Source organism: Streptomyces sp. F001 (assembly GCF_004187715.1).
Taxonomy (GTDB): domain Bacteria; phylum Actinomycetota; class Actinomycetes; order Streptomycetales; family Streptomycetaceae; genus Streptomyces; species Streptomyces flavusporus.
This window is the reverse complement of the sequence record NZ_QZWF01000007.1, coordinates 286,193-342,826: the sequence shown is the minus strand read 5'-3', so window position 1 is coordinate 342,826 and position 56,634 is coordinate 286,193. Positions and strand designations below refer to the sequence as shown.

Annotated in this window: 52 protein-coding genes, 1 pseudogene and 1 riboswitch (2 of these 54 only partly in view); of the genes and pseudogenes, 34 read left to right on the top strand and 19 right to left on the bottom strand. The window is 71.1% G+C overall.

Features of this window, described 5'->3' with window-relative positions:
• Positions 1-368, bottom strand: partial view of a diiron oxygenase gene (locus tag StrepF001_RS26255; RefSeq protein ID WP_129800675.1) — the beginning only. The gene continues 571 nt to the left of window position 1, outside the view; only the first 368 of its 939 coding nucleotides appear in the window; it begins with the start codon at positions 366-368; the stop codon falls past the left edge of the window.
• Between the two features lie 89 nt (positions 369-457).
• On the opposite strand from StrepF001_RS26255, the gene StrepF001_RS26250 reads away from it, so the two are divergent.
• Positions 458-1,567: a ferritin-like domain-containing protein gene (locus tag StrepF001_RS26250; RefSeq protein WP_129800674.1), complete on the top strand. Its 1,110-nt coding sequence runs from the start codon at positions 458-460 to the stop codon at positions 1,565-1,567.
• A 7-nt stretch (positions 1,568-1,574) separates the two neighbouring features.
• Here the strand turns inward: StrepF001_RS26250 and StrepF001_RS26245 are convergent, their stop codons facing one another.
• The 5 genes from StrepF001_RS26245 to StrepF001_RS26225 form a co-directional block, all read right to left on the bottom strand.
• Positions 1,575-3,035 (bottom strand): penicillin-binding transpeptidase domain-containing protein, encoded by a 1,461-nt coding sequence (locus tag StrepF001_RS26245; protein ID WP_129800673.1) that lies wholly within the window; start codon positions 3,033-3,035, stop codon positions 1,575-1,577.
• Positions 3,032-4,396 (bottom strand): FtsW/RodA/SpoVE family cell cycle protein, encoded by a 1,365-nt coding sequence (locus StrepF001_RS26240; protein ID WP_129800672.1) that lies wholly within the window; start codon positions 4,394-4,396, stop codon positions 3,032-3,034. The genes StrepF001_RS26245 and StrepF001_RS26240 overlap by 4 nt, the downstream gene beginning before the upstream one ends.
• Positions 4,397-4,434: 38 nt before the next feature.
• Positions 4,435-5,715: a HAMP domain-containing sensor histidine kinase gene (locus StrepF001_RS26235; protein WP_129800671.1), complete on the bottom strand. Its 1,281-nt coding sequence runs from the start codon at positions 5,713-5,715 to the stop codon at positions 4,435-4,437.
• Positions 5,712-6,449: a hypothetical protein gene (locus tag StrepF001_RS26230; RefSeq protein ID WP_240797686.1), complete on the bottom strand. Its 738-nt coding sequence runs from the start codon at positions 6,447-6,449 to the stop codon at positions 5,712-5,714. Before StrepF001_RS26230 ends, StrepF001_RS26235 begins: the two co-directional genes overlap by 4 nt.
• 101 nt (positions 6,450-6,550) lie before the next feature.
• The gene (locus StrepF001_RS26225) at positions 6,551-7,057 is read right to left on the bottom strand and encodes a dual specificity protein phosphatase family protein (protein WP_129800670.1); all 507 of its coding nucleotides are present in this window, start codon (positions 7,055-7,057) and stop codon (positions 6,551-6,553) included.
• A 97-nt stretch (positions 7,058-7,154) separates the two neighbouring features.
• Here StrepF001_RS26225 and StrepF001_RS26220 point away from each other — a divergent pair, with 97 nt between their 5' ends.
• Entirely contained in the window at positions 7,155-7,961 is an 807-nt protein-coding gene (locus StrepF001_RS26220; RefSeq protein WP_129800669.1) for a nuclease-related domain-containing protein, read from the top strand.
• 178 nt (positions 7,962-8,139) lie between these two features.
• Here StrepF001_RS26220 and ligD read toward each other — a convergent pair whose 3' ends face one another.
• Positions 8,140-9,027 (bottom strand): non-homologous end-joining DNA ligase, encoded by an 888-nt coding sequence (ligD, locus tag StrepF001_RS26215; RefSeq protein ID WP_129800668.1) that lies wholly within the window; start codon positions 9,025-9,027, stop codon positions 8,140-8,142.
• 72 nt (positions 9,028-9,099) lie between these two features.
• On the opposite strand from ligD, the gene StrepF001_RS26210 reads away from it, so the two are divergent.
• Positions 9,100-10,095, top strand: a complete 996-nt coding sequence (locus StrepF001_RS26210) for a Ku protein (protein WP_129800667.1) — start codon at positions 9,100-9,102, stop codon at positions 10,093-10,095.
• Positions 10,096-10,107: 12 nt separating this feature from the next.
• Here the strand turns inward: StrepF001_RS26210 and StrepF001_RS26205 are convergent.
• From StrepF001_RS26205 to StrepF001_RS26170, 8 genes and pseudogenes are all read right to left on the bottom strand, one after another.
• Positions 10,108-10,858, bottom strand: a pseudogene (locus tag StrepF001_RS26205) (DUF4142 domain-containing protein).
• Between the two features lie 105 nt (positions 10,859-10,963).
• A complete protein-coding gene (locus StrepF001_RS26200; RefSeq protein ID WP_129800666.1) occupies positions 10,964-11,803 on the bottom strand; it encodes an ATP-binding cassette domain-containing protein in 840 nt (279 codons plus the stop codon).
• Complete coding sequence (gene cbiQ, locus StrepF001_RS26195; RefSeq protein ID WP_129800665.1) at positions 11,800-12,549, bottom strand: cobalt ECF transporter T component CbiQ; 750 nt, start codon at positions 12,547-12,549, stop codon at positions 11,800-11,802. The genes StrepF001_RS26200 and cbiQ overlap by 4 nt, the downstream gene beginning before the upstream one ends.
• Before the next feature lie 5 nt (positions 12,550-12,554).
• Positions 12,555-12,908, bottom strand: a complete 354-nt coding sequence (locus tag StrepF001_RS26190) for an energy-coupling factor ABC transporter substrate-binding protein (protein WP_129800664.1) — start codon at positions 12,906-12,908, stop codon at positions 12,555-12,557.
• Positions 12,905-13,594 (bottom strand): energy-coupling factor ABC transporter permease, encoded by a 690-nt coding sequence (locus StrepF001_RS26185; protein WP_129800663.1) that lies wholly within the window; start codon positions 13,592-13,594, stop codon positions 12,905-12,907. The genes StrepF001_RS26190 and StrepF001_RS26185 overlap by 4 nt, the downstream gene beginning before the upstream one ends.
• Positions 13,595-13,623: 29 nt before the next feature.
• A riboswitch (cobalamin riboswitch) is annotated at positions 13,624-13,808 on the bottom strand.
• A gap of 60 nt (positions 13,809-13,868) precedes the next feature.
• Positions 13,869-14,870, bottom strand: a complete 1,002-nt coding sequence (gene meaB, locus StrepF001_RS26180; RefSeq protein ID WP_129800662.1) for a methylmalonyl Co-A mutase-associated GTPase MeaB — start codon at positions 14,868-14,870, stop codon at positions 13,869-13,871.
• A complete protein-coding gene (scpA, locus tag StrepF001_RS26175; protein WP_129800661.1) occupies positions 14,867-17,044 on the bottom strand; it encodes a methylmalonyl-CoA mutase in 2,178 nt (725 codons plus the stop codon). The genes meaB and scpA overlap by 4 nt, the downstream gene beginning before the upstream one ends.
• The gene (locus StrepF001_RS26170; protein WP_129800660.1) at positions 17,044-18,846 is read right to left on the bottom strand and encodes a methylmalonyl-CoA mutase family protein; all 1,803 of its coding nucleotides are present in this window, start codon (positions 18,844-18,846) and stop codon (positions 17,044-17,046) included. The genes scpA and StrepF001_RS26170 overlap by 1 nt, the downstream gene beginning before the upstream one ends.
• Before the next feature lie 220 nt (positions 18,847-19,066).
• Between StrepF001_RS26170 and StrepF001_RS26165 the strand changes: the two genes are divergently transcribed.
• From StrepF001_RS26165 to asnB, 8 genes are all read left to right on the top strand, one after another.
• Entirely contained in the window at positions 19,067-19,318 is a 252-nt protein-coding gene (locus StrepF001_RS26165; RefSeq protein ID WP_129800659.1) for a hypothetical protein, read from the top strand.
• On the top strand, positions 19,318-21,681 hold the full coding sequence (locus tag StrepF001_RS26160) for a heavy metal translocating P-type ATPase (protein ID WP_129800658.1): 2,364 nt from the start codon (positions 19,318-19,320) through the stop codon (positions 21,679-21,681). The genes StrepF001_RS26165 and StrepF001_RS26160 overlap by 1 nt, the downstream gene beginning before the upstream one ends.
• On the top strand, positions 21,678-22,199 hold the full coding sequence (locus tag StrepF001_RS26155) for a copper chaperone PCu(A)C (RefSeq protein WP_129800657.1): 522 nt from the start codon (positions 21,678-21,680) through the stop codon (positions 22,197-22,199). Before StrepF001_RS26160 ends, StrepF001_RS26155 begins: the two co-directional genes overlap by 4 nt.
• Before the next feature lie 119 nt (positions 22,200-22,318).
• Positions 22,319-23,383 carry an ABC transporter substrate-binding protein gene (locus StrepF001_RS26150; RefSeq protein ID WP_129800656.1) on the top strand — a complete coding sequence of 355 codons (1,065 nt, stop codon included), beginning with the start codon at positions 22,319-22,321 and terminating at the stop codon, positions 23,381-23,383.
• A 14-nt stretch (positions 23,384-23,397) separates the two neighbouring features.
• Positions 23,398-24,462: an iron ABC transporter permease gene (locus StrepF001_RS26145; RefSeq protein WP_206306948.1), complete on the top strand. Its 1,065-nt coding sequence runs from the start codon at positions 23,398-23,400 to the stop codon at positions 24,460-24,462.
• A gap of 19 nt (positions 24,463-24,481) precedes the next feature.
• A complete protein-coding gene (locus tag StrepF001_RS26140) occupies positions 24,482-25,294 on the top strand; it encodes an ABC transporter ATP-binding protein (protein WP_129800707.1) in 813 nt (270 codons plus the stop codon).
• A gap of 267 nt (positions 25,295-25,561) precedes the next feature.
• Positions 25,562-26,941: an MFS transporter gene (locus StrepF001_RS26135; RefSeq protein WP_165396372.1), complete on the top strand. Its 1,380-nt coding sequence runs from the start codon at positions 25,562-25,564 to the stop codon at positions 26,939-26,941.
• A 4-nt stretch (positions 26,942-26,945) separates the two neighbouring features.
• Complete coding sequence (gene asnB, locus StrepF001_RS26130) at positions 26,946-28,772, top strand: asparagine synthase (glutamine-hydrolyzing) (protein ID WP_129800655.1); 1,827 nt, start codon at positions 26,946-26,948, stop codon at positions 28,770-28,772.
• A 158-nt stretch (positions 28,773-28,930) separates the two neighbouring features.
• On the opposite strand, the gene StrepF001_RS26125 is transcribed toward asnB, so the two are convergent.
• Entirely contained in the window at positions 28,931-29,614 is a 684-nt protein-coding gene (locus tag StrepF001_RS26125; RefSeq protein ID WP_129800654.1) for a hypothetical protein, read from the bottom strand.
• Between the two features lie 938 nt (positions 29,615-30,552).
• Here StrepF001_RS26125 and StrepF001_RS26120 point away from each other — a divergent pair.
• The 11 genes from StrepF001_RS26120 (at position 30,553) to StrepF001_RS26070 (ending at position 42,773) form a co-directional block, all read left to right on the top strand.
• The gene (locus StrepF001_RS26120; RefSeq protein ID WP_165396371.1) at positions 30,553-31,443 is read left to right on the top strand and encodes a ParB/RepB/Spo0J family partition protein; all 891 of its coding nucleotides are present in this window, start codon (positions 30,553-30,555) and stop codon (positions 31,441-31,443) included.
• A 112-nt stretch (positions 31,444-31,555) separates the two neighbouring features.
• Positions 31,556-32,782, top strand: coding sequence for an FAD-dependent oxidoreductase (locus StrepF001_RS26115; protein ID WP_129800652.1), 1,227 nt, complete (start codon positions 31,556-31,558; stop codon positions 32,780-32,782).
• A 170-nt stretch (positions 32,783-32,952) separates the two neighbouring features.
• A complete protein-coding gene (locus StrepF001_RS26110; RefSeq protein WP_240797690.1) occupies positions 32,953-34,125 on the top strand; it encodes a nucleotide disphospho-sugar-binding domain-containing protein in 1,173 nt (390 codons plus the stop codon).
• Positions 34,122-34,904 carry a class I SAM-dependent methyltransferase gene (locus StrepF001_RS26105; protein ID WP_129800650.1) on the top strand — a complete coding sequence of 261 codons (783 nt, stop codon included), beginning with the start codon at positions 34,122-34,124 and terminating at the stop codon, positions 34,902-34,904. Before StrepF001_RS26110 ends, StrepF001_RS26105 begins: the two co-directional genes overlap by 4 nt.
• A 74-nt stretch (positions 34,905-34,978) precedes the next feature.
• A complete protein-coding gene (locus tag StrepF001_RS26100) occupies positions 34,979-36,097 on the top strand; it encodes a DegT/DnrJ/EryC1/StrS family aminotransferase (RefSeq protein ID WP_129800649.1) in 1,119 nt (372 codons plus the stop codon).
• Between the two features lie 65 nt (positions 36,098-36,162).
• Positions 36,163-37,419 carry an NAD(P)/FAD-dependent oxidoreductase gene (locus tag StrepF001_RS26095; protein WP_165396370.1) on the top strand — a complete coding sequence of 419 codons (1,257 nt, stop codon included), beginning with the start codon at positions 36,163-36,165 and terminating at the stop codon, positions 37,417-37,419.
• Entirely contained in the window at positions 37,416-38,609 is a 1,194-nt protein-coding gene (locus tag StrepF001_RS26090) for a Glu/Leu/Phe/Val dehydrogenase dimerization domain-containing protein (RefSeq protein WP_129800647.1), read from the top strand. The genes StrepF001_RS26095 and StrepF001_RS26090 overlap by 4 nt, the downstream gene beginning before the upstream one ends.
• Positions 38,584-39,447 carry an aldolase/citrate lyase family protein gene (locus StrepF001_RS26085; protein ID WP_129800646.1) on the top strand — a complete coding sequence of 288 codons (864 nt, stop codon included), beginning with the start codon at positions 38,584-38,586 and terminating at the stop codon, positions 39,445-39,447. Before StrepF001_RS26090 ends, StrepF001_RS26085 begins: the two co-directional genes overlap by 26 nt.
• 41 nt (positions 39,448-39,488) lie before the next feature.
• Entirely contained in the window at positions 39,489-41,039 is a 1,551-nt protein-coding gene (locus StrepF001_RS26080) for a tryptophan halogenase family protein (protein WP_129800645.1), read from the top strand.
• A 49-nt stretch (positions 41,040-41,088) separates the two neighbouring features.
• A complete protein-coding gene (locus tag StrepF001_RS26075; protein WP_129800644.1) occupies positions 41,089-41,607 on the top strand; it encodes a flavin reductase family protein in 519 nt (172 codons plus the stop codon).
• Entirely contained in the window at positions 41,604-42,773 is a 1,170-nt protein-coding gene (locus tag StrepF001_RS26070; protein WP_129800643.1) for a DegT/DnrJ/EryC1/StrS family aminotransferase, read from the top strand. The genes StrepF001_RS26075 and StrepF001_RS26070 overlap by 4 nt, the downstream gene beginning before the upstream one ends.
• On the opposite strand, the gene StrepF001_RS26065 is transcribed toward StrepF001_RS26070, so the two are convergent.
• On the bottom strand, positions 42,764-44,038 hold the full coding sequence (locus StrepF001_RS26065) for a nucleotide disphospho-sugar-binding domain-containing protein (RefSeq protein WP_240797689.1): 1,275 nt from the start codon (positions 44,036-44,038) through the stop codon (positions 42,764-42,766). The two genes, StrepF001_RS26070 and StrepF001_RS26065, sit on opposite strands and share 10 nt — an antisense overlap.
• Positions 44,039-44,222: 184 nt before the next feature.
• Here StrepF001_RS26065 and rfbB point away from each other — a divergent pair, with 184 nt between their 5' ends.
• The 5 genes from rfbB to StrepF001_RS26040 all read left to right on the top strand — a co-directional run bounded on the left by rfbB (position 44,223) and on the right by StrepF001_RS26040 (position 49,703).
• Positions 44,223-45,242 (top strand): dTDP-glucose 4,6-dehydratase, encoded by a 1,020-nt coding sequence (gene rfbB / locus StrepF001_RS26060; RefSeq protein WP_129800642.1) that lies wholly within the window; start codon positions 44,223-44,225, stop codon positions 45,240-45,242.
• A gap of 83 nt (positions 45,243-45,325) precedes the next feature.
• On the top strand, positions 45,326-45,841 hold the full coding sequence (locus tag StrepF001_RS26055; protein WP_129800641.1) for a hypothetical protein: 516 nt from the start codon (positions 45,326-45,328) through the stop codon (positions 45,839-45,841).
• A 139-nt stretch (positions 45,842-45,980) separates the two neighbouring features.
• On the top strand, positions 45,981-47,276 hold the full coding sequence (locus StrepF001_RS26050) for an FAD-dependent oxidoreductase (RefSeq protein WP_129800640.1): 1,296 nt from the start codon (positions 45,981-45,983) through the stop codon (positions 47,274-47,276).
• 175 nt (positions 47,277-47,451) lie between these two features.
• Positions 47,452-48,348, top strand: coding sequence for a putative sugar O-methyltransferase (locus StrepF001_RS26045; RefSeq protein ID WP_206306944.1), 897 nt, complete (start codon positions 47,452-47,454; stop codon positions 48,346-48,348).
• Positions 48,348-49,703, top strand: a complete 1,356-nt coding sequence (locus StrepF001_RS26040; RefSeq protein ID WP_129800638.1) for a cation:proton antiporter — start codon at positions 48,348-48,350, stop codon at positions 49,701-49,703. The genes StrepF001_RS26045 and StrepF001_RS26040 overlap by 1 nt, the downstream gene beginning before the upstream one ends.
• Before the next feature lie 75 nt (positions 49,704-49,778).
• On the opposite strand, the gene StrepF001_RS26035 is transcribed toward StrepF001_RS26040, so the two are convergent.
• Positions 49,779-50,474, bottom strand: a complete 696-nt coding sequence (locus StrepF001_RS26035) for a permease prefix domain 1-containing protein (RefSeq protein ID WP_129800637.1) — start codon at positions 50,472-50,474, stop codon at positions 49,779-49,781.
• Complete coding sequence (locus tag StrepF001_RS26030) at positions 50,471-50,812, bottom strand: PadR family transcriptional regulator (RefSeq protein WP_129800636.1); 342 nt, start codon at positions 50,810-50,812, stop codon at positions 50,471-50,473. The genes StrepF001_RS26035 and StrepF001_RS26030 overlap by 4 nt, the downstream gene beginning before the upstream one ends.
• Before the next feature lie 127 nt (positions 50,813-50,939).
• Here StrepF001_RS26030 and StrepF001_RS26025 point away from each other — a divergent pair, with 127 nt between their 5' ends.
• The 7 genes from StrepF001_RS26025 to StrepF001_RS25995 form a co-directional block, all read left to right on the top strand.
• The gene (locus StrepF001_RS26025; RefSeq protein WP_129800635.1) at positions 50,940-51,236 is read left to right on the top strand and encodes a hypothetical protein; all 297 of its coding nucleotides are present in this window, start codon (positions 50,940-50,942) and stop codon (positions 51,234-51,236) included.
• 99 nt (positions 51,237-51,335) lie between these two features.
• A complete protein-coding gene (locus tag StrepF001_RS26020; RefSeq protein ID WP_129800634.1) occupies positions 51,336-52,343 on the top strand; it encodes an ATP-binding cassette domain-containing protein in 1,008 nt (335 codons plus the stop codon).
• Complete coding sequence (locus StrepF001_RS26015) at positions 52,340-53,197, top strand: ABC transporter permease (protein ID WP_129800633.1); 858 nt, start codon at positions 52,340-52,342, stop codon at positions 53,195-53,197. Before StrepF001_RS26020 ends, StrepF001_RS26015 begins: the two co-directional genes overlap by 4 nt.
• 398 nt (positions 53,198-53,595) lie before the next feature.
• The gene (locus tag StrepF001_RS26010; protein ID WP_240797685.1) at positions 53,596-54,750 is read left to right on the top strand and encodes a cytochrome P450; all 1,155 of its coding nucleotides are present in this window, start codon (positions 53,596-53,598) and stop codon (positions 54,748-54,750) included.
• Positions 54,750-55,025, top strand: a complete 276-nt coding sequence (locus tag StrepF001_RS26005) for a ferredoxin (protein ID WP_129800705.1) — start codon at positions 54,750-54,752, stop codon at positions 55,023-55,025. Before StrepF001_RS26010 ends, StrepF001_RS26005 begins: the two co-directional genes overlap by 1 nt.
• A gap of 76 nt (positions 55,026-55,101) precedes the next feature.
• Complete coding sequence (locus tag StrepF001_RS26000; protein ID WP_129800631.1) at positions 55,102-56,412, top strand: cytochrome P450; 1,311 nt, start codon at positions 55,102-55,104, stop codon at positions 56,410-56,412.
• Between the two features lie 102 nt (positions 56,413-56,514).
• Positions 56,515-56,634, top strand: partial view of an isocyanide synthase family protein gene (locus StrepF001_RS25995; protein ID WP_129800630.1) — the 5' portion only. 858 nt of this gene lie beyond the right edge of the window; only the first 120 of its 978 coding nucleotides appear in the window; the start codon lies at positions 56,515-56,517; its stop codon lies off the right edge, out of view.

Here is a 56,634-nt window from a genome sequence, read left to right as displayed (position 1 = left end):
AGGGCGTAGCGGACGTGTGCGCTCGTCGCCGCCTTGTCGTAGATGTGCCGGACCAGCAGCTGCATCAGGATGAGCTCGAACCAGATGCCGAGCGAGGCGAGCGCGGCGGCCTCGTGCCGGGAGAGCAGAATCCGCTGCTCCTCGCTCATCCGCTTCCACATCGGCGTGCCGTACAGCGACACCAGTTCCGGCGGCCAGAACCACTTGCCCTCCTCGAAGGGCGCGTCCCAGTCGAGTTCCTTGTCCGGGTCGAAGGAGTGCTTGGCCGAGGAGTCGAGCAGCCGCTCGGCCACCTGCTCGCGGTCCTTGAGCAGGCCGAGCGCGTCGCGCAGCCCTTCGAGCGCCTCGGTTTCGGTGAGGGATGTCATGCCGCTATGAGACTGCCTGTCAGCAAGCCCGTCAATCCCCTGCGCGCGACTTGTTGACCCCGCGTCTACTACGTGTGAACCTGCGCACCATGCCGACCTTCGACCAGTACGCCATGGACCCCGGAGCCCCCCTCTGGCCGGTGCCCGCGACCGGTGCGGCCCGGTTCAGCTGGGAGTACGACGACGGCCGCGACCGTCTCCTGGCCCTGTATCAGAAGGGCAAGGACAAGCAGTGGGACGGGCAGAAGCGGATCGACTGGGATCTGGAGGTCGATCCCTACGACCCGCTCGGCACCCCCGACGAGGCGCTCTCGCTGTACGGCACGAAGCACTGGGCGAAGCTCACCGAGAAGGACCGGGGTGAACTGCGGCGGCACTACTCCGCCTGGCAGTTCAGCCAGTTCCTGCACGGCGAGCAGGGCGCGATGATCTGCGCGGCGCGGATCGTCGAGTCCGTTCCCGACCTGGACGCCAAGTTCTACTCGGCGACGCAGACCATGGACGAGGCCCGGCACGCGGAGATCTACGGGCGCTTCCTGCACGAGAAGATCGGGATGCTCTACCCGATCAACGACAACCTCCAGTCCCTGCTCGGCGACACCCTGCGCGACAGCCGCTGGGACATGCCCTACCTCGGCATGCAGGTGCTGATCGAGGGCCTCGCCCTGGCCGCCTTCGGCATGATCCGGGACACCACGAACAAGCCGCTGCCGAAGCAGATCCTGGCGTACGTCATGCAGGACGAGGCCCGGCATGTGGCCTTCGGCCGGATGGCCCTGCGCGACTACTACCAGCAGCTCACCGACGCCGAACTGCGCGAACGCGAGGAGTTCGTCATCGAGGGCTGCTACCTGATGCGCGACCGGCTGCGCGGGATCGAGGTGCTGGAGAACTTCGGCATCCCGAAGGCGGAGGCCGAGGAGTACACCGAGCGGTCCGAGTTCCTCGCCCTCTTCCGCAAGCTGCTCTTCAGCCGCATCGTCCCCTGCGTCAGGGACATCGGCCTGTGGGGCAAACGCCTCCAGCAGGCCTATGTCGACATGGGCGTCCTCGAGATGGGTGACTCCAACCTCGACCTGCTGATGTCCCAGGACGAGGAGATCGCGGACCGGCTCGACGCCGAGCGCTTCGCGGCCGAGGAACAGGAGCGGGTCGCGGAGGTGACGGAGGCGATCGAAGCGGGTGCCTCCCCCGACTGACGGCTTCTCACGACCTGAGCACCGCCGCCATCACCGCCCGGGCGATCGGCGCCGCCACCCCGGCCCCGCTGATGTGTCCCCGGTGCGCCGCCGCGTCCTCCTCCACCACCACGGCGACCGCGACCCTCGGCTCCAGTTCGTCCTCGGCCTGCGCCCAGGACACGAACCAGGCGTACGGCACACCCGTGTTGCCGATGCCGTGCTGGGCGGTGCCGGTCTTGCCGCCGACCGTCGCGCCGGGGATCGCGGCGTTGGTGCCGGTGCCGTCCTCCACCACGCCCCGCATCAGCTCCCGCAGCCGGGCCGCGGTGGACGGGAGCATCGCCTGGCGGACCGGGCGGGCGCCGGCCGTGAACACCGTCGCACCCCGGTTCGTGGTCGTGCGCTCCACGAGGTACGGCTCCCGCAACTGCCCGCGGTTGGCGACGGCCGCCGAGACCATCGCCATCTGCAGCGGCGTGGCCCGCGTGTTGTACTGCCCGATGGACGACAGGGCCAGCTGCGCCCGGTCGACCCTGGTGTCGAAGCTGCTCGGGGAGACCGGATAGGGGATCCGCAGCCCCGGGTCGTTGAAGCCGAACGCCTGGGCGGTCGCCGCCATGCCGGTCACGCCCACGTCCACGCCCAGCTTCGCGAACACCGTGTTGCAGGACCGCTCGAAGGCCACCCGCAGTGAGGCGTTCCGGCAGCCCTCGGCCGCGTTGCGCAGGGGCGTCGTGGTGCCGGGCAGGACATACGGGTCGGGCGAGCGGGTGGGCCGGTCGACATGCCTGATCACGCCGGCGTCCAGGGCCGCCGCCGCGGTGACCACCTTGAAGGTCGAGCCCGGCGGATACGTCTGCCGCGCCGCCCGGTTCAGCATCGGCCTGGCAGGGTCCTCGTTGAGGCCGAGCCAGGAACGGGTCACCGACGGGCCGTTCCCCGACAGCGACTCCGGGTCGTACGACGGGGTGGAGACCAGCGCCAGGATCCGTCCCGTCGCCGGTTCCAGCGCCGCCACCGCACCCGTGCGTGCGCCCAGCCCCTTGTACGCCGCCTGCTGCGCCGCCGCGTCGAGCGTGGTGACGACGTCACCGCCCGGGTTCTGCGCCCGGGTGAGGTCGGACCACAGGGGGAACGGCGAGAGCATCGGGTCGGTGCCGGACAGGGTGCCGTCCTCGGCGTGCTCCAGGAACGACGTGCCGTACTCCTGTGAGGCGAAGCCGGTGACGGGGGCGTACAACGGGCCGTTCGCGTAGGTGCGTTCGTAGCGGAGCTGCTCGCCGGTGTCCTCGGAGCCGGTGACCGGCCGGCCGCCGACCAGGATGTCGCCGCGCGGCTGGCCGTAACGGGCGATGCTCTGACGGCGGTTGGCGGGGTTGTCGTCGTACGCCGGGGCCTGGACGACCTGGATGCGGGACGCGTTGAGCAGCAGGGCGACGAGCAGCAGGGCGCAGAAGGCGGCGGCGTTTCTGATGTGCCGGGTCACGGGGCGACCCGCCCGTCGTACTGCCTGCGGGCCGAGTCGCTCACCCGGATCAGCAGCGCCACGATCGCCCAGTTGGTGACCACCGAGGAGCCGCCCTGCGCCAGGAACGGCATCGCCATGCCGGTCAGCGGGATCAGGCCCGTCACCCCGCCCGCGATGACGAACACCTGGAGCGCCACGATCGACGCGAGCCCCACCGCGAGCAGCCGGCCGAAGGGGTCGCGCAGGGCGAGGCCGGCCCGGTAGCCACGCTCGACGAGCAGGGCGTACAGCAGGAAGATCGCGGTCAGGCCCAGCAGGCCGAGTTCCTCGCCCGCCGTGGCCAGGATGAAGTCGGACTTGACGGCGAAGCCGATCAGGGGGGAGTGGCCGAGCCCGAGGCCCGTGCCGAGCATCCCGCCCGCCGCGAAGGCGAACAGGGACTGCGCGAGCTGGCCCGGGCCCTGGCCGGCGTCGATCGAGGCGAACGGGTGCAGCCAGTCGTGGATCCGGGCGGCCACATGGGGTTCCATCCGGCCGACGGCGACCGCGCCCAGCGTCGCGAGCAGCAGACCGACCGCGATCCAGCCGGTGCGGCCGGTCGCGACGTACAGCATGACCACGAACAGGCCGAAGAAGAGCAGCGAGGTGCCCAGGTCGCGTTCGAGGATCAGGACGCAGACGCTCAGCAGCCAGATGGCGACGACCGGCCCGAGCACCCGGCCGGTGGGAAACTGCAACCGCCAGATGCAGCGGCCCGCGTACGCCAGCGCACTGCGGTTCGCGGCCAGATACGCGGCGAAGAACACCGCCAGCAGCACCTTCGCGAACTCGCCCGGCTGGATGGAGAATCCGGCGATCCGGATCCAGATCCGGGCGCCGTTCACGGCCGGGAACAGGATCGGCAGGGTGAGCAGGACCAGGGCGGCGGCGACACAGACGTACGCGTAGCGCTGCAGGACCCGGTGGTCGCGCAGCGCGGCGACGACCACGATGAACAGGGCCACCCCGAGGGTCGACCAGACGAGCTGGGCCGGGGCCGCCCGGTCACCCGGCGTCTGCAGGTCCAGCCGGTAGATCAGCACCAGGCCGAGGCCGTTGAGCAGGACACCGATGGGCAGGAGCAGCGGATCGGCGTACGGGGCGCGCAGACGGACCGTCAGGTGGGCGAGCAGCGCGAGGACGCCGAGCCCGGCACCGTAGCCCATGGCGCCGGGCGGAACGGCGTCGTGCCGGGCGAGGCCGACAGCGCAGTAGCCGTACACCGAGAGGAGCACCGCCAGGACGATGAGGGCGAGTTCGATGCCACGGCGCCGGGGGATGCGGAGTGCGGGAGCGGGTGCGTCCGCTGCCACGGTGGTTCCGGTTCCGGCCTTCGTCATGCCCGGAACTTACCCAAATGAGGAGAGTTGTTCTCCCGTCATGCTGCGCCATCGGGGAACGCCGGGCCCCCGTTCGGCGGAGTCAGCGCAAGCGTCAGCCGCGCCACCGCCCCGCCGTCCGGTGCGTTGCCGAACTCCAGGCGCGCGCCCAGCACCTCCGCCTGCCCGAGAGCGATCGTCAGGCCGAGTCCGTGCCCTTTCGAGCCGCCCTCCGTGCGGAACCGTTGCGGCCCGTGCGCCAGGAGGTACTCCGGATAGCCGTCCCCGTGGTCCCGCACGGTCACCACGGACCCGTCCACCGTCAGCACCACCGGCGGCCGCCCGTGCTTGTGCGCGTTCGCGACCAGGTTGCCCAGCACGCGTTCCAGCCGCCGTCGGTCGGTCTCCACGCGCGCGTCCCGCACGATGTGCACCCGGGTCTCGGTCCCGGAGGCCCGCACGACCCGGCCGACCAGCACGCCCAGTTCCTCGACGGCCAGGTCCAGCCGCTCCCGCCCGGTGTCCAGCCGGGAGATCTCCAGCAGGTCCTCGGTGAGGGTGCGCAGCGCCGCCACCCGGTCCCGCACCAGCTCGGTCGGGCGGCCCGGCGGCAGCAGCTCCGCCGCCGCGTGCAGGCCGGTCAGCGGGGTGCGCAGCTCGTGCGCCACATCCGCGGTGAACCGCTGCTCGGCCTGCAGCTTGCCCTGGAGCGAGGCGGCCATGGAGTCCAGCGCGGCGGCCACCGCGGCCACCTCGTCCTGCGGCCGGCTCGGATCGCGGGTACGGGCGTCGTGCACGCGCGCGTCCAGGTCGCCCGCGCTGATCCGCCGCGCGACCTGCGCCGTGGCGTGCAGCCGCCGGGTCACCCGGGTCACCGCGAACGCCCCCACCAGCACCGTCGCCCCGGTCGCGAGCGCCGACGACCAGACGATCGCCTGGTCCAGTCCGTCGATGGTGCGTGCCTGCTGCGCGTAGTCGACGGCCACCGCGAGGACACGGCCGCGATCGGCGGGGCCCGCCGCCCACATCGTGGGGCGGCCCTGCCGGTCGGCGACCATCGTGCCGCGGTTCCCGGCCGCCGCGAGCTCACGCAGCGGCGCGGGCAGCCCGTCGGGGTCGAGGCCGGCGCCCGGCAACAGCGGGTCCCCGGCCTCGTACGCCGCCGTGGCGTCCGCCAGCCGGGACAGTGCGAGGTCGCGGGCCTCGCCGACCGTCCGGTGCGTCACCGAGACATGCACCAGGACGCCGAGCAGCGCGGCGAGGGCGCAGCACATCGCCGTGATGAAGAGGGCGGACTTCACGGCCAGGGGGCCGGCCCAGCGGGGCAGCGTGAGCCTCATCGAGGGCTCGCCGAGGGTGTCGCGGACGGGCGGGGGGAGTCCTCCCGCTTGCCGGTGCGCAGCATCTCGTCATGCGTGAGCAGCATCGCGCGCTGCTCCGGGTCCCAGGTCCACTGCAGGCGGTACTCGTAGCCCGTGACCTCGGACGGCGCGCGCAGGATCACCGACCGCCCGGCGATCTCCACCCCGCTCAGGGCGTCGTCGTACGCCATGACCTGCATCAGCCGGTGCTTGTCGACGGTGTAGACGCGGACGGCGGTCAGCTCGCCGGGCAGCAGCCGGAAGCCCAGCGTCAGGTCGTGGCGTCCGTCGCCGGTCAGATCCCGGTAGTACGGCTCGAGGACCGGGCACCGGGTCCGGTCCCCGGCCCTGCCGCACCCCTCCATCCGGTGGGCCGTCTCCCGGTACCGGGCCTTGCTCCCCCGGTAGTCGCCCGGGTTCGCGGTGATCTCGGTGCGGACCACCGCGACCGGGTCCACCGTGCGGATGTCGTCGCCGGGGACGTCGACACCCTTCATGACCTTCCGGTCCACCTCGCCGATCTCGAAGGCGGGGCTGGACGCCGGCGGCAGCTCGGGCCACAGCCGGGCCGGGCCGACCGCGGTCGGTGTCGCCCCCGCGCCACGCAGCCCGCCCGCGTCACCGCAGGCCGTGGCGGTCGCCGCCAGGAGGACGGCCGCGAGGACGGCGAGGACGCGCACGGGGGTGGTGCGCGGGGGGAGACGGAGGGGCACTGCGCTCCTGTGGCTCATGGTTCACGGTGGTCGGGCCGCGTACACCTTATTCGTGGGGAATTCCTTTTTGCGTATCCGTTCGGTGTACGGACGGCCCACGGCTACTCGGCGAGCTCCTCCAGTAACCGCACCGTCGGCAGCCCCGCCCGCAGATACTCCACGAACAGGTCGTTGTGCAGCGCCCAGGGCGAGCGGCGGGTGCGGATCAGCCGGATCGCGGCCTCCGCGGAGCTGCCGCCGTGCACCAGGGCGTGGGCGATGACCAGGCCGGAGCGGTTGTAGCCGTGGTAGCAGCGGACGAGGACCCGGCGGTCCTGGTCCAGCGCGTCGCAGACGGCCTCGGCCAGCCGGATCACGCCCGCGAGCTGGGTGCCGTCCAGGGGCCCGTCCGGGATGGGCCACACCTGGTGCTCGACGCCCGGGTCGGGGCCGTGGCCGGGCAGCCGCAGAAGAGTCTGGACGAGATCGAACTCGTCTCGCACGACGGCGAACTCCACCTCGCCCGAACCGCCCGTGAACTCGTGCCCGCCCATCCACAGACCGGGCACGATCTCGTCCCACGGGCTGTCCGGAGCCGGTACGTCGGGTTGCTTCCTGCGGGTACGCAACGGCTCCTCCCGAGGGCCTGCCCAACTCCTCTCAAAGGTAACCGGGTTCTTGCCCCGGCAGCACCCCGCCTGTTCCCATGGTCATGGGGTGATGTGCATGAGCGGACTGCGCGTCGTACCGACCTGGCAACACGGTCGGGAACGGCTGTACGTCTGCCTCACGGACGGCAGGAACATCGCCTGGTACGACCGTGAGGCGGCCCGGGTCAACCTGATCGGCGAGGACCGCAGAGAGGACGTCCTTCAAGCCCTGCGCCCCTTCCTGACCGGCCCGGTCACGGTGGGCCCGCCACCGGTGCCCACCCCGGCCGAGCTGGCCCGTCTCTCCCTGCACCCGGACGACGACCTGGCGCCCAACCGCCCCGGCGAGGCCCTCCTGATCGCCCTGGACCGGAATCCGGGCGGCCCGGTGCCCCGGTTGCGCACCGATCCCCGGCGCCGGGCGCTGGAGGCCGAGCAGACGGTGGGGGAAGCGCTGGACCGGCTGGACGGCGCGGGCTGGCACACCCTGCACTCCGTTCCGCTGCCTGGCGGCGACCGCATCCACCACCTGCTGATCGGCCCCGGCGGACTCTTCGCGATCCACACGCTGTACGCCCGCAAGCAGCGGATCCTGGTCGCCGACCCCATGGTCACGCCGGGGCGGCGGGAGCCGCGGCCGCTGCTGCGCCGGGTGCGTGCGGACGCCGACCGTGCCTCGTACGCCCTGACGGCCGAGGTCCACCCCGTGCTGGCCCTGGTCGGCCCGGCCCGCGTGTCCCTCGACGGGCCGGTGCGCGAGGTCCGCGTCCTGCAGGACACCGGCCTCGCCGGGCTGGCGCGGCTCGGCGGAGTCCTGAAACCGGCGGACGTGGAGGCCCTGCACGCCATGGCCCGGGACCGGAACACATGGGCCCGGGTGTGAGCCGGCGCTCCGCTGGGTGCCGCGATGTGCCGTCGATCATCTGCGGCCCCGTTGTGGCTGGTCGCGCCCACGCGGCGGAGCCGCCCGTCGGCACAGCCCCGCGCCCCTTGGGGGGCGCTGCCCAACCGGCGCGGGGCTGTGCCGATGGGCGGCACACCGAGGCACTCCAGCGGAGCGGTCAGGGCAGTGGGCCGGCCTGTTCCGGGTCGAGCAGCGGGGCCAGTACATCGCCGTAGTCCTGCACGCGCGGGGCGATGTCGCCGGCCTGGAAGGTCAGCTGGCCGACGTCCCCGCACGCCTCGACCTCCTCCCAGGTCACCGGCGCCGACACCGTCGGCGTGGCCCGTGCCCGCAGGGTGTACGGCGTCGCCGTCGTCTTCCGGGCGGCGTTCTGGCTCCAGTCGACGAACACCTTGCCCGGTCTGAGGCTGCGCGTCATCCGGTGCAGGACCAGCCGGGGCATCGCCTTCTCCGCCTCCATGGCGAGCTCCTTGGCGTACTCCGCCACCTGGTCGGAAGGGGCCGGCCGGATGCCGGCCAGCAGATGAAGCCCCTTCGACCCGGATGTCTTCGCGTACGCGTCGATACCGTCCGCCGCCAGCCGCTCCCGCAGCCACAGCGCGACCTCGCAGGCCTGGACGACGGTCGCCGGTGCCCCGGGGTCCAGGTCGAAGACCAGCCGGTCGGCCATCGCCGGCTCCTGGACCACCCACTGGTGCGTGTGGAACTCGGTCACCAGGTTCGCGGCCCACATCAGGCTCGGCAGGTCCTGCACGAGTACCATCCGGGCCGGACCCGGACCCTCCGAACGGGGCACCTCCGCGGTGGTGACCCACTCGGGCGTGCCCGGCGGCACGTTCTTGGTGAAGAAGACCTGCCCGTCGGGCCCGTCCGGGTAGCGCAGGAAGGACACCGGCCGATCCCGCAGATGCGGCAGCAGCACGTCGGCGGTCGTCGCGTAGTAGTGCAGCAACTCGCCCTTGGTGAACCCGGTCGCCGGGTGCAGCACCTTCTCGAGATTGCTCAGCGCGACCCGCCGCCCCTCCACCTCTGTGATCGGCGTCATACGATGAGAATCACATGAAACAGGCTGATACCGCTTGATACCGCTTGATACCTCTTTATGCCGCCACGAAAGGTGCTGGATGTGCGATCCATATGGAACGGCGCCATCTCGTTCGGCCTCGTCAGCGTCCCGGTCAAGCTGGTGAACGCCACGGAGAGCCACTCGATCTCGTTCCGCCAGATCCACACGGAGGACGGCGGGCGGATCCGGTACCGCAAGTTCTGCGAACTGGAGGGCCGCGAGGTCAGCGGGGCGGAGATCGGCAAGGGCTACGAGGACGAGGACGGGGCGATCATTCCGATCACGGACGAGGATCTGGCCCATCTGCCCCTCCCGACCGCGAAGACGATCGAGATCGTGGCCTTCGTGCCGGGCGAACGGATCGATCCGCTCCAGATGGACGCGGCGTACTACCTCGCGGCGAGCGGCGCCCCGGCCGCCAAGCCGTACACCCTGCTGCGGGAGGCACTGAAACGCAGCAACAAGGTCGCCATCGCCAAGTTCGCGCTGCGCGGCCGGGAGCGGCTGGGCATGCTGCGGGTGGTCGGCGACGCCATCGTCATGCACGGGCTGCTGTGGCCGGACGAGGTCCGCGCCCCCGAGGGCGTCGCCCCCGAGACCGACGTCACCGTCCGCGACAAGGAACTCGACCTCGCGGACACCCTGATGGACACCCTCGGCGAGGTCGACCTCGAGGACCTGCACGACGAGTACCGCGAGGCCGTCGAGGAGGTCATCGCCGCGAAGGCCGCCGGCGAGGCACCCCCCGAGGCGCCCGAGCCGGCGAAGGGCGGCAAGGTCATCGACCTGATGGCCGCCCTGGAGAGCAGCGTCAGGGCGGCGAAGGAGTCCCGCGGCGAACAGCCGGCCGAGGTCCGCGAGCTCCCCCGGCGCAGGACGAGCCGCAGCGCGCCCAAGGAGCCCGCGGGCAGGAAGTCCACGGCGAAGAAGCCGACCGCCAGGTCGACGCAGACGGGAAAGAAGACGGCGTCCACGAAGAGCTCCGCGAAAAGCACGACGAAGAAGACCGCCGCGAAGAAGACCACGTCCCGCAAGCGCTCGGCCTGAGCGGACGCCCCGTCAGCGGGCCGTCGAGCCGGCCGTGGGCGTGGGTGTCGGGGAGCTGGTGTTCACGTCCAGGCCGGGGGGTTCGGTGAGGGCGACGACGGGGCGCGGGCTGTGGCGGGGGCGGGGTGAGCTGCTCCTTGGGCATCTTCGGCGGGCTGGTCTGCGCAAGGTTCACCTGGTCGAAGTTGACCGTCTCGGTCTTCTCGAGAACCGTGATGTGGTCGAGCACCGTGTCGTTCGCCTGGTCGGCCAGTGCCCGGATCATGGTGTTCTTGGTACTGGCGCGGATCTTGGCGATGACCGGGAAGATCTGCCCGTGCGTGATGCGCATGATGTTCGCCGCGGTGGTGTCGAACTGCTTGCCGCGCTCCGCGTCCACCGTCGCCACGAACTGCTCCTGCTGCGGGGAGGCCACGTTGGGCAGCGTGATGCCGAGCTCGGGAGCGATCTTGCGGCAGGTCTCGTCGAGCCGGGCGTGCCCGGCGACCAGGTGCTCGCCGGCCTCCTTCATCTCCGGCGTGGTGCCGCGCTCCATCGCCATCATCCCGAGCGGGTACTCCCACAGCCCGGCCGCCCGCACCTTGACGACGAAGTCGCGGTCGGCCTCGGTGAGTGGCCCGTACGGGGTGTTGGCGATGACGCGGTCCTGGGCGCTCGACGTGTTCTCGACCCCCAGCATGGCGGGGTAGGCGAGGGCGGCGGCGGTCAGGGTCAGCGCGCCACCGACGAAGACGGTTCCGACCATGCTGCGCGTTAGGCGCATTCTGCCTCCTGGTGCGAACGGCTCCGGACGCAAAGGGATACGGATCTCAGGCGCCCGGCAATCATCGAGCCGGGTAAAAAACTGCCGTGCGCGGTATGGCATGCATCACAAGGCGGTCGCCGTCACGGCGGCCAGTTCCTCCGCCGTCCGCGGACCGGCGACGTTCTCGTCCAACAGCCCCTGCGCCCGCAGCAGTTCCGCCGCCGCGACGCCCCACGGCAGCCGCAGCCCGGCCTGCCGGAGGAGGTCCGTGCGGGCCAGCGTCGTGGGCGCGGGCCCCGTGCGGACGCCGGACGGGGTGAGCAGGGCCGCGTCGTCGGCCCAGCGCAGCGCGAGATCCACGTCATGGGTCGCCATCACCACGGTCGTGCCGCGCGCACGGAGGGCGTCGAGGGTGGCGAGCAGCCGTTCCTGGCCGTCCGGGTCGAGCCCGGCGGTCGGCTCGTCGAGGATCAGCACCCGCGGGCGCATGGCGACGGCACCGGCGATCGCGGTCCGTTTGCGCTGCCCGTAGGAGAGGAGGTGCGTGGGCCGGTCGGCCAGGCCGGCGATGTCCAGGGCGTCGAGCGCCTCGGCGACGCGGGAGCGCACCTCCGCGTCGGGCAGCCCCAGGTTCAGCGGCCCGAAGGACACGTCCTGCGCGACAGACGCGGCGAACAGCTGGTCGTCCGGGTCCTGCACCACCAGCTGGACGGTGGTCCGCAACCGGGTCAGGCCCTTCCGGTCGTACGACACCGGCCGGTCCTGAACCGTCAACTTCCCGGTGTGCGGCCGCAGTCCGCCGCTGAGCAGCCGCATCAGCGTGGTCTTGCCGCTGCCGTTACGCCCGAGCAGGGCCAGCGCCCGCCCCTCGGGCACCGCGAAGTCGAGGCCGTCGAGCACGACGGGGCCCTCGTCGTAGGCGAAGGACGCGCCCCGCAGGGCGACGAGCGCGGGCTCGCTCATGACAGCGGCCTTTCCAGTACGAAGGTGAGGGCGGCCAGCGCCGCGAGCAGTGCGGTGCTCGCGGCCGTGAAGCGGACGGAGACCCGGGCCTCGGGCACCAGGACACGCAGGGTGCCGTCGTAGCCGCGTCCGGCGAGCCCGGTCTGCAGCCGCGCCGCCCGGTCGAAGGCCCGCACGAAGGCGGTCGCGCCGAGCCCGGCCAGGGAACGCCAGGTCGCGGCCCGCGTGGTGTGGCCGAGCCGGGCGGCCTGCGCGTCCCGGATCCGGCGCACGGAGTCGAGCAGCAGGAAGCTCATGCGGTACGTCACCAGCGCCACGTCGACGACCGGCGCCGGCACCCCGGCCTGCACCAGCCGCGGCAGCAGATCGGACATCGGGGTGGTGAACGCGAACAGCAGCACGCCGAGCGAGGCGGCCGAGGTGCGCAGCAGCAGTTCCCCGGCGCGCACCGGGCCCTCGTCGGCCAGGGACACGAACCCGCCCGGCCCGCCGACCTGCACGAGCAGGGTGGCCGCTCCGGTCACGCAGAACCCCAGCGGCACCCGGTACGCCCGCCACAGGCGACGCCGGGGCACGCCCGCCGGACCGAGCAGCGCCACGAGCGCCGTCACCAGGACCAGGGCGGCGCCCGGCCAGGGCGGCAGCGAGATCGCGAGCACGGTGAGACCCAGCCCGAGCACGGCCTTGTCCACGGGGTGGCGGCGGCGCCAGCGACTGCTGTGCGCCGCCGCGTCGATCGGCAGCACGCCGCTCAGGCCCCTTCGGCCGGTGTCCTGCCGGCCTCCGGCTCGGCGTCCCTCAGGGCCCGCTGCTCACCCTGCCGCCGTCCGCGCCGCAGGCCGAAGTAGTAGGCGAGCACGCCCGCGCCGATGGCCGCCTGCAGCGAGAACAACGCCGACTCGATCTCGCCGGACGGCGGCTCGTACAGGGGCGTGAACCAGGGCTCGTAGTCCGGTTCGAGCTCGGTGATCGCCGTCTCCGCCTGGGCGTCGGCGCCCGTGAACGGTTCCTCCTCGTCGTCGCCGAGACCGAGGGCCAGCGGCAGCACCGCGAGGGCGGCCACGAGGAGCAGCAGCAGGGAGTTGATCTTCGCGTTCCGGCTCATCGGGCCACCGCCTCGGACTTGTTGCCGGCCAGGAGCACCCCGAGCCGGGTCAGCTCACCCTTGCTGGACTGCACCAGCAGACGCATCACCAGCACCGTGAGCAGCCCCTCGCTCACCGCGAGCGGGATCTGGGTGACGGCGAAGATGGCGCCGAACTTGCCGAGCGCGCCCAGGAATCCGCTGCCCGGGTCGGGAAAGGCGAGCGCCAGCTGCACGCTGGTGACGCAGTATGTGGACAGGTCGGCGACGAACGCGCCGCAGAAGACGGCGACCATCAGCGGCACGTCGTACCGGCGCAGCAGCCGGTACACCCCGTACCCGGCCCACGGACCGACGATCGCCATGGAGAAGACGTTGGCGCCCAGCGTGGTCAGGCCCCCGTGCGCGAGCAGCAGCGCCTGGAAGAGCAGGGTGATGGTGCCCAGCACCGCCATGACCGGCGGCCGGAACAGGATCGCGCCCAGCCCGGTGCCGGTGGGATGGGAGCAACTCCCAGTCACCGAGGGCAGTTTCAGGGCCGACAGGACGAAGGTGAAGGCTCCGGAGGCGCCGAGGAGCAGGGTGCTCTCGGGGTGCTCCCTGACCTCACGGGTGAGTGACCGGACTCCGTGGACGACGAACGGCGCGGACGCGGCGCCCCAGGCGACCGCGTGCGCAGGAGGCAGAAAACCCTCGGCTATGTGCATGGCTCAGCAGACCCTCTCCAGCACCTCGTGGATGGTTGACGTGCCTTGGCCGGTCTCCTGGCTGACGGGTACCACCGCCCGTGCTCCGCCTTCCCGGGTCACAAGGACCCAGTGGCTGCCCGTAAGGGCCGGAGCCGGACTTCCCGATCACAGTGGCGAGGGCCGCACCGGCGTTTCACCGGATTTCCCGTGCACCAAGGCGTGGTGACAGTAGTGCTCGGTCAGGGGTGGAGACAAGCGCACCCCGGGAGGCGTGCGGGCGGCGGACGCCCGCTCACGCCCCGCGGGACGCGCCGTCGCCGGCTCCCCCGAAGGCGTCGAGCAGCCGTTCCGCCGCGAGCGTGGCCGTCAACTGCCCGTCCCTGACCCGCTGTTCGAGTTCCGGTGCGAGGGCCCGTACCGCCGGGTCCGCGTGCAGGCGGCCCAGCAGTTCGTCGCGGACCATGCTCCAGGTCCAGTCGACCTGCTGGTCGCGGCGCTTGGCGGCGAGCCGGCCGGTGGAGTCCAGGAGGGTGCGGTGCTGCTCCAGGCGCTCCCACACGGTGTCCAGGCCGGTCGACTCACGGGCGCTGCAGTGCAGGACGGGCGGGGTCCAGGCGGCGTCCTTGCCGTGCATGAGACGCAGGGCGCCCGACAACTCCCGTGCCGCGGCGCGGGCGTCGCGCTCGTGCGGGCCGTCCGCCTTGTTCACGGCGATCACGTCCGCCAGCTCCAGGACGCCCTTCTTGATGCCCTGCAGCTGGTCGCCGGTGCGGGCCAGGGTCAGCAGCAGGAAGGAGTCGACCATGTCGGCCACCGCGGTCTCCGACTGGCCGACGCCGACCGTCTCCACCAGCACCACGTCGTAGCCCGCGGCCTCCATCACCACGATCGACTCACGGGTGGCCTTGGCGACGCCGCCGAGCGTGCCGGCGGTGGGGGAGGGCCGGATGAACGCCGCCGGGTCGACCGCCAGGCGCTCCATCCGCGTCTTGTCGCCCAGGATCGAGCCGCCCGTACGGGTCGACGACGGGTCGACGGCGAGCACGGCGACCCGGTGGCCGAGCGAGGTGAGCAGCGTGCCGAACGCGTCGATGAACGTCGACTTGCCCACGCCGGGCACCCCGCTGACCCCGATCCGCCGCGCCTTCCCGCTGTGCGGCAGCAGCTCGGTCAGCAACTCCTGCGCCAGCGCCCGGTGCTGGGGACGGGTGGACTCGACGAGGGTGATGGCCCGGGCCACCATCGCCCGCTTCCCGTCGAGCACGCCCTTCACATACGCGTCGAGATCGATCACAGCTCGTGTCCGAGGCCGGCCGCCAGCCGCCGCAGAAGGTCGTATGCCGCGTCCGGGATCACCGTCCCCGGCGGGAACACGGCCGCCGCGCCCATCTCCAGCAGGGTCGGCACGTCCTGCGGCGGGATCACTCCGCCCACCACGATCATGATGTCCTCGCGCCCCTGAGCCGCCAGCTCCTCGCGCAGCGCCGGTACGAGCGTGAGGTGGCCGGCGGCCAGCGAGGAGACGCCCACGATGTGCACGTCCGCCTCCACCGCCTGCCGGGCGACCTCGGCGGGCGTCTGGAACAGCGGGCCGACGTCCACGTCGAAGCCGAGGTCGGCGAACCCGGTGGCGATCACCTTCTGGCCGCGGTCGTGGCCGTCCTGGCCCATCTTGGCGACCAGGATGCGCGGACGACGGCCCTCGGCCTCCTCGAAGGAGTCCACGAGCGCGCGGGTGCGGTCGACGGACGGGGACTCGCCGGTTTCGTTGCGGTACACCCCGGAGATCGTACGGATCTGGCTCGCGTGCCGTCCGTACACCTTCTCCAGGGCGTCGGAGATCTCCCCGACCGTGGCCTTGGCGCGGGCCGCGTGCACCGCCAGTTCCAGCAGGTTGCCGTCACCGCCCGCGGCCCGGGTCAGCGCGTCCAGCGCGTCCCGGCAGGCGGTCTCGTCGCGCTCCTCGCGCAGCCGCCGCAGCTTCTCGATCTGCTGGGCGCGCACGGAGGAGTTGTCGACCTTGAGGACCTCGATCTGCTCGTCGGTGTCCACCCGGTACTTGTTCACGCCGATCACCGGCTGCCGCCCGGAGTCGATCCGGGCCTGCGTGCGCGCCGCCGCCTCCTCCACGCGCAGCTTCGGAATGCCCGCGTCGATGGCCTGCGCCATGCCGCCCGCCTGCTCGACCTCCTGGATGTGCTGCCAGGCGCGGCGGGCCAGGTCGTACGTCAGCTTCTCGACGTAGGCACTGCCGCCCCAGGGGTCGATCACCCGGGTCGTGCCCGACTCCTGCTGGATCAGCAGCTGGGTGTTGCGGGCGATCCGCGCGGAGAAGTCGGTGGGCAGGGCGAGGGCCTCGTCGAGGGCGTTGGTGTGCAGCGACTGCGTGTGGCCCTGCGTGGCGGCCATCGCCTCCACGCACGTGCGGGTCACGTTGTTGAACACGTCCTGCGCGGTCAGCGACCAGCCGGAGGTCTGCGAATGGGTGCGCAGGGACAGGGACTTGGCGTTCTTCGGGTCGAACTGCCTGACCAGCTTGGCCCACAGCAGGCGGGCCGCCCGCAGCTTGGCGATCTCCATGAAGAAGTTCATGCCGATCGCCCAGAAGAAGGACAGCCGCGGCGCGAACGCGTCCACGTCCAGCCCGGCCTCCCGCCCGGCCCGGAGGTACTCCACGCCGTCGGCGAGGGTGTACGCCAGCTCCAGGTCGGCCGTCGCACCGGCCTCCTGGATGTGGTAGCCGGAGATGGAGATGGAGTTGTAGCGGGGCATCCGCTGCGAGGTGAAGGCGAAGATGTCGGAAATGATCCGCATCGACGGCTTCGGCGGATAGATGTACGTGTTGCGGACCATGAACTCCTTGAGGATGTCGTTCTGGATGGTCCCGGCCAGCTTCTCGGGCGGTACGCCCTGTTCCTCCGCCGCCACGATGTACAGCGCGAGCACCGGCAGCACGGCGCCGTTCATCGTCATCGACACGGTCATCCGGTCCAGCGGAATCCCGTCGAACAGCTGCCGCATGTCGTAGATCGAGTCGATCGCCACGCCCGCCATGCCGACGTCACCGGTCACCCGCGGGTGGTCGCTGTCGTAGCCACGGTGCGTCGGCAGGTCGAAGGCGACCGACAGACCCTTCTGACCGGCCGCCAGGTTGCGCCGGTAGAAGGCGTTGGACTCCTCCGCCGTGGAGAAGCCCGCGTACTGGCGGATCGTCCAGGGCTGGTTGACGTACATCGTCGGGTAGGGGCCGCGCAGGTACGGGGCGATACCCGGGTAGGTGTCCAGGAAGTCCAGGCCCTCCAGGTCCTGCCCGGTGTACAGCGGCTTGACGGTGATGCCCTCCGGGGTCTCCCAGAGCAGGTCGTCGCCGCCGGTGGCCTTCTTCACGGCCGTGCGCCACTCGTCGGCGCCCCCGTCGGCGGCCGGGGTCCCCAGCTCGACTCCGGCGAAGTCGGGGATTCCTCCCATCAGGACACTCCCATGCGGTCGAGGGTGGCGGAGAGCACGGCAACGGCGTCGCAGCCGGCGAAGACGTAGTCGTCCACACCGCTGTACCGACCGGGACGCCCGGCCAGGAACACATGGCGGGCGCCCGCCTTCCGCAGGTCCTCGGCGGCCTGCGCGGCCTGCTCCTCGTACAGCGCGTCGCTGGAGCACAGGCAGGCCTCGGTGGCGCCGCTGTCCTCGAACGTGCCCTCGGTGACCGGCTCGATGCCGCCGGCCTGGAACAGGTTGGAGGCGAAGGTGAGGCGTGCGGTGTGGGCGGCGGCGGGGCCCAGGGCGGCGAGGTGGATCCGCGGCCGGCTGCCGGTCGCCGCCAGGTGGGCGTCGGAGCGGGCGCGCAGTGCCTCGTACGCCTCGTCGCGCCGCACACGCGGCAGCCCGCCGGAGGGGGCGGGGGGAGCGGGCGTACGCTCCACCGGCCGCTCGGCGAGGTGCGGGAACTCGCTGACCCCGGTGATGGGTTCGCGTCGCTTGGCGAGCTTGCCGGTGCGCGCCTCCCAGGTGCTGGCCAGGTCCTGCCGGAGACGACCCGAGCGCAGGGCGGCCGCGAGCCCGCCGCTGCGCTCGATGCCCTGGAAGAACTCCCAGCCCGCGTGGGCGAGTTCGTCGGTGAGCCGTTCCACGTACCAGGAGCCGCCCGCCGGGTCGATCACCCGGGACAGGTGCGACTCCTCGATGAGGATCGTGGAGGTGTTGCGGGCGATGCGCCGCGCGAACGCGTCCGGCAGACCGAGCGCGTGGTCGAAGGGCAGCACGGTGACGGCGTCGGCGCCGCCCGCCCCGGCGGCCAGCGCGGCGACGGTGGTGCGCAGCATGTTCACCCACGGGTCGCGGCGCGTCATCATCACCGGCGAGGTCACGACGTGCTGGACCTGCGCGCCCGGGGCTCCGCAGACCTCGGCCACCCGTGCCCACAGCCGGCGCGCCGCCCGCAGTTTGGCGATCGTCAGAAACTGGTCGGCGGTGGCCGCGTACCGGAACTCCAGCTGCGCGCAGGCCTGTCCGATGCTCAGCCCCGCCCCGGTCAGCTCCCGCAGACAGGCGACGCCGGTCGCCAGTGACGCGCCCAGCTCCTGCGCGGCGGAGCCGCCGGCCTCGTGGTACGGCAGCGCGTCCACGGTCAGCGCCCGCAGCCCCGGATACTCCTCGGCGCACCGCCGGGCAAGTCCGGCCACCGGCGCGAAGTCGAACGGCTGCCCGGTCCGGGCCTCGAACCCCAGCGGGTCGGCGCCCAGAGTGCCGCGCGCCGCATCCCTGCCGACGCCCCGCTCCTCGTACAGCCGCAGCAACTCCCGCGCGGCGGATTCGACCTCGGCCCCGGCGTCCAGGGCGACGGGCGCCAGGTCGAGATACACGCCCTCGAGGACCCGGCCGAGCGACGCCACCGGGATGCCGCCCGCGCCGACGGCCAGCCACAGCGACGTGACGCCGTTCTCCAGGTCCGCGAGGACCGCGTCGGGGTCGGGCGCCGTGTGCCGCTGCCGTACGTCCCAGCCGCCGACCGTGTTCCCCTCGGCGCGACTGCCGCGGACGAAGGGCGCGAAGCCGGGCAGGCCGGGCTCGGGCGCGGTGTCGTGGCCGGTGTACAGGGGGCGGACGCGCAGTCCGTCCTCGAGCGTGGTGGACAGGGCGTCCTCGGCCGCAGCGCCTTCGACTTCCTTGCCCGACTTGAGCAGGACGCCCGCCACGAGGCGTTGCCACTGTTCACGGGTCGCGTCGGAGAACTCGGCGGCCAGGGTGAGCCCGTCGTCGGGCAGGACCGTCATGGCTCGGATGGTAGGCCAGGTGGACACCTGAGCAGCAGAGGGCCGGGCTGTGACCTTGTCCTCGCCCGTTCACCCTTGAAGCCCGGGCGGACTCCGTATTACGTCCGGATGTGACCGTGACCACCCGGGACTCGCGTGTGACGCACGCCACAGAACCGTCCGGGAACCCGCCCTTCACCAGGCCCGACCTCTGTAACCGGTACAGGTCAGGAGGCCGGTGATGGAACAAGCACAGCAAACCTCCCCAGGAACGGGCGTCCAGGCGCTGCGAAGACTGGCGCCACCGCCCGCCCTGTGCGGTTTCCTCCTGCTCCTCACCCTGGTCTTCACGGTGTCGTACGCCGTCGGATCCGCAGCCGGACCGGTCGCGCCCGGCATGCGCCCCTCCGGCACGAGCAACGGCGTCGAGGACGACCCGGGCACGGGCACGGACCCGGAGACCGACGAGATGCCGGGAATGGGCGGCCACTGATGGCCACGGAACCGGCACCCCCGCTGCTCACCACGGACCTGACCGTGGGCGGAATGACCTGCGCGGCCTGTGTGCGGCGGGTCGAGAAGAAGCTGGCCAAGCTGGAGGGCGTGACCGCGACGGTCAACCTGGCCACCGGCAGCGCCCGGGTCAGTCATCCGCCGGACATCCGCCCCGAGGAACTCGTCACGACGGTCGAACAGGCCGGGTACACGGCCGCACTGCCCGCGCCGCCCCGGGAGCGCAGGCGTGAACAGGCCGAGTCCGGGTCCGACTCCGAGGCCGATGCCATGCGGCAGGAGCGGGACCGGCTGCTGATCACCGCGCTGCTCGCGGTGCCCGTGCTGGTGCTGTCCATGGTGCCCGCCTGGCAGTTCCGCAACTGGCAGTGGCTGTGCTTCGCGCTGGCCGCGCCGGTCGCCGTGTGGAGCGCATGGCCGTTCCATCTGCGGGCGCTGCGCGGGCTGCGGCACTCGACGGCGACCATGGACACACTGGTCTCGCTCGGCGTCGTGGCCTCCTTCTCCTGGTCGGCGTACGCGCTGTTCCTCGGCGGCGCGGGCGATCCCGGGATGCGGATGGCGTTCAGTCTGCTGCCGGACGCCTCGGACGACGGCATGGCCCACGTCTACCTGGAAGCCGCGGTCGCCGTACCGCTGTTCGTGCTGGCCGGACGCTTCCTGGAGGCGCGGGCCCGGCACGGCACCGGGGCCGCCCTGCGATCGCTGGCGGAGCTCGCCGCCAAGGAGGTCTCCGTACGCGGCGACGACGGATCCGAACGCCTGGTTCCCATCGAGGAGCTGACGGTCGGGCAGGTCTTCGTCGTACGGCCCGGTGAGCGGGTCGCCACCGACGGCGAGGTGACCAAGGGCAGTTCCGCCGTGGATCTGTCACTGGTCACCGGGGAGAGCGAGCCGGTCGAGGTCGCGCCCGGATCCGCCGTGGTCGGCGGGGCCGTCAACGCGGGCGGGCTGCTGCTGGTGCGGGCCACCGCCGTCGGCGCCGACACCCAGCTCGCCCGGATCACCCGGCTGGTGACCGAGGCCCAGGCCGGCAAGGCGAAGGCACAGCGGCTGGCCGACTCGGTGGCCGGGGTGTTCGTGCCGGTGGTGCTCGCGCTGGCCGTGACCGTGCTCGGCTTCTGGCTCGGAGCCGGCGCCGACCCGCAGGCGGCGATCACCGCATGCGTGGCCGTCCTGGTCGTGGCCTGCCCGTGCGCGCTGGGTCTGGCGACCCCGACCGCGCTGATGGCCGCCACCGGCCGGGGCGCCCAACTCGGCGTCCTGGTCAGGGGCCCGCAGTCCCTGGAGGGCCTCGAACACATCGACACCGTCGTCCTCGACAAGACCGGCACCCTCACCTCCGGGCACATGACCGTCGCCCGCGTCACGGCCGTACCGGACGGCCCCGGCCGGGACGAGGTGCTGCGGCTGGCCGCGGCAGTGGAGCAGGGCTCCGAGCATCCGCTGGGCCGGGCGATCGTCGCGTACGCGACCCGCACCCTGCCCGGGGCCCGGCTGCCGGAGGTGGCCGACTTCACCGCCACGGCCGGGCGGGGCGTACGCGGCCGGGTCGAGGGCCGGCTGGTCGAGGTCGTCGCACCGGACGACGAACTGCCCGAGGCGCTGACGGACGCGCTCCCCGCCGCGGAGGCCGCCGCGCACACGCCCGTCCTGGTCCGCGTGGACGGGCAGACCCAGGCGCTGATCGAGATCGGTGACGTCGTACGGCCCGGCAGCTACCGGACGGTGGACCGGCTGCGCCGGCTCGGCGTCGAGCCGGTGCTCGCCACCGGCGACCGTCAGGCCCCGGCCCGCGCCGTCGCCGCCGCGCTCGGTATCGAGGAGGTGCACGCCCGCTGCACCCCGGAGGACAAGGCCGACCTCGTACGGGAGCTGCGCGAGAGCGGCCGCCGGGTCGCGGTCGTCGGCGACGGCGTCAACGACGCGGCCGCGCTCGCCGGGGCGGACCTCGGCATCGCCATGGGCGGCGGCACGGACGCGGCGATCGGCGCCGCCGACGTGACGCTCGTGCGCGGTGACATCGAGGCGCTCGTGGACGCGGTACGGCTCGCCCGGCGCACCCTGTCCACCATCCACACCAACCTCCTGTGGGCCTTCGGCTACAACGTCGTCACCGTGCCGCTCGCCATGGTGGGCCTGCTCAACCCGATGCTGGCCGCCGCAGCCATGTCGGTCAGCTCGGTCCTGGTGGTCACCAACAGCCTCCGGCTGCGCGCCTGGCAGCCGTCACCCGGCCGGGAGCGTGACCGGGCGGACGGGGAGAGCCGCAGGGCGGCTGCCGGGGACGGCGGGCCGTCGCCCGCCGAGGGCCTGATACCGGCCGGGAGGGGTGACGCATGAGCGGAGCGACCTGGCGGCCCACCCGACGGCGGCTCGCCGACACCCTGCGGGCCGCCGTCGCCCCCGTCGCCGCCTGCGGCATCGCCCTCGGGGCGCTGACCGCGTGGACCGCTGCCGGCAATGCGGGCAGTGGACCCCGGATCGAGGTCAGCGGAGGGCGGGTCTTCCTGCCGAACAGCGAGAGCGGGGACACCGCGGCGTTCTTCCGGATCACCAACTCCGGAGGCATGGGCGACCGGCTGACGAAGGTGACGTCCTCGGACACCCTGGGCGACGAGGGCACCCTCAGCCGGCACAACATGACCGGCGACGCGGCGGCGACCGGGAAGGCGGTGGACTCCGTGATCGTTCCGGCCGGTGAACGCCTCGACATGTCCCCCTACGGCCTCGACATCACCGTGCGGGCGAAGGCGGACTGGCGTACGGGCGACCTCGTACGGTTCACGCTGCACTTCGAGGACAGCGGACGGATCGAGACCCAGGCGGTGGTGGTCCTTCCCACCTCGGACGGGTGGTGACCGCCCGTCCGGTCCCAAGTGGCCGGATCCGGACGGGAACTTGAGCCGAGCCCGGTCCGACTACTGGTGTGCGGGTGGCACTCGTCCTCCCGTGTACCGATGGATCCTGGAGTGGTGTGATGCGATCACGCGCGTGGTGGGGAACGACGGCCGTGGTGCTCGGCGGCTTACTGGCGGCGGGCTGCGGCGGCGGGAGTGACGACTCGGCCGGCGACGCCCCCGCCGGGAACTCCGTCTCCGACGGCTACCCGGTGACCGTCACCGACTGCTCCGGCGCCGAGACCACCTTCGACGAGGCCCCGAAGCAGATCGTCACCAGCAACGCCTCCAGCCTGGAGCTGCTGCTCCGCCTGGGCGCCGGCGACCAGGTGATCGGTACCGGCTTCCCGCCCGGCAAGGGCACCTTGCCCGCCGAACTGGACGCGCAGGCCCAGAAGATCGAGGTGATGAGCGAGTACGTGATCCCGAAGGAGAAGCTCCTCGGCTCCGGCGCCGACGTCTTCGTCGACACCTTCGGGGCGATGGACATGGGCGGGATGGCGGACGTGCCCACCGACGAGGAGTTCAAGGCGGCCGGCATCAAACGCGTCTACCTGAAGTCCACCGCCTGCGCGGCCACGGACAAGACCCCGGTGACCGACCTGTCCGCCGTTCAGGACGACATCACCTCCCTCGGCGCGGTCACCGGCACCGCCGACAAGGCCAAGGAACTCGTCGACGGCATGAAGCAGAAGGTGGACGCCGTCCAGCAGGCGGTCGGCTCCACGCCCGAGGGCGAGCGGCCCACGTACTTCTTCTTCGACTTCGATGCCGGCACCAAGCAGCCCGTCGTCGTCTGCAACCGCCAGGTCGCCCACGCGGTCATCACCCTGGCCGGCGCCCGCAACGCCTTCGCCGACTGCGACGGCGACTTCCAGCAGGTCGGCTGGGAGGACGTGATCGCCAAGAACCCGGACTGGATCCAGCTCGGAGTGCGCAACCGGGGCAGCGAGGCCGCCAACGACAAGGCGTTCGACGAGGCGCAGAAGTGGCTGGAGACCAACCCGGCCACCAAGGGCCTCAAGGCCGTCAAGGACGGCAACTTCCTGCGCATCGGCTCCGAGCAGACGACCATCGCGGGCGTCACCAACGCCGACACCGTCCAGCAGATCGCCCGCAAGCTCTACCCGGGCAAGGTCGGCTGACCGTGGCCAATGCCCTGCTGAGCCGGAAGAGCCCGGAAACCCGCACCCAGCCACGCGCCGTGCCCGCCGGGCCGCTCGCCGCGGTCCTGGCCGTGGCACTGCTGCTCGCGCTCACCGCGGCGGTGTCCTGGGGCTCCACGTCCATCCCGCCCGGCGAGGTGTGGGGCGTGGTGTGGCGGCGGCTGTCCGGCGAGCCGCCGCGGCCGGGCACCAACGACCTCATCGTCTGGCAGCTGCGCGTCCCGCGCGCGGTACTGGCGGCCCTCGTCGGCGCCGGGCTCGGTCTCGTCGGTACGGCCGTGCAGGCACTGGTGCGCAACCCGCTGGCCGACCCCTATCTGCTGGGCATCTCCAACGGGGCCTCGCTCGGCGCGGTCGGCGCGATCGTCCTCGGGGCCGGTGCGGGCGGCGCGCTCGGTCTTGGGCTGTCCGCCGCGGCCTTCGCGGGCGCGCTGGCCACCTTCGCCCTGGTGTGGGCGGTGGCCCGGCGCGGCGGTGGTTTCGCACCGTTGCGGCTGGTGCTGGCCGGGGTGGCGATCGGCCAGTTCCTGTCCGGGTTCACCAGCTACCTCGTCCTCCAGGCCGGGGACGAGCAGCAGACCCACAGCGTGCTGTTCTGGCTCATGGGCAGCCTGGGCGGCGCCAACTGGCAGCTGCTCGCCGTGCCCGCCGTCGCGGTGCCGGCGGTCCTGCTGCTGCTCCAGGCCCGCGCCCGCGGCCTGAACGCCCTGCTGATGGGCGACGAGACCGCGGCCGGCCTCGGTATCGACGTCGTCCGGCTGCGCCGGGAGCTGTTCACCGTGACCAGCCTGCTGACCGGCGTCCTGGTCGCGGTGTCCGGCGCGATCGCCTTCGTCGCCCTGATGGTCCCGCACGTCTGCCGGCTGGTCGTCGGCGGCGACCACCGCCGGCTACTGCCGGTCTCGGCGCTGTTCGGGGCGCTGCTGCTGGTCGTGGTCGACATCGTGTGCCGTACGGCCATGGACACGCAGGAGCTGCCGGTCGGGGTCGTCACCTCGCTGATCGGCGCGCCGGCGCTGCTGTATCTGCTGGACCGGCGGCTGGGGAGCGGAAGTTGAGAGATCGGGGTTGCCCACTGTGAGGATCGACGTCGAGGACCTGCACGTCGCGTACGCGGGCCGTACGGTCGTCGCCGGAGCCCATCTGATCGCGGACGAGGGCGAGATCACCGGCCTCGTCGGCCCGAACGGCAGCGGCAAGTCCACGCTCCTGCGCACGGTCTACCGGCATCTGAAGCCCGCCGCGGGCCGGGTGCTGCTGGCCGGCACCGACCTGCGCGAGCTGAGCCCCGTCCAGACCGCCCGGCGCGTCGCGGCGCTCCCGCAGGAGCGGGGCGGCGACTTCGAGCTGACCGTGCGCGAGGTCGTCGCCATGGGCCGTACGCCCTACAAGCGGGCGTTCGCCGGGGAGGACACCGCCGACCGGGACATCGTCGCCCGCGCCCTCGCGGACGCCGGCATGGCGGAGCACGACGGTCGCCGCTTCACCGAACTGTCCGGCGGCGAGCGCCAAAGGGTCCTGCTGGCCCGCGCCTTCGCGCAGCAGACGGAGATCCTCGTCCTGGACGAGCCCACCAATCACCTGGACATCCGCCACCAGGTGGAACTCCTCGCCCTGCTGCGCGCCCAGCGCCGTACGACCCTGGTGTCGCTGCACGACCTGAACGCCGCCGCCTCCGTCTGCGACCGGCTGCACGTGCTGCACGAGGGCGGCGTGGTGGCCTCGGGCCCGCCCCGCGAGGTCCTGCGGCCCCCGCTGCTGGCCGAGGTGTTCGGCGTACGGGCGGCCGTCGTGGAGCATCCGCTGACCGGCGACCCGCTGATCGCCTTCGACCACCGGTCCCCGGCGGACGCGACGCCGGCCGAAGCGGTTGACGCCGGCGCCGTCTAGGGCCGTAGCGGAGTGGCTGCAGGGCTGGTGCGGGGTGGGCGCGCAGCCCAGCGCTGGCGGGGTCCCCCCACTCTCGGCTTCGCTCGAGCGGGGGGACCCCCATCGCCCACCCGTGCCGCCCTGGGGGTCCCCAGGGCGGCACGGCACTGGGGGAGGCACGACTGCCCGCAGCTACAGCATCTTTGGCCGGCCCCGGGAACTCACCCCGCCTCCCCGACTTCTGGAACGGAGGCTGCTGCTCGGCAGCCCACCTGTGGGGAGGGGCACATGTCCGGGAACTCCGGGAACGAGGACCGCTGGTCCCTGGTGGCCGTAGCGGGCGTCCTCTCGTTCGTCGCGATGCTGGACATGAACATCGTCAATGTGGCACTCGCGGACATCGCCGACGGCCTGAACGTCTCCGCCGCGACCGCGCAGTGGGCGGTGCTGGGCTACCAACTGCCCGTCGTCGCCCTGCTGCTGCCCGTCGGCCGGTGGCTGGACGGGATGGGCCTGCGGGCCGCGCTGTTGTCCGCCACCGCCGGCTTCGCCCTGTGCAGCGCCGCGGCCGCCCTGGCGCCGTGGGCGGCCTGGCTGATCGCGGCCCGGGTCGGGCAGGGCGCGTGCGCGGCGGTGCTGTTCGTGCTGATGCCGGTGCTGGCGATGCGGTCGGTACGGCCCGAGGTGCGCGGGCGGGCGATGAGCGTACCCGCGACCCTCGGCCCGCTCGGCGCGGTGACCGGGCCGGCGGTGGGCGGGCTGCTCCTCGACCAGCTGGGCTGGCGCTGGGTGTTCCTGGTCAAGATTCCGTTCTGCCTGCTGGCGCTGCTCGTGGTCCGGCGGGCGATGCCGCGGGACGGCCGGCTGCACGCCCCCGACCGGCGGTCGCTGGCCGACTCCTCCCTCGTGGCCGCCGGGGTGACGGTCCTGCTCCTCGCCCTGACCCTCGCCTCCGACGGCCCCGCCTGGCTGGCGCTCGCCGTCGCCGCCGTACCGCCGCTGTGGTGGTGGCTGCGCGGACCCGGCGGCCGCCCGGTGACCGGGGCCCTGCGCGCCTCGGGGCTGCTGCGGGCGCACGGCGCGGTGCTGTCGCTGGCCGCCGGGTTCGCCGCCATGCACTACGTCGTCGCCCTGCACCTCCAGCGGGAAGACGGGGTCAGCGCCACCGCCACCGGGCTGACCGTGCTGGCCTTCCCCCTCGGCATGGGCCTGGCCGGGCCACTGGGCGGACGGCTCGCCGACCGGTACAGCCCCCGGCGCGTCGCCGTCTCCGGCGCCTGCCTCACCGCCCTCGGCCTGCTCCTGCTCGTTCCGCTGGGCGACGGCTGGTCCCCGCCCGGCGTGGCCTGGCGGCTGGCGCTGGCGGGCGTCGGCATGGGCCTGAACGGCGGTCCCACCCAGGCCCTCGTCATGGGCGCCGCCCCGCCCGGCCGGGCCGCCACGGTCGGGTCGGCCCTGCAGCTCGCCCGCAGCCTCGGTTTCACCCTCGGACCGGCCCTGGCGACGGCGGCCTGGGGCCTGGCGGGTTCGGCGGGCGGGGCGAGGGCCGGGCTGGCGCTGGCCGCGGGCGCCGCCTGTCTCGCCGTACCCCTGCTCGCCCTGCCCGCCCGCGCCCCGGCCGTCCGGGTGCCCGAGAAGTCCGTCGACGTACCCCTCACCCAGGAGTAGCCCCATGTGTGGAATCACCGGCTGGGCGTCCTTCCACCACGACGCCCGCCCGCAGACGCGGGTCATCGAAGCCATGACCGCCACCCTCGCCCCGCGCGGCCCCGACGCGGACGGCGTCTGGCTCGGCGAGCACGCCGCGATCGGCCACCGGCGGCTGGCCGTCATCGACCTCGAGGGCGGCGCCCAGCCGATGCCCGACCGCCCCGGCGCGCCGACCGCCGTGCTCACTTACAGCGGCGAGGTGTACAACCACCACGAACTGCGGGCCGAACTCCGCGGGCGCGGCCATGAGTTCCGTACCCGCAGTGACACCGAGGTGGTGCTGCGCGCGTACGCCGAATGGGGCGAGGACCTCGCCGAGCACCTGGACGGCATGTTCGCCTTCGCCGTCTGGGACGAACGGGCGCAGCGGCTGCTGCTGGTGCGCGACCGGCTCGGCGTCAAGCCGCTGTTCTGGGCCGCGGTCGACGGCGGACTGGCCTTCGCCTCCGAGCCCAAGGCCCTGTTCGCCCATCCGGAGTTACGGCCCCGGGTGGACGCGGACGGACTCCGGGAGGCGTACAGCCTGCTGTTCAACACCGGCCCCACGGTGTGGTCGGGCGTCCGCGAGGTCGAGCCGGGCGGCCTGCTCGTGCTGGACCGGGACGGCATCCGTGAACGCCGCTACTGGCAGCTGGAGATCGGCCGTCACACCGACGACCGGGAGGCCACCGTCGAACGCGTCGGGCAGCTGGTCGGCGCCGCCGCACGCAGCCAGCTGGAGGCCGACGTCCCGCTGTGCAGCCTGATGTCCGGCGGGATCGACTCCACCGTGCTGACCGCGCTGCTCGCCGACGAACTCCGGCTGCGCGAGGGCCCGGACGCCCGCATCCGGTCGTATGCCGTCGACTACAGCGACCAGGCCGAGCAGTTCACCGGCGACGTGCTGCGCACCGGTCACGACACCCCGTACGCCACGGAAGCGGGCGCCTTCATCGGTACCGACCACTCCACGGTCGTCCTCGACCCGCGCTCCCTGCTCGACCTCGAGCACCGGCGGGCGGTCGTCGTGGCCCGGGACTCGCCGATCGGCGTCGGCGACATGGACACCTCGCTGTACCTGCTCTTCGGCGAGATCCGCCGGCACTCCACCGTCGCCCTGTCCGGCGAGGCCGCCGACGAGGTGTTCGGCGGCTACCCGTGGTTCCACAACCCCAAGGCGCTGAACGCCGGCACCTTCCCCTGGCTGCTGGTCACCGGGGACGAGGCCGCCATGCCGCTCAACCCGGAACTCGGTCTGCGGATCGGGGAGTTCTGCGCCGACACCTACCGCAGTGCCTTGACCGAGGTCCCCCACCTCGACGACGAGACACCGGCCGAGCACCGGCAGCGCGAGATGCAGTACCTGTCCCTGACCCGATGGCTGCGCCAACTGCTGCACCGCAAGGACCGGCTGAGCATGGCGCAGGGGCTGGAGGTGCGCGTCCCGTACTGCGACCACCGCCTGGTCGAGTACGCCTTCACCACCCCCTGGGACCTGAAGAGCTTCGACGGCCGGGAGAAGAGCCTGCTGCGCGCGGCGGGCGCAGGCCTTGCGCCGGACTCGGTGCTGTACCGGCCCAAGAACCACTATCCGGCCACGCACCACCCCGACTACAACCGCGGACTGCAGATGATGGCCCGCGACGCGCTCGCCGACGACCAGGTCCGCGCCATCGCCGACGAGACCCGGATCAAGCCCTGCCTGGACACCCCGGCGGACCGGCTGGAGTGGGGCCACCGGCTGCGCCTCGAGCGGGTCGTCGACCTGGCGCTGTGGCTGGACCACCACAAGCCGGAACTCGCCATGTGAGGAGCCCGGTTCATGACGCGGACCAGGAAAGGCGGTGATGCCGTCGACAGGACGGGAGAAGGAAGGAGACAGGTGGTCCGCAGCTGGTGAGGCGTGCCGTTACCGCGCCCGTCACCAAGGCCCGCACCTGTGGAGCGGCTTGGCCGTGACGGACGGTGTCAGAGGAGGCGGAGCCCGACCGGCGGGCCTCTGCGGGAGACGACGTGATGAAGGAGCATCCGGCCCAGTGCCGGGACCTCGTCGTGCGCCGGTGGCGCGGCGGCCGGGCGCCGCTTCGGGACGGCGGCCGCGGTGAGGCGCCCGGCCAGCTCCAGCGGAGCGCAGAGGACGAGCAGCAGCAGACGCCCGAGACGGACCATGGTGGCGTCTCCCCGCCACATCCACAGCCCGCACAGCAGCCCGGCCGCGACATGCGCCAGCAACGCCGCGGTGGAGGCGCCGTGCGTGGCTGCCGTGGCCGTCCGGTCGCCCAGCAGGGAGGCGGCCTCCATGGCGTGGTGGCGCCGGTCCATCGCCTCGTCGGAGTACGCCGCGTGGGCCGGAGGGTGCGGTGTGCCGTGCGCGTGCCGGTGGCCGGCGGGCAGTCGGGAGGCGGTGAAGGCCGCGTGCAGTGCGAACTGGGTGACCACCGTCGCGCCGACCACCACGGCGGATCCGCGTGCGCGGTCCGACAGCCACCAGGCGAGGGCGAGCACCGCGGCGAAGGCCCCCGTCACGACCCGGACGGCAAGCGTGTGTCCGGTCGTCAGGGCGTGCCCGGCCGCCGTCGTCGTCACACAGACCGCCGCGAAGACCGCGGAGCGCATGAGACGGACGGCGGGCGCCGTTGCCAGGGAGGCCATGGTGGCCATGGTGCCATCCACCCGCGGACGCCCGGGAGTTGACGTGCGCCCCGCCATCCGGAGCGTGCCGTTCAACCGCCGGTGCGGAACCCGTTTTCCGGGCCTCGCACGCAGGACGGGGTGGTACTGAGAAACACGACCTCCTGCTGCGCACGGTTCCGCCGCCCTCACCCCCCGGGGCTGGCCGGAAAGCGAACCGGAACCGCTGAACGACGCTGCCCACGCTCGGTATGTCGGTTAGATTTCGAGCTGCGTTACGGGGAATTGCAGACAGGGGGAGCCATGTGCTGTCTGACGCAAGATGGACGCGATTGTGCTCGGGGTGCGATGAGTCACCTGGCCACCGAGCCTGAGATGGACGACGGTCAAGTCGTCGAAAAGTGGCAACCAACGGGGCGTAAAGGGATCTTCCCGCCCGCACTCCGCCTGCCCGTCGGGCACGGGGTGTCTCAGGGCGCTGAACCGGTGTATGACGCAGGGCCGCGGGTCTTCGGCTTCCGGCATTTTTCTGCGTCGTCGTCGGCAGAGCCGTACTCCGGCTCCCTGTCCTGCTTGTTCTGCTCGTCGGAATGTTCCTCCCGGCGTCGTGTGCGATGACCGGCATCTGAGACTCCGTATCCGGCTTCCCGTCGTATCGGCGGTGCGCGTCAGTGGTGAGCGTTGCTCCGTCACGCCCGCGCCCGGTTCCCGGATCGGAGCACTTCCGTGTGCGCACTGCGGTACCTGATTCGACCAACCGCTGCACAACCCGACGAACAAGCGCTGACCAGCGCCTTGAGAGCTGAAGGTTGATGAATACACAAACAGTTGAGCGTTTTCGGCCAAATCTGTCCGAGATACTTCCTGAGCTGACCACCGATGGTGCGCGGCTGGGGTTTGCCGCCCTTGAACGCCGATCGGTTGCGATAGATTCCCTGATCCCTGCGGATTCGCCGCGGATGAAAGGGATCGACCAGAACCATGTCGATGTCCTCAACGAGGTCGAGGCGCGGCTTCCGCCCATAGTCGTCCACCGGCCCACGTGGCGCGTCGTGGACGGGATGCACCGGCTGGACGCCGCCCGGCGCCGCGGTGACACCACCATCGACGCCTACCTGCTCGACGTACCGGAGCGGGAGCTGTTCGCGATCTCGGTGCGGCTGAACACGGCGCACGGCATGCCGCTGTCGTATGCCGAGCGAGTGGCCGCTGCAGGGCGATTACTGCGCGAGAACCCCGAGATGTCGGACCGTTATGCGGCGTTGGTGGCCGGTCTGTCCGCCCGGACGGTCGCCCGGATCCGGCGTTCAACCGCGGAGGATCCGCACCTGAACGCCCGGATCGGCATGGACGGCAAGGTCCGTCCCCGGGGTGTGGCACAGGGGCGGGAAGAGGCCGGCCGGCTGCTCACCGAACGGCCGGACGCGAGCCTGCGCGAGGTCGCGAGGGCCGCGGGCATCTCGCTGGGCACGGCCCACGACGTCAAGATGCGACTGCTGCGCGGGGAGGATCCCATCCCCAGCGGCAGCCGGCCGGTGGCCGCGGAGCAGCGGTCCCGGCAGAACGCCCCGCGGGCCGCGCGCGAGGCCCTTCCGCAGCCCACCGCGGAACTCCTCAAGCGGCTGCGCAGGGATCCGGCACTGCGCTCCACGGATTCCGGGCGGGTGGTGCTGCGACTGCTCGCGATGCACGACCTCGACACCTCGGCATGGACGAGCATCGTGATGAACCTGCCCACGCACTGCACGGACGTCGTCGCGATGCTGGCCCGGCAAAGCGCGCTCAAGTGGACGCAGTTCGCCGAACAACTGGAACAGGAGGCGGTGACCCGGACCGGAACCGACGAATGATTTTGTGCGAGCTTGAACATTCCGGTGTCCATTCCGCGGAGGTAGATTCTCACCCGTCTTCCGGTCGTGTGTTTCGTTGGGACGACGGCGTTCGGCGAGAGATGAACACAGAATGTGGGGGAACGTGGGAACGAGCAGCACGACGTGTGCCATTGCCGGGGCGGGGCCCGCCGGACTCATGCTCGGCATGTTGTTGGCCAGGGCCGGAGTCGATACCGTGGTCCTGGAGAAACACGACGACTTCTTACGCGACTTCCGCGGCGACACCGTACACGCCTCGACACTCCGGCTCATGGGAGAACTGGGCCTGCAGGAGAAATTCCTGAAACTGGCCCACCAGCACATTCACCAACTGCAGGTGGTCACCGACGAAGGAACCTTCACGCTCGCCGATTTCCGGCGGCTGCCGGGGAAGTTCAAGCACATCACGTTCCTGCCGCAGTGGGATTTCCTCAACTTCCTGGTGGAGGAGGCGAACCGCTTCCCCAATTTCCAGCTCCGGCGCAACTGCGAGGTCACCGAGGCCATCGCCGAGAACGGCCGGATCACCGGGCTGCGCTACCGCGACGCGAGCGGTGAGCACGAACTGCGGGCCGACCTCACCGTGGCCGCCGACGGCCGCCGCTCGGCGCTGCGCCGGTCCGCGGGGCTGCGGCCACAGGTCCTCGGCTCGGGCATGGACATCCTCTGGTTCCAGCTCTCCAAGAAGGAGGGCGATCCGGGCGGGATGGTGGGCCGGCTCTCCGACGGCAAGCTGCTCGTCCGGATCGAGCGGCAGACCCACTGGCAGACCGCCTACACCGTCCGCAAGGGCGGATACGAGGAGGTCAAGGAGCGTGGCCTGGACTGGTTCCGGCAGACCCTGAGCGAACTCACCCCCTTCCTCGCCGACCGGGTCCACGAGGTGCGCAGCTGGGACGACGTCAAGGTGCTGGACATCCAGATCGACCGGCTCCCGCGCTGGTGGCGCCCCGGGCTGCTGTGCATCGGGGACGCGGCCCACACCATGTCGCCGATCATGGGCGTGGGGATCAACCTCGCGGTCCAGGACGCCGTGGCCGCCGCCAACATCCTGGCCGGGCCGCTGGCGTCCGGCACGGTCACCGAGGAGCACCTGGCGCGCGTCCAGAAGCGGCGCACGCCGCCGACGGTGGCGACGCAGCGGCTCCAGCGGTTTCTGCAGACGCGGTTCCTGGAGCCGTGGGTGCGGGGCGAGGGCAAGTCCGCGACGCCGGTGGTGCTGCGGATCCTCAAGCGACTTCCCCTGCTCCAGGCCGGCCCGGCCCGCACGATCGGCATCGGACTGCGACCGGAGAGCCCCATTCCGGAACTTCGCTGAGCCGTGCGGGCCGCCGTAGGCCCACGGTTGTTGACCCACGCGCGTTGACGCACGCGCGTTGACCTACGGGCGTTGACGCAACGCCCGTAGGTCAACGCCTGTCGACCCCAACGCCTGTTGACCCACCCCAACATCCCTGCGTGCCCGAATGGAGATGATGCGCCTTGCGCGTGCTCATGATGATCAGTCCCGGTGCCGGTCACACCTACCCCATGGTGCCGCTCGGCTGGGCCCTGCAGATGGCCGGCCACGACGTGCTCGTCGCCTCGTGCGGCCCCGGCCTGATGATGGGCGAGGCCGGCGTGCGCTGCGTGGACGTGGCCCCCGGCCTCTCCCTGACCCAGATGCAGGGCAAACTCGCCCAGCACCGCCCCGATGTGATCGCCAGGCTGAACAACGACGCCCTGGACCCCGACTACCACGAGACCATCGGCATGGCCGTCGCCGGAGCACTGCGCCTCCAGCCCGACATGGTCGAGGCGATGATCCGCACCGCCGAGGAGTGGCGCCCGGACGTCATCGTCTACTCCCCGCTGCTCACCCCCGCCCTCGTCGCCGCCGCCAAGCTCGGTGTGCCCGCGGTGCGCAACGAGTTCGGCCTGGTCCGCACCGACGACTCCCCGCAGCTCATGCGAGAGATGCACAGCGACCTCTTCGAGGCGCACGGCGTGGAGCTCCCCGAGGTGCTGGCCACCATCGACATCACGCCGCCCAGCATGGGCGCCATCGAGCCGGACTCCTGGCTGATGGGCACCATCCCCTTCAACGGCGGCGGCGTCCTGCCGCGCGAGACCTACGACTACCTGATCGGCGCCAGGCGGGACACACCGCGGATCGCCGTGACGTTCGGCAGCGGCCCGCCCCCGGTGGAGACCGCCCGCGTCGTGCAGAACGTCGTGGCCGCGGCCCCCGACATGGACGCCGAGTTCGTCCTGGCGGCACCCAATGTGGACCTGGAGTCCCTCGGCACGCTGCCGGACAACGTGACGTCGCTCGGCTGGGCACCGCTGGTCTCGCTGATGTCGTGCAGCTCGCTGGTGATCCACCACGGCGGCCCCGGCTCGGCGTTCGGCGCGATCATGAGCGGACTGCCGCAGATCATCCCCGAGTTCGGTGGCCTCGGCCGGCCGCTCATCATGGACGCCGTTGTCAACCGCGGGGTCGGCGCGACCGCGCCGCCCGAGGAGGTCGGGCGTGAGCTGCTCGAATCGGTGCTGGCGGACGACAAGATGAAGACGGCGGCGCAGGAGGTGCGCGAGGAGATCCGCGGCCTGCCGACCCCGCTCGACATCGCCGGTCGGCTGACCGACCTGGTGGAGCGCTCCGGAGGCAGGGCCGGATGACCACCGCCACGCCGACCGAGTGGGGTCGTGCGCTGGCCGCGGCACGCACCGTCTACGACGTCGCACCGCTCTACGAGGCGATCTACCTCGGCCGCGGCAAGGACTACGCGACCGAGTCGGCGAAGGTGGCCGCGCTGATCAGGGAACGGAACCCGGGCGCCCGCGACCTGCTGGACGTGGGCTGCGGGCCCGGCACGCATCTGCACCATCTCGCCACGGTCTTCGACCGGGTGGAGGGCGCCGACCTGGCCGAGCCGATGCTCGCTCACGCGCGGGAGCGGCTGCCCGGCGTTCCGTTCCACCGCGCGGACATGCGCGACTTCGACCTGGGCCGCCGGTTCGACGCGGTGACCAGCCTGTTCAGCGCGATCGGCAATATCCGTGACGGCTCCGAACTGCGGGCCGCCGTGCGCTGTCTGCGCGGCCATCTGCGGCCCGGCGGAGTGCTGCTGGTGGAGCCCTGGTGGTTCTCCGAGAACTTTGTGAGCGGCCATGTCGGCGGCGATGTGGTCGAGTTCGAGGGAATGACGCTCGCCCGGGTCTCGCACTCGGTCAGAAAGGGAGCCAGCAGCCATATGACGGTGCACTACGTCGTGGCCAGACCGGGGGAGGGAATCTGGCACTTCACCGACGAACACGTGATGGCGCTGTTCCCCCGGGACGAATATCTCGCGGCGTTCCGTGAGGCCGGCCTGGACGCCGAACTCGTCGATCTGGGCAACGGCGGCCCGGGTGTTTTCGTAGGCACCCTCGCCGATACGTCCGCGGCCCGTCCGTGAATTCTGAACATGTCGGCGGAAGTCGGTCCAGGGATATGGTCGGGCCGTTGGCGAAGACGAGGTTGGAGAATCGGATGACGACCTTGGTGTGGTCCTATCAGGATGAGTACGCCGCCGAGCGTGATGACATTCTGGACGCGGTCGACTCCGTGTTCTCTTCGGGGCAGCTCGTTCTCGGTCCGAGCGTTTCCGCATTTGAAAAGGAATTCGCCGCGTACCACGGTGTCGAGCACTGTGCCGGGGTCGACAACGGCACCAACGCGGTCAAGCTGGCGCTGGAGGCGCTGGGCATAGGTCCCGGTGACGAGGTCATCACCGTCTCCAACACCGCGGCGCCGACCGTGGTGGCGATCACGGGCACCGGGGCGACCCCGAAGTTCGTGGACATCGACCCGGTGACGTACCTGATGGACACCGCGCAGCTGGCCGACGCCGTCACCGAGCGGACCCGCTGTGTCCTGCCGGTGCACCTGTACGGCCAGTGCGTGCCGATGGACCCCGTCGTCGAGCTGGCCGACCGGCACGGCCTGCACATCGTGGAGGACTGCGCCCAGGCGCACGGCGCCCGGCAGCACGGCCGGCTGGCCGGCACGACGGGTGCCGCCGCCGCGTTCTCCTTCTACCCGACGAAGGTGCTGGGCGCGTACGGCGACGGCGGCGCGACGATCACCAGCCGCCCCGAGGTCGACAAGAACCTGCGCCGCCTGCGCTACTACGGGATGGAGGAGCGCTACTACGTCGAGGCCCTGCCGGGCCACAACAGCCGCCTCGACGAGGTGCAGGCGGAGATCCTGCGGCGCAAGCTGCGCCGGCTGGACGACTACATCGCGGCGCGCCGCGCGGTGGCCGACCGCTATCGCGAGGCCCTGAGCGACACCAGCCTCGTGCTGCCGCAGACCGCACCCGGCAACGACCACGTCTACTACGTCTACGTCGTCCGGCACCCGGCCCGCGACACCATCATCGAGCGCCTGCGCGAGAACGACATCCGCCTCAACGTGAGCTACCCGTGGCCCGTGCACACCATGGCCGGATTCGCGCACCTGGAGGCGGCCAAGACCGCACTGCCGGTCACCGAACGACTGGCCGGGGAGATCTTCTCGCTCCCCATGTACCCCTCCCTGACCCCGGAACGGCAGGACCGCGTGATCGAGTGCCTGCGCACGGTCCTGGCCGCCATCGACGGCGCCTGAGAACCCGGCGGATCTCGGCCAGAGGCTTGGGTTGATTCCACATGTCTCCAGAAGTGAGTACTCGCATGTCCGCGCCCAGGGCGGTGGTGGTCGGAGCGGGACCGGTCGGCTGTCTGGCCGCCCAGGTCCTGACCCGGCGCGGCTACACGGTCCAGGTCTACGAGAAGCGCCCGCACTACGTCGAGCAGGGCCTGCGGTACGACGGCCGCACGATCAATCTGTCCCTGTCGCCGAGGGGCGTCGAGGCGTTGGACGGTCACTGCGACCGTGCCGCGCTGGACGACCTGGTGGTGCCGATCGGCAGCCGGGTGCGCCACGAGCCGGACGGTCGCATCGCCGCCGCCGGATACGGGCGCGCCGACTGGCAGAACCTGTCCATCGACCGCAACGACCTGAATCTGCTGCTGATGCGAAGCGCCGGCCCGGACGTGCGGTTCACCTTCGGCACCGAGTGCACCGGAGTGGACTTCGCCGCCCGGCGGGTGACGTTCGCCGACGGACAGGGGCAGGAGTCCGAGGTCGCCTACGACCTGCTCGTCGGCGCCGACGGAACCCACTCGGTGGTCCGCGGCCGGCTCGCCGAGCAGGGCCTGACGCAGTCCCGGCAGCGGCAGACCGGCGTCGAGTACCGCGAGGTCACGCTCCGCCCCGAGCCCGGGAACGAGCGCATGACCCCGACGGCGATCCATGTCTGGCCCCGGGACGGCTTCTTCATGGTCGGCCTGCCCAATCGCGACGGCTCCCTGCGCTGCACGCTCGTACTGCCGCGGGAGGGCGAGCCGACCTTCGCCGACCTCGCCACGGAGGAGGAGCTGAGAGCGTTCCTGCGGCGCAACTTCCCCGATGCGGCGGACAGTTACCGGCCGGTCGACCGGGGTCCCTCCGGCGCGCCGGTGAGTCCGATCTCCGTCGTGACCTGCGCGCCGGTGGTGCACGGCGACTCGGTCGTGCTGCTCGGCGACGCGGCGCACACCGTGGCGCCGTTTCTGGGGCAGGGCGTCAACCTCGGCCTGGAGGACTGCGCCGCGCTGGCGCGGCTGCTTCAGAAGTGGCCGGACGAACAGGGCACCGCCCTCGCCGAGTTCCAGCGTGAACGCGTCCCCGAACACGAGGCCGCCGCGGCCCTGTCCCTCGCGAACTACGACGAGCTGAACGGAACCGGGCCGCGCCCGGCCGCTTCCGGCACCGCCCCGCTTCCCACCCTGGTCAACTTCGTCAGCTCCAGCTACCGGGAAGCACTCGACATGTACTCCTCACGCGACCGCCGCACCCCCGCGGCGGCTGACGGCGCAGCGGCCGATCGGAGGGTGACCACCACGTGAGCACGACTCAACTCGCCAAGGTGTTCCACTGGCGGGACGACCGGACCGAGGCCGAGGGCTGGCTGGTCATCCACAGCCTGACCGGCGGCGTCTCGGGCGGCGGCCTCTTCATGCATCCGCGGGTCACGCTGTCCGAGGTGGCCGACCTCGCCGCCACCATGTCGCTGAAGAACACTCTGCAGCGCCCGCAGTTCGGCGGCGGCAAGGGAGGCATCCGGTTCGACCCCGCCTCCCCGGAGGCCGAGGGCGTCCTGCGCCGGTTCATGATCGCGCACCGGGAGGTCATCGCGCGGGAGTGGAGCACCGGCGCCGACCTCTACACCAGCAGGGAGGTCATCGAGCGCATCGCGCGGGAGGATCTCGCCCTGCCCACCGCCTTCGTCGCGATGGCCGCGACCCTGGCCCGGCATGCCGGCATCCCCTCCCAGGCCCCCGCCATGCCGCAGCGGCTGGCGCAGCCCTGGAACGACCACGCCACCGTCGACGACGCCGCCACCGGCCACTCGGTCGCCGAGGCGATCCGCCTGTCCGCCGGCGGCACGCCCCGCGTCGGGATCCAGGGCTTCGGCAGCGTCGGCTCCAACGCGGCCGACTCGCTCACCTCCCGCGGTATCGGCGTCGTCACCGGCATCTGCGAGAAGGACGGCTACCTGGTCGACCCCGACGGCATCGACATCGCGGAGCTGCTGCGCCGCCGGGCCGCCCGTCAGGACAGGCCGGCCTTCGGCGAGCTCGTCCGGGACAAGCCGCACCGGGGCTGGAAATGGGTGCCGCGCAGCGCCGGCCAGGCGGACGAGGAACTCCTCACCGAGTTCGTCGCCGTGACCGGACCGGACGTGCTCACCCCGTGCGCGACCCGCTACGCGGTGACGGACGGGGTCATGCGCGAGTTCGTGCGCGGCTCCGGCCGGGTGGTGGTCTGCGGTGCCAACAACGCCTTTTCCAGCCCGGAGGTGAAGGCGCACTGGACCGAGCAGAGCGTGACCATCATTCCCGAATGGGTCTCCAATTCGGGTGCGGCCATTCTGTTCGCCGAACTGCTGAAGACGGAACGGTCCGATCGGGAGACCATTCAGTCGATCTTCGCGGCGATCACCGAACGAATCGAAGAATTCCTGCTCGCCCACGGACTGCACGTGGACAACCGGAAGAGGACACAGGCTCATGCTGCGCAGCAACAAAACGCTTGAACTGATCCGTCAGGAGAGCCCGGCGGTCGGCACCTGGCTCCAGCTGCACAGCGTTCCGGCGACCAGGCTCCTGGTCGCGCAGGGCGCGTTCCGCTGGATGCTGGTGGACTTCGAGCACACGCCCGTCGACCACACCACGGCCAGCCACATCTTCGGCACGATCTCCGACCTCAGCGGCGGTGAGACCACCCCGGTCGCCCGGGTCGCCGCGGGCACCATCGACCACATCAAGCACGCCCTGGACGCGGGTGCCCAGGGCGTCATCGTGCCCATGGTGAACACGGCCGAGGAGGCCGCGGACGCGGTCCGCTTCGCCCGGTTCCCCCCGCGCGGCGAGCGCGGCGGCGGTGGCATGACGCCGCAGGTGGGCTTCGGTGTGAACACCCCGACCTACCTTGCCGAGGCCAACGACGAGATTCTCGTCGGCGTCCAGATCGAGACCGCCCAGGGCGTGGCGAACATCAAGGAGATCCTCGCCGTCGAGGGCATCGACCTGGTCTTCATCGGCCCCAACGACCTGCACCTCTCGCTGGGCCTCCCGGCCAAGTTCTGGAGCCAGGAGCCGGCGTTCCAGGACGCCGTGCGCACGGTCACCGACGCCTGCCGCGAGAACGGCATTCCCTTCGGCACCCTGTGCCGGGACGCCGCTTCCGTACGGGACCGTATCGACGACGGTTTCACCTTCCTCGGACTGGCCAGCGATCTGCATTTCATGCTGACCAAGGCCGGCGAGGAGTACGGCGTCCTGCACGGCATGGAAGAGCCCGCCAGCACCTGGTGCAACATGGTGAATCTCGACCGTCTGCCCGATTCACTGCGCGGCCTGCCCCGTTCTTGAAACCCGTCAGGAAAACACAACCGGAAGGTGATGGAGAGAAAATGGTCGACAAGGTAGTGATCGTGGGCGGCGGCACGTCCGGCTGGATGAGCGCCAGTTACCTCAAGGCCGCCTTCGGGGACCGGATATCGGTGACCGTCGTGGAATCCGACCGGGTCCCGACGATCGGCGTGGGCGAGGCCACGTTCAGCACCGTGCGGCACTTCTTCGAGTACCTGGGTCTCAAGGAGACCGACTGGATGCCGGCCTGCAACGCCACGTACAAGCTGGGCATCCGGTTCGAGAACTGGTCGGAGGTCGGGAAGCACTTCTACCACCCCTTCGAGCGGCTGCGGGTCGTCGACGGCTTCCCGCTGACGGACTGGTGGCTCAAGCAGCGGCCGTCGGACCGGTTCGACGTGGACAACTTCGTGATGGCGCAGCTGGGCGACACCCTGCGCGCCCCGCGCTTCCTGGACGGCACGCTCTTCGAACGCGGCAGCAGCGAACTCGGCCCCGGGGGCGCCGCCTTCCGGTCCACCCTGACCGAACAGGACACGCAGTTCCCGTACGCCTACCACTTCGACGCGGCCCTGCTCGCGAAGTTCCTCACCGAGTACGGCGTCAGCCGCGGGGTCCGGCATGTGACCGACGACGTGGTGGACGTCAAGCTCGACGACCGCGGCTGGATCTCCGCGGTCGCCACCCGCGGCCACGGTGACCTGGAGGGCGACCTCTTCATCGACTGCACCGGGTTCAAGGGCATGCTGCTGAACGGCGCCCTGGAGGAGCCGTTCGTCTCCTACCAGGACACGCTGCCCAACGACCGTGCCGTGGCGCTGCGCGTCCCGGTGGACACGGCCGTCAAGGGCATCGCCCCGTACACCAAGGCCTCCGCCATGGAGGCCGGCTGGATCTGGACGATTCCGCTCTTCGACCGGATCGGCACCGGCTACGTGTACGCCAGTGAATACACCACGCCCGAGGAGGCCGAGCGCACGCTGCGCGAGTTCGTGGGTCCGGAAGCGGAGGGCCTGGAGGCCAACCACATCCGGATGCGGATCGGCCGCAGCCGCAACTCCTGGGCGAAGAACTGCATCGCCATCGGCCTGTCCAGCGGATTCGTCGAGCCGCTGGAGTCGACCGGCATCTTCTTCATCCAGCACGGCATCGAGCAGCTGGTCAAGCACTTCCCGCAGGCCGACTGGTCGGAGCAGCTGCGCGACTCCTACAACCGCGCGGTCAACAACTGCATGGACGGCGTACGGGAGTTCCTGGTGCTGCACTACCGGGGCGCGGCGCGCAGCGACAACGCGTACTGGAAGGACGCCAAGACCCGCAAGGTGCCCGACGCCCTGCAGGGGCGGCTGGAGCAGTGGCAGACCAAGCTGCCGGACGCGGAGAACATCTTCCCGCACTACCACGGCTTCGAGGCGTACTCCTACGTGGCGATGCTGATGGGCCTGAAGGGCATCCCGCTGCGCGCGCCCGGCGCGCTGGACCTGATGGACGGCAGCGCCGCCGCCGAGGAGTTCGCGCGGGTCCGGTCCACCAGCAGTGAGCTGGTCCGCAGCCTGCCCAGTCAGTACGAGTACCTCGCCCAGATGCACTGACGCGGGACACGGCCATGCCTGCTACGGAAGGAAACCTGGTGATGCGGGGATGATCGCACCCAACACCCCTTCGGCGGCCACTCTCGCACCCGGTGAGTTTCGCGAGCTGATGGCCGGATTTCCCACCGGCGTCACGGTGGTCACGGCCTTCGACGGGGCGCGGCGGCCCTGGGGGATGACATGTTCGTCCCTGTGCAGTGTCACGCTGCGGCCGCCGACCCTCCTGGTGTGCATCAGGAACGGCAGCCCGACTCTCGCCGCCGTGCTCGACGGAGGCCGCTTCTCGGTCAACCTGCTGAGCGATGCCGGCCGCCCGGTCGCCGAGCTGTTCGCGTCCGGTGCGTCCGACCGGTTCGACCAGGTGAAGTGGGAGGACGCGCCCGGCTGCGGCGGCCCGCATCTGCCGGACGTGGCGCACGCGGTGGCCGACTGCCGGGTGCTGAGGACCGAGCCGGTCGGCGACCACACGGTCGTCTTCGGCGAGGTCGAGCGGTCGGTGACCTGGACGCCGGCCCCGCAACCGCTGATCTACGGGTTGCGCAGCTATGCCGTCTGGCCGACGGCATGAGGGCCAAGCGGTCTCGGAGCGACCTGGCGTACTACGGGGGTACGCCGGGTTTCGCCGAGGACATCAGAGTGGGGACGCCGAACGTCCCCGCCAAGGAGCGCTATCTGGAACTGGTGAACGAGGCCATCGACCGCCGGTGGCTGAGCAACCTCGGCCCGCTGGTCCGGCAGTTCGAGGGGCTCGCGGCACAGCGGACGCTGCGCGCGCACAACACCGCGACGAACAACGCCACCACCGCGTTGCAGGTCGCCGTGAAGGCGTGCGGTGTCACCGGCGAGGTGATCATGCCGTCGTTCACCTTCGTGGCGACCGCCCACGCGATGAACTGGATCGGTCTCACCCCGGTGTTCGCCGACGTCGACCCCGAAACGGGCACGCTGGACCCCCGTTCGGTCGCCAAGGCGGTGTCGCCGCGCACCGGCGGCATCCTGGGCGTCCACATCTGGGGCAATCTCTGCGACACGGCCGGACTCGACGACGTCGCCCGGGAGGCGGGCGTGCCGCTCGTCTTCGACTCGGCCCAGTCGTTCGGGTGCCGGCCCCTGCTGCCGGGGCCGAGCGGGACGGCGGAGGTGTTCAGCTTCCACGCCACGAAGATCCTGAACTGCTTCGAGGGCGGGCTCGTCGCCACGGACTCCGCGGACGTCCACGCCCGGGTGCGGTCGATGCACAACTTCGGCTTCGACGAGGCGATGAACGTCGTCGGCCCGGGCACGAACGCGAAGATGAACGAGTCGTCGGCGGCGATGGGCATCGCGTCCATCGAGCACCTGGACGACATGCTGAAGATCTACCGGGCGCACTACCTGCGCTACCGGGAAGGCCTGGCGGCGGTGCCCGGCGTCACGCTGATGGCGGCGCCGGACGGCCAGACCCACAACCACCAGTACGTCGTCGTGCAGGTGGACCCCGAGGCGGCCGGCCTGGACCGCGACCGGCTGGCAGACATGCTCGGGGCGGAGAACATCCGTACCAAGAAGTACTTCTCGCCGGGCTGCCACCGTATGCGGCCCTACCGGCAGGACGCCGTGCACACGCCCGTCGACCTCTCGGTCACCGAGGCGCTGACGGAGCGTGTGCTGGCCCTTCCCACCGGGCTGTCGGTGACGCCGGACGACGTCGACCGCATCAGCGACGTGATCGCCGCCGCGGTCCGCTACGCGTGACGACGCGACCGCTCCCGCACCGGGGCAGCCGCATCCGGGCCGTCGCCGCCCGCCAGCTCCTCGATGAGCTCGGCGGCGCGGCGCGGCCCGTTGTGGGCGCGGTACTCCTTGCCGAGCGCCTGCGCCCGCGCGCGGAACGAGGGCTCACGGAGCACCCGTTGCACCGCCGCGCGCAGCCGCCGCTCCAGGTCGTCGCCGCTCTTGAGGTGCACTCCGGCCCCGGACCAGCCGACATGCGCGCCGACCTCGTTCTTGTCCTCGGTGGCCGAGGCCACGACGAGCGGCACGCCGTTGCTCAGCGCCGCGGTCACACCGCCGTAGCCGCCGTTGGTGACGAGGAGGTCCGCGTGCGGCAGCAGATGGTGGTACGGCACGAACCGCTCCACCCGCACGTTGTCCGGCAGCGGGCCCAGGTCGAGCTGCTCGGGCGGGACGCCGGTCGTGACGACGATCAGGGCGTCCAGAGAGGACAGCGCACGGATCGCGGGCCGCAGCAGACGCTCCGGCTCGTTGGCGACGGTGCCCTGCGTCAGATGCACCACCCGGCCGTACGCCGTCAGGTCGCCCCACCAGGCCGGCGGCTCGAACGCGTCGGTCGCCGCGCCCGTGATGGGGCCGACGAAGCGGGTCTGCGGAAGCAGATCGCTGCGCGGGTACTCGAAGGACGGCACCGTCCCCAGCAGATACAGCGACGGCATCCGGACGATGTTCTCGAACGCTCCGGCGTCGATGGGCGGCAGACCCACCTGGGCCCGCGTCCGGTCGGCGGCACGGCGCAGTTCGCGCATGATGACGTGGTCCGCCGTCCACTTCAGCGTCCGGTTGCGCAGCCGCCCGAGGACCGAGGACGAGGGCCTCAGGCCCATGCCGAACGGTGCGGTGTCGCGGCTGCTGAGGGTGTAGATCGAGGTGGCCATCCAGACCAGCGGAATCCCCTTCAGCTCGCTCAGAAACCCGCCCGCATAGGTGGTTTCGTCGGTGACGACCACATCCGGCTTTAATTCCTCGGCCAGCGCCGAGAGGTCCCGGAGCTGGTCGGGTGCGGTACCGAGAAAGACGTCCCGGAAGACCGCGATCATTCCTTTGACGCCGGTGAGACCGGTGTGTTCCGGAAACGCCTCGTCATGTGTCATGCCGCCGTAGTCGAATCCGGAGACGATCGGCGAGAACCGGGCACCGGTCCTTTCGACGCGTTCCTGGAAAACCTTGCCGGTGTACCAGGTCACCGTGTTTCCACGGCGTACGAGCTCTTTCACCAGATGCATGATGACATTGACATGGCCTTCGGCCGGCGCCGTCGCCACGAGCACATTCGCCAAGGCTCTGCCTCTCTTCTCGGCCGATTGTTTGCTGTGGGCGGAACGCTAACCCAGAAGTTGGCCGTTCAGGCGGGGGTGATCTGGCCGAACGGGACGCCGGAGGAAAGCATGGTTCCGGGAGGTGTGTTCAATGCAGATACTCGTGACCGGAGGAGCCGGGTTCATCGGCTCCAGCTACGTACGCATGCTCGTGTCCGATGCAGAAGCGCAGGGGCGCCGGCCCCGTGTCACCGTGCTGGACAAGCTCACTTACGCCGGGAATCCGGCAAATCTCGAATCGGTCGCCGGACGTATCACATTCGTCCAGGGCGACATCTGCGACGCGGGCCTGCTGGCGCGTGTGGTGCCGGGGCACGACCTGGTCGTCAATTTCGCGGCGGAGACACATGTCGACCGGTCCATCGAGGACTCCGGTGATTTCGTCCGCACCAACGTCCTCGGCACGCAGGCTTTGATGCAGGCCTGCCTCGACGCGGGCACCCGCAGGGTCGTACACGTGTCGACCGACGAGGTCTACGGCAGCATCGCCACCGGCGCCTGGAACGAGGACGCCCCGGTGTCGCCCAACTCGCCGTATGCGGCGTCCAAGGCGGGCGGCGACATGATCGCCCTCGCCTGTGCGCGCACCCACGGGCTGCCCGTCTCGGTCACCCGGTGCGGCAACAACTACGGCCCCTTCCAGTACCCGGAGAAGGTCATCCCGCTGTTCATCACCAACCTGCTGCGCGGCCGCCGGGTCCCGCTGTACGGGGAGGGGAACAACGTGCGCGACTGGATCCACGTCGAGGACCACTGCCGTGGCATCCAGGTGGTCGCCGAGCGCGGCGCGGCGGGCGAGGTCTACCACATCGCCGGCACCGCCGAACTGACCAACCGTGAGCTGACCACTCATCTGCTCGAAGGGCTCGGCTGTGACTGGTCGATGGTCGAGCATGTGCCCGACCGCAAGGGCCACGATCTGCGCTATGCGCTCAGCGACAAGAAGCTGCGCGCCCTCGGGTACGCACCGGCCATCTCCTTCGACCGCGGCCTCGCCTCGACGATCGACTGGTATCGCACCCGTTCCGCCTGGTGGGAGCCGCTCGTCGGCGGCCCGGGGCCCTCCCCGGCGGCACCGTCCGTGGCGCCGCAGCAGGCCGAAAACAGGTAGGCAGCCTACTCAAGTGGGCTGATCTGTGTTACCAATTAGTTGGTAGCCAACGTATTGGCAGGCAATTTAGAAGGGACCCCCCGGTGACCAAACTGCTGCTCTCGGTGCATGTGCTGGCGTCGATCGTGGCGATCGGCCCGATCACGGTGGCGGCATCGATGTTCCCCCGCTTCGTCAAGCCGCAGACCGGGGACGACGACCCGAGCGGGGAGGAGCGCACCCCCGCCACCGCGGCGCTGCTGCACCGGATCTGCCGGGGGTACACCGTCGTCGGCGTCGCCGTGCCGGTCTTCGGTCTTGCCACCGGCGCTCAGATGGGCGTGCTGGGCGATGCCTGGCTCATCGTCTCGATCATCCTCACGGCGATCGCCGCGGCCCTGCTGCTGATGGCGATCCTGCCCGGTCAGGAGCGGCTGCTCGCCCAGCCCGCCGGTCCGGCGGCGGGCGGCGGCGCGGGTGCGGCCGTGGACACCGCGACCGCGGAGGCGACCCGGTCCGCGGCGGCGCGGCTGGCCATGGTCACCGGGATCTTCAACCTGCTCTGGGCCGTCGTGGTCGTGCTGATGATCGTCCGGCCCGGCTCCACGACCGGCGCCTGAGCCCCGTACGCCCGCAGACCGCCATCGCAGTCGACAACGCCCCAGTACGCCGAGTACGCCGAGTACGCCGAGTACGCCGAGTACGCCGAGTACGCCGAGTACGCCGAGTACGCCGAGTACGCCGAGAACGAGGACTGACATGACCCTCTCCCCCGCAGCATCCGGTCTTGCCGGAGCCCTGGCCGATTCCGTCGCGGGCCCCGTGCTGCTGCCCGACGACAGCGGTTTCACCGAGGAACTGGCCAGTTTCCAGCTCGGGTTGCGCCACCAGCCGGACCTCGTGGTCGGTGCCCGCCGGGTCGCGGACGTCCGGACCGTGCTGCAGCTGGCCGGCGAGCACGGGGTTCCGGTCACCGTGCACAACACCGGACACGGGATGCGCTTCTCCGCCGACGAGGGAGTCGTCCTGACGCTGCGCCGGCTGAACGGCGTGCAGATCGATCCCGCCACCCGCACCGCCCGCGTCGGCGGCGGGGCGACCTGGAACGACGTCATGACGGCGGCCGCACCGCACGGCCTGGTGCCGCCCAGCGGCAGCCTGGGCTGTGTGGGCGCCGTCGGCTACACCCTCGGCGGCGGGATCAGCCTGCTGGCCCGCTCCGACGGCTGGGCCAGCGACCTGGTCCGCTCGTTCACGGTGGTCACCGAGGACGGCGAGGAACGGGAGGTCGGGCCGGACGACGCCGAGTGGTTCGCCCAGCTGCGCGGCAGCGGACCGGTGCGGGGCGAGGTCGTCACCGGGATGACCATCGGCCTGCTGCCCGAGGGGCGTCTGCAGGGCGGCGGGCTGACCTTCGACATCGGGGCGACGGGCGCGGAGGGTGACCCGGCGGTGCTGCACGCCTTCCGGGAGTGGACGGCCGACCTGCCCGACGAACTCACCTCCACCCTGCGGGTGATGTCCTTCCCCGACCTCGACTACCTGCCTCCCATGCTGCGCGGCCGGCGCATCGCGCGTGTCGCGGTCGCGCTGCGCGGCACCGAGGAGGACGCCGAGCGGCTGGTCGCGCCGCTGCGGAAGGTGGCGCAGCCGATCGAGGACACCCTGGCCCCGATGCCGTTCGCCGAGTACCCCCGGGTGCACGCCGAGCCGGACAACCCCGGGCCGTTCATCGGGGAGAACCTCCTGGTCGACGCCCTCGACGTGACGGCCCTGGAGAACCTGGCACGGCTGACCGGACCCACCATGGTGATCATGAACATCCGTCACCTCGGGGGAGCCCTGGCCCGTCCCGCCGCCGTCCCCGACACCGTGCAGGGCCGCGATGCGCAGTACCTCGTCGCCGCGGTGGCGCCGGTCGACCCGCAGGTGTCGGTCACCCACCCCGGGGCCGCCTACGACCAGGCCAACCCCGGCTGGGCGCTGGAGCCGTTCGGTACGGCCAAGGTCGGCGTCAGCCCCGGTTTCAGCGTCGGACCGCGCGGCCGCAGCTGACCCCCGATCTGCACCGCCCGGGCGGCCGGCATTCCCCCGAGTCGTGCTGTCCGGGCGGTGCGCACAAACGGTCCGGACGCCCTGTTCAATCTTGTCACCGATGATTCCCGAGCCATATTCTCCAATGCGTCGGACGCCACTCGGGGAAAGGCCTTCAATGGATTTGAAGCCGCAGGTGAACGAGCTCTGGAAATACATCGGCGAAAACGAGGTCAACGAAGAACTGATCGGTGACCTCGCCGATTTCAAGCGAAGCCAGGTGAACTACCGGCTGACCTACTTCGATGTCCGCACGAACGGCGTCCGCTATCTGAAGACGCTCATCTACAACCTGGCCGGCCAGCTGAGCCCGGAGAACTGGGAGCGGCTGCGCCGGATCGAGGGGCGTGAACTCGGGCAGCCGTACTCGGTCACCTACGACGGAGAGTCCGTCTGCCTGGACTACCTGCGCGCCGTGCGCGATCTGGAGTTCATCGAGAAGAACCTCGACCTCGACGGCGGCCGCGTTCTGGAAATCGGTGCGGGATACGGACGTACATGCCACACGCTGATGTCGAACAAGAACATCAGCGCCTACACGATCATCGACCTGCCCACCACGATGGCGCTCTCCAGGAAGTACCTGCGGACGGTGCTGTCGGAGGAGCAGTTCAGCAAGATCACGTTCATTCCCATCGATGAGATCAAGACGTCTCTCGGCGACGCGGAATTCGACCTCTGTATCAACATCGACTCGCTCGCGGAAATGGACGTCGAGACCGTCCGCTACTACTTCGCGCTGATCGCGGAACGCTGCCGGCACTTCTACACGAACAACCCGGTCGGCAAGTACATGGACAAGAGCCTCGACGACCACGCCCGCGGCGAGGACGCCATCGCCCGCGCCCTGGACGCGGGGCTGCTGACCGATGTCATCGACGTCCACGACAACCGTGCGGTGCGGGAGCAGGCCCGCAAGTTCGTCGTGGCCTACCGCCCGCACGACAGCTGGCGGTGCGTGGCCGACGAGTGGGCCGTGCCGTTCACCTGGTACTGGCAGGCCCTGTTCCAGGCGCCGGCCGCCGGCCGCTGATGCCGTACGGGGGACCGGCGCCGATCCTCGCCGCCGGTCCGGTCGCGCCACTCGGTCAGCACTCCCTGCTGCTGCTTCTGCTCCAGGTCGGTGTGCTGCTCGCCCTGGCGTTGCTGTTCGGCCGGCTGGCCGTGCGGTGGGGGATGCCCGCGGTGGTGGGCGAGCTCCTGGTCGGCGTCCTGCTGGGGCCGTCGCTGCTCGAACGGTTCGCGCCCGCGCTGACCGACTGGCTGTTCCCCAAGGAGGCCGGCCAGTTCCATCTCCTGGACGCGTTCAGCCAGATCGGCCTGATGCTTCTGGTCGGCGTCACCGGCACCCAGCTGAACCTCGGACTGCTGCGCCGGCAGGGCACGACCGCCCTGCGGGTCAGCGTCGGCGGACTCGTCGTGCCGCTGGCCTTCGGCATCGGGGTCGCCTTTCTGCTGCCGGACAGGCTGGTTCCGGGAGACGTCGACCGTGCCGTGTTCGCGTTCTTCCTCGGGGTGGCGATGTGCGTCAGTGCCCTCCCGGTCATCGCCAAGACCCTGTCCGACATGGGGTTCCTCCACCGTCCCGTGGGGCAGCTCATCCTGACGGCGGGGATGGTCGACGACACGGTGGCATGGTTCCTGCTGTCGCTCGTGACGGCGCTGGCCACGGTCGGCCTGACCATGGGTCACGTCGGGCTGGCGCTCGCCTCGCTGGCGGCCTTCCTGGTACTGGCGTGCACCGTCGGCCGTATGGCCGTCCGGGCCGTGCTGCGCCGGACGGCACGGTCCGCGGAACCCGGGGCCACGGTCGCCGCCGTGGTGGTGATGGTGCTGCTGTCCGCGGCCGGGGCCCACGCGCTGCACCAGGAACCCCTCTTCGGCGCGTTCGTGTGCGGCCTGGTCATCAGCTCCACCGGAGAGCTGGCGCCGAACCGGCTGGCCGCTCTGCGTACGGTCGTCATGGCGGTCTTCGCGCCGGTGTTCTTCGCCGCCGCCGGCCTGATGGACACACCCACGCCGATCCGGTTGGCTGGCGCCGCGTTCCTGCTGCTGTTCGTGGCGGTGCTGGGCAAGTTCCTCGGCGCCTACGCCGGGGCCAGGCTCAGCCGGCGGAGCCGGTGGGAGGCGCTGGCCCTCGGGGCGGGGATGAACGCCCGTGGTGTCGTGGAGGTGGTCATCGCGATGGCGGGGCTGCGGCTGGGCGTGCTCACCACTCAGATGTACACCGTCATCGTGCTGATCGCCGTGGTCACCTCGCTGATGGCACCGCCGATCCTGACGCTGGCGATGAAGCGCATCGAGGACACCGCCGAGGAGACCGCGGAACCGAAGTCCCCGGAAGAGAAGACCGCGGACGAGGAGATCCGCGAGAAGGCGTACGGATAGCGAAACAGCAGGAGGTTCCGCCGCTCTGTCGGCAGGCCGTACGGCCGACAGGGCGGCGGAACCTCCTGCTCGTGGTCAGCGCTCCCCGGCGCCCGGTGCCTCGATGACCGGCAGCCGGGCGCAGCGTCGGCAGGACCGGGCCGAGCCCGCCACCAGGGCGTGCGAAGTGGCGGCGAGGGCCCCGGCGAACGCGAGCAGCAGCCAGTCGGTGCCCAGGGCGGCCGCGATGGCGAGTGCCAGGGTGGCGACGGCCATGGAGACGCTGGCGACGGTGCCGCCCCATGCGACGGTGAGCGGCAGCCGGTCCGGCGTGGGCAGCCAGCGGGCGAGTGTGCCGGTGGCCGCCAGGGCCACGGCGGCGAGCAGTGCGGCAGCGGCCGAGACGCCGGCCAGGTGGACGGCCAGCAGCTGGGCCGTGCGCGGCAGTTCCCAGGTCTGGTCATGGCCGGCCTGCCGGACCAGATACCAGCAGGCGATCACGAAGGGGACGGTGAGCGCGACGGCCCGCGCGGTGTGCCGGGCCTGGGCGATCGTCAGCTCGCGCTGCCAGCTCACCACGAGTTCGTCGGCGGTCCCGAACTCCCGCACCGCCTGGTCGGCGGCACGCTGGTACGTCAGCCCCGCCCGGGTGCGTTCCGACACCGCGTCCGTCAGGTCCTCACGCACCTCGGCCACCATGCGTGCCTTGGTGCGCGCCGGGCCGTGTAAGGCGGCGGCCAGACTGGAGACGTAGTCCTCGATGGGGTCGGTCTGCGGGGTGACGGCGCTCATGTGGCGACTCCGGGCGGCGTGACGGGGTTCAGGACCGAGCCGATGGCGGTGGTGAACTCCTGCCACGCCGTCCGCTCGCTGGCCAGTGTCCGGCGTCCGGCCTCGGTGAGCTCGTAGCACCGCCTGCGGCGTTCGCCGGCGGACTGCCAGCTGCTGCGCAGCAGCCCGATGCGCTCGAGCCGGTTGAGCGCCGGATAGATCGTGCCCGTACGCAGTTCGAGTGCGCCTCCGCTGCGCTGCTGGACGGCGGTGATGATCGCGTAGCCGTGCAGGGGCCCGGGTTCGAGCACGGCCAGCAGCAGTCCGTCCAGGTGGCCGCGCACTGCATCCTGTCTCATGAGTCGGCAGCCTACACAACCCGGGTATTGGTGTGCTATCTATTGGCAGCCAATGCATGCCGACGACGAAAGGGTCCACCAGTGACCAAGGTGCTGTTATCCGACTCCACCGCGGGAGCGTGATCCGGTGCGTACGTTGCGGATCGCGGCCGGCGTCGAGGCGGCCTCCCTCGCCCTGCTCTTCCTGAACCTGTTCACCGTTCATCTGCAGGTGATCACCTCGCTCGTCGGGCCGGTGCACGGCTCGGCGTATCTCGTCACCATCGGCGCCGCGTGCATGGCCCCGGCCGCGGCCGGGTCGGGCGCCCGCTGGCGCGCCGCCATCCCGGGCGTCGGCGGCCTGCTCGCCCTGGCGCGGATCCACAACCGGGCCGCGCAGGCCTCGCCGACCACCCACGCGGCCCCGGGCGGGCGGCATGGCTGAGCCAGTGCCCCGACAGGCACCGACCGGCACGGACAGCATCCACGGTCGCCCGGACCGTACGAAAGAGACCGCATCCAGGACCCGACGGGGGAGGACCCGATGACCGCCGGCAGTTCGGCAGCCGCCATCGAGACCGAGGGGCTGGTGAAGACCTACGGGGACAAGCGGGCCGTCGACGGCATCGACCTCGTCATCCCCCAGGGCATGGTCTACGGCGTGCTCGGCCCCAACGGGGCGGGCAAGACGACCTTCGTGAAGATGCTCGCGACCCTGCTGCGGCCGGACGGCGGCCAGGCCCGCGTCTTCGGCCGGGACGTCGTCCGCGAGGCGGACGAGGTGCGCGCCCGTGTCTCCCTCACCGGCCAGTACGCCTCGCTGGACGAGGACCTGACCGGCGCCGAGAACCTGGTCCTGCTCGGCCGGCTCCTCGGCCACGGCAAGAAGGCCGCACGTGAGCGCGCCGCGCAGATGCTTCAGGCCTTCGTCCTGACCGAGGCGGCCGACCGGCAGGTGAAGACGTACTCCGGCGGTATGCGGCGCCGGCTCGACATCGCGGCGTCCATCCTCAACACCCCCGACCTGCTCTTCCTGGACGAGCCGACCACCGGCCTGGACCCGCGCAGCCGCAACCAGGTGTGGGAGATCGTGCGGGCCATCGTCGGCCAGGGCACCACGGTGCTGCTCACCACCCAGTACCTGGACGAGGCCGACCAACTGGCCTCGCGGATCGCGGTGATCGACAGCGGCAAGGTGATCGCCGAGGGCACCAAGGGTGAGCTCAAGGCCTCCGTGGGCGCCGGGTCGGTGCATCTGCGGCTGCGTGACGCCGCCCAACGGCCGGATGCCGAGCGGGTGTTGGAGTTGTGCCTGGACGGCATGCCCGTACAGCTCGATCCCGACCCGTTCGCCCTCACGGCTCGCGTGGGCGCCGGGGCCGACGGCTCCGGCGCGGCCGAACTGGCCTCCCGCGCCCTGGCCGAGCTGGCCCGGGCCCACATCGCCGTCGACACCTTCTCGCTGGGGCAGCCCAGCCTCGACGAGGTCTTTCTCGCCCTGACCGGCGACGGCGCCGGCAGCGGCCGTAGCGTTCAGGAGGCCATGGCATGAGCACCGCGACCAAGACCGAGGACCGCTCCGACGGTCCCGCCGGGGTGTCCACCGAGTCGCTGACCGCACTGCTGGTCGCCCCGGCCGGGAAGCGGCCACGGGCCGGCGCCGCGGCGGCGTCGACGGCCTTCGGCTGGCGGGCCATGCTGAAGATCAAGCATGTGCCGGAGCAGCTCTTCGACGTCACCGCGATGCCGATCATGTTCGTGCTGATGTTCACGTACCTGTTCGGCGGGGCGCTGGCAGGCTCGACGGAGGAGTACATCCAGTTCCTGCTGCCCGGGATCCTGGTGATGTCGATCATCATGACGACGATGTACACGGGCATCTCGATCAACGTCGACATCGCCAAGGGCGTCTTCGACCGCTTCAAGACCCTGCCGATCTGGCGGCCCGCCCCCATGGTCGGCTATCTGCTGGGCGACATGCTCCGCTACACCGTCGCCGCGGCCGTCATCCTGACGGTGGGTCTGATCCTCGGCTTCCGGCCGGACGGCGGTCCTGTCGGGGTGCTGGCGGGGGTGGCCCTGCTGCTGGTCTTCAGCTTCGCCTTCTCCTGGGTGTGGACCATGTTCGGCCTGCTGCTGCGCACGGAGAAGACGGTGATGGGCGTCTCGATGATGGTCATCTTCCCGCTGTCCTTCCTCAGCAACGTGTTCGTCGACCCGAAGACCATGCCGGGCTGGCTGCAGGCGTTCGTCAACAACAGCCCGGTGACCCATCTGTGCGAGGCGGTACGGGGTCTGATGGCCGGCGGCCGGCCGTCGGCGGACATCGCTTGGACGCTGGGGTGGGCGGGCCTGCTCCTGCTGGTCTTCGGACCGGTCACGATGCGGCTGTACGCCCGCAGGTGAGATGAACGCCGGTATCGCCGACAACAAGGCGGCGGACAGCGCTTGAACGCGCTGTCCGCCGCCTTTTTTGTGGAATACGAGCCTCGATTTCGAACACCTTCCGCCTGATGGTTTCTGTGAGAGGATCCCCGAGCGACAGGCTGAGTGCGACGCGGTCGCCATGCCGTTGACCGACGACCGGCCAGTCCTGCTCGAAGAGCTTTCGTCAGATCTTTTGGTCCTCGCTGCCGGAATTCCGCGGACCCCTACCCGGGTCATGCGTCGAGACCGCCACCACTCGAGTGCAACGGCTCCGCAGTTTCCGCATGCGACGGACCATTCACAGAAGGGGGAATGCCGTGACCGTCACGGATACGGCCAAAGACACTTCCAGGCCTCCGCAGTACCCTTTCGGTCCCGTGGTCCGGCTAGAACTGAATCCCCGTTACCTGGAGCTGTGCCGGACCGAGCCGGTGTCCCGGGTCACCATGCCGTACGGCGGTGAGGCCTGGCTGATCACCGGATACCACGAGATCAAGGAGTTCCTCGCCGACCCCCGGTTCAGCTCCCGCTGGGCCACGGAACCCGACACCGCGCGGGTCACGCCCCTGCCGCTGCGCCCCGGGAACCTGCTCAGCATGGACCCGCCGGACCACGGAAAGATGCGCAAGATCGTCGCGCACGCGTTCCGGCCGCGCATCGTCTCGGACCTCACCGACCGGATGCGGGAGCTGGTCACCACGGAACTCGACGCGATGGAGGAGGCCGGCCCGCCCGGCGATCTCGTACAGCGGCTGGCGATTCCGCTTCCGGTCCGCATGATCGTGGAGCTGTTCGGCGTCCCTTACGAGGAACGGGCGGAATTCCGCAGGTACTCCGATGTCTTCGTGGCCACCTCCGCACACACCAGGGAGGAGGTGAACGAGGCCCGGGACGGACTCGAGCAATTCCTGCGCAAGCTGATCTCCATACGCCGGGCCAGTCCCTCCGACGATCTGATCTCCGTCCTCATCGAGGCGCTGGACGCCGGGCAGATGACGGAGGTAGAGGCCGTCCGGACCGGAATCGGCATTCTCATGGCCGGTCACGAGACCTCGCTCAGCATGATCTCCAACGTGTCGTTCCTGCTGCTGGCCCAGCATGATCTCTACGAACAACTCCTGGCTGACCGCAACCTGTTGGACCCCGCCATCGAGGAAATGCTGCGCATCATTCCGCTGCGCTCGACGGGCAGTTTCCCGCGCCGGGCCTCCGAGGACGTCGAGATCGGCGGGGTTCTCATCCGTAAGGGCGAGACGGTCATCTTCCAGCGGGCCGCGGGCGACCGCGACGAGCGGGTTTTCGAGGACCCGGAGACCATCCGCTTCGACCGTGAGCGCAATCCGCATCTCGGTTTCGGCCACGGCATTCACTACTGCCTCGGAGCGGCCCTCGCCCGCGCCGAACTCAAGGCGGCGATCGGCGGACTGCTCGACCGGTTCCCCGGCCTGCGCCTCGCGGGCTCGGTGGACGACGTCCCGTGGAAGCCCGGCCTGATCGCACGCGCCCCGGAATCCCTGCTGGTCACATGGTGATGGCGGTGCCGTCCGGCCCGGGTGAGCGAGGCGAGACCCGCACCGGAGACCGGGCCCAGTGGCTGCTCGAAGTGGACCGGTACGCCTGTGCCGGCTCCGGTCTGTGCCTCGCCACCGCGCACGGCCGGCTGCGCCTGGACGCCGGCCGGGCCCGGCCGGTGGCCGAGCTGACCGACCCGGACGCCCGCGTGATCGACGCCGCGGAGATCTGCCCCATGGAGGCGATCACGGTACGCGACGCGCGCACCGGCGAGATCATCGCGCCGCAGCAGTGACCGGGCGGTCGAGAAGAACCCGGGAATCCCCGTGATTCCCGTGCCCGCCTTTCCCTCAGGAAGGAAGCACCCTGCCATGCCGAACTCCGAACCGCTGCCCCTCTACGGCAAGGAGTACAAGACCGACCCGTACCCGCTGTACCGAAAGCTCCGCGAGGAGGGCCCGGTGCACCGGGTCAACTTCCCCAGCGGCGTCAACGCATGGCTGGTCACCGGCTACGAGGCCGCGCACAGCGCGCTGAACGACGACCGTCTCGGCAAGAACCACGACCTCGGCAACAGCGCCTGGCGCGAGCGCGCCGCCATCATGCCGGAACCGCAGCACTCACAGCTCCAGGTCCATCTGCTGCACCAGGACCCGCCGAAGCACACGGTGATGCGGAAAATGGTCACCGAGGCGTTCGCTCCCCGCCATGTCGAGCGCATGCGGCCCCGGTTCGAGGAGATCGCCACCGAACTGCTCGACGCGGCCCTCGACACCCCCGATACCGGGGAGGCCGGGGAGATCGACGTCGTCGGCGCCTTCGCCGCGCACTTCCCCTTCCGCGTCCTCGCCGAAGTGATCGGCCTGCCCGAGGCCCTGGCGGCGCGGTTCGACCGCGACTGGGGCAAGGTCGTGCAGCCCGTCGGTCCCACCGACCCGCAGCGGCCGGTGTACGAGGGGCGCCTGCGCGGGCTGCAGGGCTATATCGCCGAGGTCACCGAGGACAAGCGCCGAAACCCCGGCGACGACCTGCTCACCAAGCTCGTCGTGGCGTGTGAGGAGGGCGCGATCAGCAAGGAGGAGCGCGACTCCGTCGTCTTCCAGCTGCTGGTCGCCGGACAGGAACCGGTGACCAACCAGATCACCACCGCCCTCGTGGCCCTGCTGCGCCACCCCGCCGAGCTGCAGCGGCTGCAGGACGCCGTGCGGGACGGGGAGACGGGCGAGCAGGGGCTGCTCGCCCGGGCCGTGGAGGAACTCCTGCGCTACGACAGCGCCTTCGAGCTCACCACCTGGCGGTTCTTCGCCGAGGACGCCGACCTCTTCGGCACCCGCATCCCGGCCGGCGACTCGGTCATCGTGTCGCTGAGCGCCGCCAACCGCGACCCGGAACGGTTCCCCGACGCCGACACCCTCGACCTGGACCGCACACCCAACCCGCACCTGGCCTTCGGCCACGGCATCCACTTCTGCCCGGGTGCCTCCCTTGCCCGTATCGAACTCCAGATCGCCCTGCGCGCGCTGCTCACCCGGCTGCCCGGACTGCGACTCGCCGTCGCGGACCAGGACCTCGAGTGGATCGGCGCCGTCCTCGCGCGTGGCGTCAACCAACTGCCCGTCTCCTACGGCACCTCGGAGGCATCCCCGGCCACCGGCTGCCCCGTACGGCACCGGACGAACTGAGCGTCCGGCCGCCGTCTCCCGGCCACGTACCGCAGAACTGCCACCCGACGGCATCTCTGCGTCCAGCCTTCAGCGGAAGCGAGTCGATGACCCATGTCCCAGATGTCCACCACCTTCACCCACGCCTCCGCGGCCGAACGCGTCAGCCGCGAGATCCTGGAACTGCTGCTCCCGCACCGCAGGGCCGCCGAGCCCGATCCGCACCTGGACACCGCCCACGAC

What these genes read in the sequence shown, in the direction of transcription:
- StrepF001_RS26250 (WP_129800674.1), top strand. Translation starts at nt 458, where the DNA reads ATGCCGACCTTCGACCAGTACGCCATGGACCCCGGAGCCCCCCTCTGG.
- StrepF001_RS26240 (WP_129800672.1), bottom strand. Translation starts at nt 4,396, where the DNA reads ATGACGAAGGCCGGAACCGGAACCACCGTGGCAGCGGACGCACCCGCT.
- StrepF001_RS26235 (WP_129800671.1), bottom strand. Translation starts at nt 5,715, where the DNA reads ATGAGGCTCACGCTGCCCCGCTGGGCCGGCCCCCTGGCCGTGAAGTCC.
- StrepF001_RS26220 (WP_129800669.1), top strand. Translation starts at nt 7,155, where the DNA reads ATGAGCGGACTGCGCGTCGTACCGACCTGGCAACACGGTCGGGAACGG.
- ligD (WP_129800668.1), bottom strand. Translation starts at nt 9,027, where the DNA reads ATGACGCCGATCACAGAGGTGGAGGGGCGGCGGGTCGCGCTGAGCAAT.
- StrepF001_RS26200 (WP_129800666.1), bottom strand. Translation starts at nt 11,803, where the DNA reads ATGAGCGAGCCCGCGCTCGTCGCCCTGCGGGGCGCGTCCTTCGCCTAC.
- StrepF001_RS26190 (WP_129800664.1), bottom strand. Translation starts at nt 12,908, where the DNA reads ATGAGCCGGAACGCGAAGATCAACTCCCTGCTGCTGCTCCTCGTGGCC.
- StrepF001_RS26185 (WP_129800663.1), bottom strand. Translation starts at nt 13,594, where the DNA reads ATGCACATAGCCGAGGGTTTTCTGCCTCCTGCGCACGCGGTCGCCTGG.
- scpA (WP_129800661.1), bottom strand. Translation starts at nt 17,044, where the DNA reads ATGGGAGGAATCCCCGACTTCGCCGGAGTCGAGCTGGGGACCCCGGCC.
- StrepF001_RS26170 (WP_129800660.1), bottom strand. Translation starts at nt 18,846, where the DNA reads ATGACGGTCCTGCCCGACGACGGGCTCACCCTGGCCGCCGAGTTCTCC.
- StrepF001_RS26165 (WP_129800659.1), top strand. Translation starts at nt 19,067, where the DNA reads ATGGAACAAGCACAGCAAACCTCCCCAGGAACGGGCGTCCAGGCGCTG.
- StrepF001_RS26160 (WP_129800658.1), top strand. Translation starts at nt 19,318, where the DNA reads ATGGCCACGGAACCGGCACCCCCGCTGCTCACCACGGACCTGACCGTG.
- StrepF001_RS26155 (WP_129800657.1), top strand. Translation starts at nt 21,678, where the DNA reads ATGAGCGGAGCGACCTGGCGGCCCACCCGACGGCGGCTCGCCGACACC.
- StrepF001_RS26150 (WP_129800656.1), top strand. Translation starts at nt 22,319, where the DNA reads ATGCGATCACGCGCGTGGTGGGGAACGACGGCCGTGGTGCTCGGCGGC.
- StrepF001_RS26135 (WP_165396372.1), top strand. Translation starts at nt 25,562, where the DNA reads ATGTCCGGGAACTCCGGGAACGAGGACCGCTGGTCCCTGGTGGCCGTA.
- asnB (WP_129800655.1), top strand. Translation starts at nt 26,946, where the DNA reads ATGTGTGGAATCACCGGCTGGGCGTCCTTCCACCACGACGCCCGCCCG.
- StrepF001_RS26125 (WP_129800654.1), bottom strand. Translation starts at nt 29,614, where the DNA reads ATGGCCTCCCTGGCAACGGCGCCCGCCGTCCGTCTCATGCGCTCCGCG.
- StrepF001_RS26120 (WP_165396371.1), top strand. Translation starts at nt 30,553, where the DNA reads ATGAAAGGGATCGACCAGAACCATGTCGATGTCCTCAACGAGGTCGAG.
- StrepF001_RS26115 (WP_129800652.1), top strand. Translation starts at nt 31,556, where the DNA reads ATGTGGGGGAACGTGGGAACGAGCAGCACGACGTGTGCCATTGCCGGG.
- StrepF001_RS26105 (WP_129800650.1), top strand. Translation starts at nt 34,122, where the DNA reads ATGACCACCGCCACGCCGACCGAGTGGGGTCGTGCGCTGGCCGCGGCA.
- StrepF001_RS26100 (WP_129800649.1), top strand. Translation starts at nt 34,979, where the DNA reads ATGACGACCTTGGTGTGGTCCTATCAGGATGAGTACGCCGCCGAGCGT.
- StrepF001_RS26095 (WP_165396370.1), top strand. Translation starts at nt 36,163, where the DNA reads ATGTCCGCGCCCAGGGCGGTGGTGGTCGGAGCGGGACCGGTCGGCTGT.
- StrepF001_RS26085 (WP_129800646.1), top strand. Translation starts at nt 38,584, where the DNA reads ATGCTGCGCAGCAACAAAACGCTTGAACTGATCCGTCAGGAGAGCCCG.
- StrepF001_RS26080 (WP_129800645.1), top strand. Translation starts at nt 39,489, where the DNA reads ATGGTCGACAAGGTAGTGATCGTGGGCGGCGGCACGTCCGGCTGGATG.
- StrepF001_RS26075 (WP_129800644.1), top strand. Translation starts at nt 41,089, where the DNA reads ATGATCGCACCCAACACCCCTTCGGCGGCCACTCTCGCACCCGGTGAG.
- StrepF001_RS26070 (WP_129800643.1), top strand. Translation starts at nt 41,604, where the DNA reads ATGAGGGCCAAGCGGTCTCGGAGCGACCTGGCGTACTACGGGGGTACG.
- StrepF001_RS26065 (WP_240797689.1), bottom strand. Translation starts at nt 44,038, where the DNA reads ATGCATCTGGTGAAAGAGCTCGTACGCCGTGGAAACACGGTGACCTGG.
- rfbB (WP_129800642.1), top strand. Translation starts at nt 44,223, where the DNA reads ATGCAGATACTCGTGACCGGAGGAGCCGGGTTCATCGGCTCCAGCTAC.
- StrepF001_RS26050 (WP_129800640.1), top strand. Translation starts at nt 45,981, where the DNA reads ATGACCCTCTCCCCCGCAGCATCCGGTCTTGCCGGAGCCCTGGCCGAT.
- StrepF001_RS26040 (WP_129800638.1), top strand. Translation starts at nt 48,348, where the DNA reads ATGCCGTACGGGGGACCGGCGCCGATCCTCGCCGCCGGTCCGGTCGCG.
- StrepF001_RS26035 (WP_129800637.1), bottom strand. Translation starts at nt 50,474, where the DNA reads ATGAGCGCCGTCACCCCGCAGACCGACCCCATCGAGGACTACGTCTCC.
- StrepF001_RS26030 (WP_129800636.1), bottom strand. Translation starts at nt 50,812, where the DNA reads ATGAGACAGGATGCAGTGCGCGGCCACCTGGACGGACTGCTGCTGGCC.
- StrepF001_RS26020 (WP_129800634.1), top strand. Translation starts at nt 51,336, where the DNA reads ATGACCGCCGGCAGTTCGGCAGCCGCCATCGAGACCGAGGGGCTGGTG.
- StrepF001_RS26015 (WP_129800633.1), top strand. Translation starts at nt 52,340, where the DNA reads ATGAGCACCGCGACCAAGACCGAGGACCGCTCCGACGGTCCCGCCGGG.
- StrepF001_RS26005 (WP_129800705.1), top strand. Translation starts at nt 54,750, where the DNA reads ATGGCGGTGCCGTCCGGCCCGGGTGAGCGAGGCGAGACCCGCACCGGA.
- StrepF001_RS26000 (WP_129800631.1), top strand. Translation starts at nt 55,102, where the DNA reads ATGCCGAACTCCGAACCGCTGCCCCTCTACGGCAAGGAGTACAAGACC.